We start from the raw sequence: 56370 nt of genomic DNA on the forward strand, positions 1-56370 counted from the left end.
CCGTTCCAATTGGAACGGGGTAAGCAGGGTTGGGTCCAGCTGAGCCACCTGCACGCAAGGTCAATTGGCCCCTATCAGGCGGGTGGGGTGCGGGAGCCAAGTATCGATCTGCCGGTTCCAATTGGAACCGAGTAAGCAGGCGTGTTCTCCGCATGTGCACAACTTCTCAGTCCCCACCTCTGGTCTACTCAGGGCTTTGGCATTTCTATGGGTGACTAGGCGCTACTCTATTCATATGGATCATTTCCAGATGACAACACTATGGCCTGAGAATGAGGGCGGCGTATTCTTATGGTCGCGCCAAAAAATATCTCTTTCCTGGCAGTCATGTAGGCAGGGCCAGAGTGGATTGTACTGCGCAAAGTTGCACGACTTTGATTTGATTTGTTTTTCACATCATTGATGTGGGTTGGCTCTTAGGAGGGTGACGTCAATTTGACCAGCCCACAAAAGATGGAAATATCCCACAACAGGGGCGTAGGGCTGCGAAGTCGTGCTCTCATCTGCCATAAATGCAGGTTTAGTTGACGGGATTCCTATAACCTATCAATCTTGGTTGGTTAACTTCACAGCATCTCAATAGTTGCAATTCTCAGACCCAAATCAGAGATCATTGGCCTGCAGGCCAGCGCTTGAGTGATGGACACATCTCCTGCAACTGGACGCAGGAAGAGGCTGCGAAGCAGGCGGTGATCTCTGTCCAGATAAGGCACATGCTCGGCAGGCCGAAAGGAAGTATTGCTTGAAGATTATTGATGTTCACTACGATGGGTGGGGCCAGAGCTGGCAGCTAGGCAGAGTCGCAATCGATGGTCAGATGTCTTCATTCGAGTATTCCGTAGAGGCTATTGAGCGTGGCGTGGAGCTAGCCCCGTTCCGCACACAGCTGTCCCGTGTGGCACGTACCGATGGACCTGACCACATGGGTCGTTTGCCTGGGCTGATATCAGACAGCATGCCGGATGGGTGGGGAAGACTCTTGATTGAAAGGCTGTATCGTCAGCAAGGTCAGTCAAAGCCTGATGCTCTGGATATCTTGGCATTCGTTGGCGACCAAGCAATCGGGGCACTTACGTTCAAACCGTCAGCGCCAAAGTCCGGTGATACGCCGATCACCTCGCTCACCGAGCTTGCAGAGCAATCGATCCTCATCCATGAGGGTGAGGCAGATGAGGTTTTGCCTGTGGTGGCCAATGCTGGAGGCTATCCACATGGTGCGCGGCCCAAGGCTTTGATTACGAAGATGGCCAACCAGTCCATCACAACTGACCTAAAGGCCGAAGGCGAGCCATGGCTAGTGAAGTTCGCCAATCCCAGCGACGGCCCAGATGCTCCTCGCCTTGAAACGCTGTATGCGCAATGGGCCGGTATGGCTGGGATTAACATGATGCCGTGCCAGTGCATCGAGCTGGAGAACGATACTGCAGCGTTTGCCACTCTCAGGTTCGACCGGGAGGATGGTAAGCGGGTTCCTGTATTCACTGCTGCGGGCCTGATTGAAGCCAATTTCAGACTACCGGGATCACTGAGTTACCTGGATCTCTTGAGGCTCACCATTTCCCTAACTCGAAATGAGAGCGAACTGGCCCAGATGTTTGCACGGTGCGTGTTCAACGTGGTGTTCTCCAACATGGACGATCACCCCAAGAATTTCTCCTTCACGATGAACAGGGACGGTTCCTGGAACTGCGCACCTGCTTATGACCTGACACTCAGTAACGGGCCCGGCGGAGAGCATAGCCTTGATGTTCTAGGAAAAGGGTCAGAAATTTCCCGCGCAGATCTGTTGATGCTGGCCAACAGTGCCGCGCTCAGCGGAAAGTGTGCTCGAGCAATCATTGATCAGGTGGCCAACGTAGCCAGTGAGGTACTAGGGAAAGCTGGGACTCTCGGAGAAATGGGCATCCACAGGCATCGCTTGAGGGATTGGAAAAGGCTGGTCTCTGCGTCCCTTAATCGAATGCGCGGATAAAAATAATTTTCATGAGCCTTGCTGGTAATTAGTAAGAGCCTTGCAATCTATAACGATATTCTCGCTGGATAATGCTTGTGGCGAGTGCTGCGACTTGTGGCACAACCAGAAAATTCGGCATCGTGAGTCTGTCTGAACTATAGGTATTCAGTGGTTTCCAAAATCCGGGTCGTATCTGCATGGGGTCTGGCGTGGCTAAAGCCGCATTTCAATTCATATCCAGTGAAAATTGGTGCTTGATTGCGATTTTCATCCAATAACATCTTCTGCATCAGAATTGCTGATGATGTTTTGGGGGATGTGGTGATTGAGTTCGCGACACTCGATGAATTGTTAAGGATGGCACGCGAGGGACTGGGCGATCCGTTGGTTCTGGTCAGTGATAAGGCTGTCTGGAAGGGAAGTGGGGACTCATCTGGAGAGTACTCGTCCCGCAATTGGGTTTTGTTGTTTGCCTCTGCTTCCTTGGTTTCGGTGCTTTGGCCTAAGGGGATTCCAACGAGTGTGCGTCGGTCGGTGTATGCGAATGGATTCTTGATAAAACGCAGTAGCGCAGAAGTTGTTTTGCTATCTGTGTATCTGATGGCGGGATCATTGATCGTTTTGCAGAGAGTTAATTTAATAGTGGATGCTCCAGTCCGTCGCTGCAGGATGGCGGAGTGCTTTATCTGTGCATCAATATTACCTCATGCGGGGCATGCAATTGATTCAAAGGTGCGTAAGCCATATGTTGGCGTAGCCGAGGATGGAGGTGGAAGTTTTGTCTGTCGAATCTACCGAGATGATAGTAACGGTGCGAGAGAGGCGACTTAGTTCTCAATTATTCATCCATAATTTCCACGGCTTTTTACACAGGAGTTATTTTTCTTGCTTGGGTTGGGGTATGTATCGCCCACGGAGGTTTGTGAAATTATGGTTAAGTCTTGTCCAATGGATGTGCCAAATGATAAGTTGTCAAATGTTGTTTTGATTAAAGTTAATAAGATCAATAAGTTGCCTTCTTGGCATTGCGCGGGTGTGAGGGATTTAGTGTCCTTTGCTCTCATTTTCCACCGCAAAAGTTTTCCTGCTTCGTGTCCAGAAAAAGACTGGCGGTTCAGCGCACCAATCTGTAATGACCCACTGAATTCCTGCTCAGTTGTTACAACTCCCGAAGGAGACGCCGATGAGCGTAGTGATGGAAGAAGGAATCAAGCGCTGGACCGCCCGGCGCAAGTCGGCTCTGGTCCTTGAAATCATCCAGGGCAAATCGACCGTGGCAGCAGCCAGTCGGCAGTACGACCTGACACCTGCCGAGATCGAAAGCTGGGTGTAGGATGCCCAAGAAGAGATGACCAAGGCGTGCCACAGGGAAGTGGCATTCCAAGCAGCCTTGGCAAATGGTCGTCATGGACATCTGGAGGGCTTCAGTGGTGTCATTGGTAAATAACTCACAGGCAGGCAAATCATTGATTATTCTGCCTTTGTGGGCCAAATGTTGACTTGGGTCACAAACATGCCTCTAATCGAGGTAATGCGTCGGGCAAGGAGATCCGACGGAAGGGGCCTCGGGAAATGAGTTCGACTGTCATCGCTGATTTCCTGTCCACGGCTCCATTGGCAGAGGAAGGCGGCGCGATCTCCGCAGATCGCTTCGATTACCAAAAGAACTGGGCTTTGGCTCGGTTGCTGACCCTGCACCAAGGATCAGGGAACTACGTGCTCCTTTGTGAGTTGCACGAGGACATCGCTGTCCTGGATTGTCCAGACCAGCCATCACGCGCCGCTTTCTATCAGATCAAGACCAGCGCAACAAGTGCTTGGACGCTGAAGAAGCTGACGAATCGGAAGAAGGGCAAAAGCGGCGATGCTCTACCTTCCATTCTTGGGCGATTGTGTGCCAAGGCTGCTCAGCTGAAGCAGGAGCAAGTCACTTTCCAGTTCGTGACCAACGTGGGAAGCGGCTATGGCTTCCCTGTCACCGAGAAGGCTACTGAGGAGTCTGGTGAACGCCTGTTTCATGTGCTGAAACAGGCCGAATGGGGAGCTATAAGTCGCTGTTTGGCGGACGAACTAGGGGAGGACTTCGAAGAGCCGCTCCGGGAGCAATTAACGGTTTCGATTTCCAAAATACATCTGGACACGCACAACGAAACCACTGTGGGCTTGGTAACTAACTTTCTTGACCAGCATGTCAAAGGTGTTTACATACCCCCTAAGGCCTTCTATAGAAGCCTATTTGACGAATTGCGTAGACGGACAGTAGCTAAAAGGCCGTCTGGCAGCATATCAGACGTATGCAAGGCAAAGGGTATCGACAGGGATTCCTTCGACGCGATGCTGGGCAACGCTCGATCCGTTGCTCATGCCGCTGGTGCTTGGAGCAATGTCCAGTCAGAGCTGCACAAAGACAACGTGCCGTTCCCTGTCCGCGCCAAGCTAAGAGAAGCATACCCAGACTACTATTCTAGGATGCAGGATCCGCTGGACGCTGCTTTCCGAAGAGACTGCCAAATCCTCGTCGCAGCGGGTGAGAACGTCATGGCCAATAGTTCAACGCTACTTGACATGGCGAACGCTGCCGTTGCGCTCGCTCGAAGTGACTCCGGATACGGCGTTGCTTCGCTTTCCCCGGAGCAGGAACTCATTGTCGTAATGATGAATTTCTATGAAAAGCACTCCCAATAACTTCCGGATGCTGGTGCGCAGTCTAAGGACCAGGACACATGAAAAACTTAGTATTTCAAAAGCTTCATCTCGTGTCCCATCGGGAACGAAAAGCAAGGTCGGTCGTGTTTCACCCCGGCGTGACGGTAATCAAGGGTCTAAATGACGTAGGAAAGTCATCGCTAGCCAAGTCCATCTATGGGACGCTGGGCGCAGAAGCGGCAGAGATCCATCCGGATTGGAAAGGTGCGAGCGTCATATCGGCGCTGGAGTTCACTGTCGATGGCGATTCCTACGTCATGTTGAAGGAGGGGAAAACCTTCACATTGATCGAATCAGAGCGCGTCAGAGGTTGCTACACCAGTGTCACTGAAGGTCTCGCGCCGGCTCTCTATGAGGTGCTGGGTGCCAAGCTTAGGCTGAAAAATCGGGCCGAAAAGGTGGTCGTTCCGCCGCCGGCCTACCTGTTTATCCCTTTCTATGTGGACCAGGACGCTGGGTGGAGCAGTCCTTGGACTTCCTTTGCTCGTCTGGAACAGTTCGCTCGCTGGCGAGAAGACGTTGTTAACTTCCACGTGGGTGTGACGGGGGCTGAGTATTTCGATGCCTTAGATCTCCAGGCGACAGCAACTGCTGCCAGAGTTGAGCCGGCTAAGCAGTTGGATGGATTGCGCTCGCTTCAGAAACGAGCCAAGGACACGGTCGCTGAAGACATCGATGTAGAAATCGATCCCGAAGTCTTCTCCGAGGAGATTGAGCGCGTGGTGGGCATGCTCCAGCAGTTGGTGGAGGTCCGTGAGGAAGAGCGAGCAAGGCTCTCAGGCTTGACCCAGCGCCGCTTACAGCTGGAGGCTCAGCGGGAGATTCTCGACCGCGTTCGCAGGGAGCTGCATGCGGACTACATGTTCGCTGTGAAGCATGAGGGTGAAGACCTAGAGTGCCCGACCTGTGGCCAGCTTCACGAGAACTCGTTTGGTGAACGGTTTGCGTTGGCGCAAGATGAGAGTCGGACAGACGATGTCTTAGTTGAGGTGATGAATGCTCAGGCGATTGTCTCTGGTGAGATCGCCATCAGTCGTCAGCGCCTCAAAGACGCCACCGAGGACGAGCAAAGGTTCAATGAGCTTCTCACTCGCAGACGGGGGCAGGTCACGTTTGCGCGTTTACTTGAGCGAGCAGGGCAGAAGCGATTTTCCTCTCAACTGGACGATCAGGTTGCTGATCTTGTTCAGGAGATCGCCACTCTGGACTATCGGATTAAGCAAGCGGCGGAGCGGCTAAAAAATGCGCGCTCAACGGAGCGAAAGAAGGAGATCCTCGAGACCTATGCTCGGTTGTTGACTGACTTTGCGGGGAAGCTCAGCGTCATGTTCCAAGAAGACTTCCTTAAGTCGCTGATGCTCAAGATTCAAGAGACCGGAAGTGACCGGCCACGCGCCATCCTCGCTTACGTTTATGCAATCCTCCATCTCATATGGGATGCGGAGGATGCTGTGAGATGTCCGATTGTGCTGGATTCGCCAAAACAGCAGGATCAGGATGATATCAATCACCTTAATCTTCTTCACTTCATCAGGGACGAACGGCCGATTGGATCTCAGCTCATCCTGTTTCTGGTCGACGATGCAGAGGTCGATTTCGGGTGTGAACCATTGGTGTTGGATACGAAGTATTCGCTGCTCTCCACCGAAGAATATGAGCAGGCATCTGAGGTAATTCGTGGTTTCCAAGCCATTCGAGAGATGTCGGCACATTGATCGTCATCGTCGAAACTCGTTGTAGGGGCTTCTCCAGTCGGAAAGCTCTGGTCATCTGTCGTGGCTAACTCAGTTAGTATGGGGGCGTATGTATAACTTGTTAATGGTGTATCGGGAGGGGACTTGGGATGAGGACGAGTTCATCCTTGAGCTACCACGTTACCTTGAGCACACAGTTCCGCCGCTAGCAGAGCGTTTTGCTACCTTGACTGCGGATACTATTGCCGCCCTTAAGGGGCTTCCCACGCTATTTGCCTATGAAGATCGAGGTCGTGACGTTGGACCATCTTCGCAGGTCGGTCGGATCGAGGACATCCAAGTTCGTTACGGGGGGGTGCGGATCACATGGTCCATTGACGCGAGAATTGGCCCAATCCCAGCTACGCGGCTAAAGGAGATGTTTGGCCAGCTGGATATCTCGGAGCGTAACTGGGAACACACCCGCACCCACTGGGCGGTGAAGGACGTTGATCTGCTAGATGTCCTGGTTCGAAACGGCATTTTGCAGGATGACCCATCTCCGGCCCCCAAGGTCTTCGTTTCCTATTCTTGGGATTCCCCTGAGCATTTGGAGTGGGTCCGTAGGCTCGTGATTGATTTGCGGGCGAACGGTGTCGACGCAATCTCGGACCGAACACACCTCCGGTTCGGACAGGACCTCCCCCATTTCATGGAACAGGTAGCTGCCTGTGATCGGGTGATCGTGGTCTGCACCGAAAACTACATGAACCGTGCAAACCAGCGCTTGGGTGGGGTTGGGTATGAGCATCTGGTGACCGCTGCACAGCTTGCCGGCGATCCCTCGTCTATGAGATTCATTCCCGTCATCAAGGATCAGCGAGATGCCGGAAACACCCCTGTAAATCTTAGGGGAAGGATGTTCGTCGATCTCAGTGATGGGCCGGGATACAACACCAACTTCCAAGCGTTGGTCCGGGACCTTCATAACGCCGTCCCTCCCGTCCCGCCCCTCGGTCGACGACCGCAGTTCTAGGTGGTCGATTTTCTCAAGGATAGAACTTGCGAGGGTCCGTTGATGGTGATTCGCCAGGCAATGGAGGAGGGCAGCGACGTTCGCTTCCTCTACACGAAAGAAGATCAGGCGTCGGAGTGGCGCACCGTAACACCTCTGGAGTTGACCCACCTCCATCGGGCCAGCCATGCCTCGCGGTGCGTATTGGCCTACTGCCATCTGAGGCAAGTCGAGCGCCACTTCGTCTTGTCTCGCATCAAGCAGATATGCTGTGTGGCGGCTGTGCGCTCGTAATCTACCTTTCGGCCACTGTTTGGCCGTTATCCAGCCTATGGGCTATAACTCATGGTTCGCTTGAATGGAGGTGTCCCTTGGCCCTGACCACCCTGCAGTCGATCAACGCCGAAATCAAACAGCTGGAAGCCCAGCGCAAGCTGATTGAGAAGCGCGACGGCGAGGTGCCTAAGGCGCTGGCCGTGCTCCAGAAGTATGCGAAGGTCCTCAGCCCAGCGCAGCGGCGGCAGGTGGCCAAGCTCATCGGGGAAACGCTCGACAACAAGCCGGAGCGCGCGGACAAGGCTGCTCCCCCCTCTCGCAAGACCCGCAAGCTCGGCAAGGTGGCGCAAAAGTATCGACTGCCGACCGGTGAAACCTGGGCAGGACGTGGCCTGACCCCCAAGGCGTTTGCCACCTGGGCGAAGTCCGCAGACGGGAAAGCGTGGGCTCAGGCTAACCCGGGCAGCAAGTTCCCGGCAGCCGATGGGGCGGTGAAAAATGCTCCGTCCAAGGCCGTTAAGAAGGCGAGCAAGACTGCAAAGAAGGCGGCCCGAAAGGCCGTGAAGAAGCCCGCGAAGAAAGCTGCGAAGAAAGCGGTGACGAAGGCCTGACCGTGCGTGGACTGTTCCCCAAGCGGAAGAGTAAGCTGACGGCGCAGGGCAAGGCGGTGGCCGCCATGCACGCCCTGCTCGACACCGTCGACGGAAAGGTGGATGAGAAAGTCGCCGCGGCCAGGCTCCGGGAGCAGGTGGGGCTCAACTGGTCGTTTCTCACTTGCATGCAGTATCTCTCGGGCAAGGAAGCTCTGGCTGCGATTGAGTCGCTGCCCGCCGGCTGGGAGGAGCTGGGACGGAGCAAGCGCCATGCCTTTGCTGCATCGGTGCTGGCGGCCCACACCGTGGCCAACCTGCGTTCCGACGGCACAATGCTGTGTGCCAGCCACCTGGCAGAGGAGCTGAAGGGTAAGACCGTGGAGCAATGGCTGGCGGAGAAGTCCGAAGCGGAAGGGAAAGAAGTCTGACAGCACGTGCCGCTCGGGACTGATTGCCGCAGGACCATCGCGGTTGGATGATGGGCTCGCCGTCCTGGCCACTTCACCCGGCAACGGGGGACGGGGGCGAGAATCCCCACTCAAGTGCCGACGACCGGAGCCCCCGCAAGGGGGCTTTGTCATTTGTTCCTCGGGTAAAGGTGGTTCTAGGCGGGTGCCAAAGAGCGTAGGAAAGGCAGAATTAAAGCTCTGCTTCGTCTATAATTTGAAAATTCAGGGTTGTCTCTGATGGTCTGGGGCGTTTCTTACAGGGGAATGATTTGGCACTCGTGACATGCGCTGAATGTAGTCAACAGGTTAGTGACCGCGCGTCGTTTTGTCCTTCGTGTGGGAATCCCGATGTCCGGCACTCAGTTGAAGCTGCGGATCCCATAACAGAGGAAATACCTAAAGCCCCTTTGGTGAGCGAGCCGCCATCTATATCGCTGCTCCCACCCTCGCAGCCAACAAGGCAGCCTGATGCGCAGGCGCAAATGGGTGGGCTGGGTGGACTGAAGTTCAAGCAGACTAAGAATCAGCGAAACAAGCCACGAAGCCTGTGGCCGAAGATTGTCTTGGGGGCGATGATTTTTGGTCTGGGGTATGTTGGGTATACGAACTACCCTGTCATCCTGGCGAAAATCGCAGGGAAGCCATCGGCTGCTCAAATTGAAGAGTTGTTGGCTGAGCCGTTGTCGAGTTCATTGACCGTGAACGAGTTCAAGGTCCCGGCCAAGTTTGTGGAGATTGTCGAAGTAAATGTGCGGAATGTTGAAACTTTCGACAAGCGGGATGGGGTTGTCTTCTACCGGGCGACTGGAAGCGCCGTGGCACGTTTGACGGCCTCAGGGGCGGCGATCGGAAAAGACGTTGAGGGGCAGATCGGTGCAAATGCTCAGCGTCTCGACTACCGATCGGCCGTAACGGCTGTCTACAGCCGGTTCCAGGCGCACTCTGCGATGGCTGACGTTCCGGCAGGTACACAATATCCGCTCGGTTTCGAGGTGGTATTGCGAGTGGTCGATGGAAACGCTGTGCTGGTGGATGGGCGTGTTTCGTCGAACAATTGATGCTCGAGCTGGTGCCGTGGTGGAACACCCCAGCGTAGTAAAAATGGTGTCCGAAGCAGCGTTATCCGATGAGCGAACAATGAAGGCCCCCGCAAGGGGGCTTTGTTATCAATTCCGGTTGTAGCCGTGTTCGCGCGACAGCAGCAAGGATTTCCAATGGCTTTCCCGCCCGCAGAGGTCGTCCTCGGTGGCGGACAGGTCAGCGATTTCCAGAATAGCGAAGCGCAACGCTTGCCGGCGCTCTTCCGTGGCCTCAATGCCAAATTCCTTGCGCAACGCCACGTTGCCGCCGTGCCCATTGGCCGCATACGCGCACCAGCGGCCCCAGATCCCGTCGGCCCCCGAGGCCTTGCCGACGTAGAGACGACCGGCGATCGTGTCGGTGATGACGTAGATTCCCTTCACGGAGGACAGGGCCGCGCGCCAGGCCGCGGTTTGCTGGCGCACCACGGTGTCCAATTGCGCCTTGGTCAGGTTCACCGCCTTGAAGCCGGGGAAGTCTGAAATGGACAGCCTCTCGGCCAACAGCTCCGTCACCGTCAAATCCTCGGCCAGCGTTTCTCCCTTGGGGTAGGAGTGGCGCTCGGTGTATCGGCTTTCCAGGAAGAGGCGCCCCACCCATTCCTCGCACGACGGCACCCGTTCCAACGTGTAGTAGAAGTGAGACTTGGGGTCAGCTTCTTCCACACAGTCCAAGGAGCGGAACAGGCCCGCATAGAGCCAGCGGGTGGGCGATCCCGCGCTGACCAAGGACACAACAAACTCGCGCTGGAAGTTCCGCTTGCTCTGCCAGCGCTGCCATTCGTCGAACTGACCCTCCAGGAAAACGTCCAGTGGGCGTTCGTTGCCGTTGTAGCGTGCCAGGTGGATCTTGGCCTTCTTCGCGTCGAAGGGGTTCTACCCCGATTTCACGGACACTTACAAGAAGGCCGATACAGGCCATGAGGAGTGTTCATGTCAAAGCGTCGCAAGTTTAGTGCCGAGTTCAAGCGTGGTGCAGTGGAACAAGCCAGTCGGCCAGGTGTCAGCTGCGCCCAAGTAGCCCGTGAGCTGGGCATTCGTGACAGCCTGCTGACCCGCTGGAAGCGGGAGGCACAAACGACGGGGAAAGCCGCCTTTGTTGGCACCGGGAGCCCGCGTGACGAGGAAGTTGCCCGGCTCAAGCGCGAGTTGGCCCGGATCACCAAGGAACGGGATTTTTTGCGCGAAGCGGCGACGTTCTTTGCCAAGGCATCATCCTGAGGTATCAGGTGATCGAGCGTTGCCGCGATGAGTTTCCGATTCGCCTGATGTGCCGCTGCCTGCGGGTTTCGACCAGTGGCTACTACGACTGGAGCAAGCGCCTGCCCAGTGCCCGCCAGCACGACAACGAGCGCCTGCTGGACCGTATCCATGCGCTGCACCAGGACAGTCGGGGCACATTGGGGGCCGGCCGCATGCAGGAAGATCTGGTCGAGGAAGGGTTGACGGCCAGTCGGAACCGGGTTGCCCGATTGATGGCGGCAGCCGGCCTGCAAGGCTGGCCGCGCCCGAAACGGCGTGGCCAGCGCTCCCAACCGGCACTGACGCCGCCGGGCGTGCGCAACCTGTTGGAGCGTGATTTCAGCGCCCTGGAGCCGGAAACCAAGTGGGTGACCGACATCACCGAGATCAAGACCCAGCAGGCCAAGCTGTATCTGTGCGTCGTGCTGGACCTGTTTGACCAGCGGATTGTGGGTTGGTCCATGCATCACCGCCAGGACCGGCAGATGGTGATCAGGGCCGTGCAGATGGCGGTTTGGCAGCGCCAGGAGCAGCATCCATTGATCCTGCACTCCGACCGTGGCAGCCAATTTCGTAGCGGTGATTACCAGGACTACCTGGCCGCCAACGGCCTGCTCTGCTCGATGAGTGCGGTGGGGCATTGTGGTGACAATGCCGCCTGCGAGGGGTTCTTTGGTCTCCTCAAACGCCAACGGATCTATCGCACAACGTATCCAACACTCGATGCCGCCAGGTCCGATGTGTTCGAATACATCGAGCGCCGCCACAATCCCAGGATGCGACGGCGACGGGTCAAACAGGATCAGAAGTTTTCAGCCCTTTCCAAACAGTCCGTGATTTCGGGGTAGAACCCGGAGACCAGTTCGTGGTCATCGGCGCCGTTGCGCTGGCCGCCGTAATGCAAGAAGCGTAGGAGCAAGTGCGAGCAACCAAGGATCTGGACGTGGTGCTGATCGGGGAGGCGCTGACGCCCACGTACAGCCAGCGGTTCTGGGAGTAAATCGAGCAGCACCTGTCCCAGCCCGGAAAAGCGACCGAGTCGAGCCAAGGGTTGACGCGGTATCACAGTGACGCTGATGCCGTTGGAAGCGATTACACCCTTAGGACAGTAGCCCGGCAGTCATTTTGACCTCACGCCAAGGCCGGATCCTTGAAATGTGTGACGTGTATCACTATTCATGGCAAGCTCAGTCAAGGAAATCTCGTCGCGCCACTTGAGACGACTAGGACTGATGGTTGACGGGCATTGATCAGCATCCAGGGAGACGGAACGTGACTCAAGTACCAACCCAGCCAGTGGCACAAGAGCCAGAGCGTCATAGTGAAACCTCGGCATCGGCACCAGAGGCGGTTGCCCCTTTCCGCATTCTGGCCCTCTCAGGTGGCGGATACCGCGGGCTTTACACGGCCAAGGTGCTTGCACACCTAGAGGCCCACATTGAGGCACCGATCGCCTCGCGATTCGACCTGATCGCAGGTACTTCCATCGGCGGAATACTGGCACTAGCTCTTTCGCTCGAAATCCCGGCGCTAGCGATGGTCGAGCTTTTTACCCAACATGGCCAGGACATCTTCAAGGCGAGGCGCTCGCTGTGGGGGCTAGTTCGTTCCAGGTACACCCAGGCCGATCTGTCGCGGTTGTTGAGGACAGACGATATCTTCGCCAGCAGAACGCTTGGAGAATGCAAGCGCCGCGTGATTGTCCCGGCAATTGACTACAGCAACGGGGTGCCGGTGTTGTTCAAGACACCACATCACGTAGATCTGACCAGGGACCATGCATACGCTATCGCGGATGTAGCATTGGCCACCAGCGCCGCACCAGCATACTTCCCCAGGCATTCCTTCGATAACCGGCAGTTTATCGACGGCGGTTTGTTCGCAAACGCCCCTGGCCTGCTGGCATTCCACGAAGCGCAGCACTATCTGGGGGCTAGACGAGATGACATCCATGTCGTATCCATTGGCACGATGTCCTCTCGGTTTACCGTAGATCCACGAAAAAATCGTAGCGGCGGTACCTACGATTGGGGCGGGATAAATCCTGCCAACACACCGCAGCGCCTGTTCGGCATTGCGATCTCCTCCCAAGAGGCACTCGTCAACTCGATGCTTCGGCATCGAGTGAAGGCAGGCCAGTACTACCACATAGACGAACCGTTGACGGATGAAAAGTCGAGAGCGGTGGCTCTGGACAAGACTGATGCTGCGGCACAGGAAGCACTCCTGGGCGCGGCATCGCAGTCGTCGAAAGAGGCGCTAGGTCAACCGTTGTTCAGAGAGCTTCTCAAGCATCCCGCATCACCACCAACCTTCTACTACGGCCCTAACATCAATGCTGGAGGTAGCACCCATGCTTAGCCTGCACAAGCTATTTAAGAACGACGGAAATCCTACCAGTCTGGATGAAGTGATTACGCCTTCTGCAGCCCAGAAGAGAGCCCTCATGGATGCCAAGAATGACATCCGGGATCATCTTCGAAAGACCATCCGGGAGGCAACTGTTAGCGTTCTCGGTATGCCTCATATGGTAACTCCGCGCTTCCGGACGCAGGGCTCCTGGGCCTACAAGACCTGTATTAAAGGTGCCCACCTTCCTCCACAGGAAATGGACTGGGACTTTGGCGTCTACCTGCCAGTGACGGCGTGGGAGGATACATCACCGCCTCGCGCAATGGCTCGTCTTTACTTCGAGTTCGTGGAGCGCTCACTAGCCGACTTGTGCGAGCAGAAAGGGTGGGTGCTGGACAATAGCAACAAGCGATGCGCTCGAGTCAAGATCTCGGACTGGGGGCACGTCGATCTGCCGCTCTATGCAGCACCTGAAGACAAGTTCAGGGACGTGGCGGAGAAAAGTGTGTTGGACTCTTCCATGAAGCGAACCAATCACCTCCGCGAAAATGCGAGTTTGGAGGAGTTCTCCGAAAAGGGGGAAATGCCCAATGACTTCTGGGTCCTTATGGACGAAATCCATGTGGCGAAGCGAGATGGAACTTGGCAAAAGTCAGACCCAGAGCAGGTAGCCAACTGGTTTGATGACCGTGTCACCGAGCACACTGACCAGTTGCGCCGGGTCTGTCGCTATCTCAAGGCATGGAGAGACTACAACTGGGAGAGCGGTGGGCCCACGTCGGTTCTCATCATGATCATTGTCTCCAAGTCGTTCCTGGCCATTCGCGGACGGGACGACCTTGCATTGGAGAACGCCGCTGCGGACCTTGCTAAGAGGCTCGCGGATGATGTGAGAGAGGTGGGGATCGACCTCGGCGTGGAAGACTTCAACCGTCTAAGCCCGGCTGATCGGATCGTGGCGTCTCAAAAGGCAAAAGAGCTTCAGCAAGCCATCTATAACAGTCGCCATTACGGTCCAGGGCTCGTTGGTAAGGCGATCGCGAACATGCAGGCCCACTTTGGTGACCGGATATCCAACGACGCGTCTCTTGTCGTTGTGGACAACGCGGCCGAAGTCCGCAGTACCGCCGCCGCACGCGTAGCTGCGCCAGCTGTTGGAGCAACTAAAGCGGGCTGGCGGTCTAAATGAGCGAGCCTGGCCAAGCTGAGTTGAAATCCCTGTTTGGTCATCTGACCGCACGGGGATTTCAGCAGCTCCCATCAAGGGATGGCTCCTGCAGCTTCATTGGCACGCTGCCCTGCAAGTTCGGCGATGCGTCGATTACGCTAAAGATAGTTGACTGGGATTTCGTCAGCTACCCCATCATAAGGGTCGACGCACTACCGAACGGTGCCCCAGCCCTCATTCCACACATCAGCGCATGGGGTGGCTTCTGCTACTTGGCTCCAGGAACCGTCATTCTTGATAGGTTCAAACCTGATATTGCAGTTGAGCAGTGCCTGGTGTTCGCGACGAGAGAGTTGGATCGCCTTCTCTCGGACCACACCTACAGGCAAGGTGAGTTTCAATCCGAGTTCGGACCAAACTGGCATATCGGACAGAATCCGCTTCCAAGACACGTGTTGCTTGGTACCTTGAGAAATGGTGATCATCGCGGCACTTCCTACCTGCTGGCGGAAGGGGGGCGCGCAGCGAACCTGATCTCCACAGATGAGACGGAAGCCGCCCGAATCGCTGAGTCCTGCGGATGGGAGGCTCCAGTGACTGGCCCGTCATCCTGCTGGATCATTCGCTCAACCAAGATGCCGACTCTGATGTCTAGTGGTCTGCCAGGCACCATCGGTGACATGTTTTTCTGGCTGAAGGCATGGGATGAAACGGTCTATAAGAGGGTCGGGCAAGTATTCGCCCGACGGGACTACCTAGCTCAGCAGGAAATAACCTTCGTCATCGAATCCGCGGCCGGCTGGCTAGGCTTCAGTATGGAGATAGACAAGACCCTCGCAATGGCATTCCGTAGGAATCCAGGGCAGCTTCGGCAGCGCCTACACACTGCCAGGCGCGATACGCCCATTCGAAGGGTAGCGGTCTCTGAGATTTCGCCGGAGTTCGTCCATAGCCGCAACCTCACCTTCCCGAGCCTCAAGGATCGGCGCATCGTTCTGATTGGCTGCGGATCCATCGGCAGCTATCTCTCGCAAGCCCTCGTGCGACTGGGGGCCGGAGCTGGAGACGGTAAGCTGACACTGATCGACCCAGACCAGTTGTCACCGGGGAACCTTGGGAGGCACATTCTGGGTTTTGAGTCCCTCTTCAAAGAGAAGGCTGACGCTCTCGCCGAATTGCTCCGTAAGCAGTTCCCGCACGTAAACATTGTGGCAAAGGCAAGCCCTGCGAGGCTGCCTGGAGACCTCAGGCTGGGGGAGTTGGTCATCGATGCGACGGGAGAAGAAGCGTTGAGTGAGGCCATCAACTTCCACAGGCTGTCACTACCAGCGGCTGCACGGCCCATAGTCCAATACGTCTGGGTCACAGGACAGGGACAATGTACACAGGTCTTGTGGACGGACAGTGATCGCCAAGCTTGCTACCGCTGTATGAGACAGAACGATGATGTCAGGACGCCGCGCTTCGACCTAGGGTTGCCGCAGAACCACGAGATTGTGAACGGCTGCCAAGCGTTCACTCCCTACGCCGTCTCAGCCCCTATGTCTGCCAGCGCCCTGGCAATTGACCAGATAGCAGCTTGGCTTGGCGGAGGTGTCTCGCCTCGCTTCAGGACTCGAATGATCGAGGGCAGCACGGCCAGGCAGTTAAAAAACCAGGATGTAAATCCATTGAAAGGATGTCCGGCATGTCGGAAGCAATGATCGCAGCTGGTGTCCTTCAGGGAGCTGGACACGTACTCCTTGAAGACGCTGCAATGCACCTGGTACGAGCCTATAGGCAGGATCAACCAAAAACACCTGAGGCGGGTGGAGTGCTTCTCGGCTTCCGCCGCGGCAACCACCTGCAGGTAACGCACGCTACGCCTCCCGGACAGGATGACAAACGATCAAGGACGTCATTCTGTCGGGCAGCTGCCGGTCATCAGACCGCTGCTCGGAAGCACTGGCGGATGCACGATGAGGAGGGCGACTATGTCGGGGAATGGCATACGCACCCGGAAGATATGCCTGCTCCATCCACGATTGACCTTCAGGAATGGTCGATCGTGATGAAGCGGAACCCGGGAAAGCCCATGATCTTCCTGATCGTCGGACGCAAGGAGGAATGGTTCGGAGTCGGATTGAACGGTCTGCTGAATGCATTTATCCCCATGGCGTTGCCGTGAAAATATGGGGTGACCTGCTTGGTATCTCTCCCTTCTGCCTCTGTCCCGTAACACTCGCTACGAAGCAGGAAAAACAACGAGATCACTGCGCTTACTCATGACCAAGCGCATTGTTGATTCGAAAGAGTTTAGCCCATCGCATTCATCACTAATGAAGCTAAGCTTCAGCTGCCCCTGAGTAGGAGAGTTGGTCCAGTAGTTGCCAGCCAGGACTTTTCCAGAGTCCTGCAGAATCAAGTCTCCGTAGCCTGTGGTGATTTTGTTCTCCCCATAAGCCAAACGCCGCATCTCGTAGACATAGGCAAGCCTAGTATCCGAGCTTTTTTCATCGGTACCCAGCACCTCGATTGTTGAATTCGAAGGCTGCCTCTCGGTGAAGGATTGAACAGACAAAAAGAAGTAGGTCTGTCGTATGACAAACACAATCGGAATGGGCGCCGGGACTTCTCCCTTGTCATCCCTCCACGTCGTCTGTAGATGGCCATACCAGATGCCATGAACGCTGGGTCGACCCAGTAGCTTAGAAAGACGCCCTGACCTCCACGTTTTCTTTGAAAAAAAACCAAGAAATAGCATTGAAAAGGTGACGCCCTTGGGTAGGGCCTTCACTGAAAGCATCAAATATGACTGCGACGGTTGGCTTCCTATTAATAACTGCGAAGCGGCCACGAGAAGAGCAAGCGCTACTGATACGCAGCAGGCGGCCATGATCAGGCGCCTCAACTCGTAAAAATTCAGTGTAATAGGCGTCATTGATCAATCCCGCGCGTCCGGCACATGCCGCTCTCGTAGTAGTACACCTCTCCGGCGCTCGAGAGAATGCCGACGCCGACTATGCCGCGGACACGCGACGAAAGCAGAGCTGTCATGTGGCGCGCACCTGACGCTTTCAGTTCGGGCAATTCGCTTAGATTGGGAATAGGAGGAGATACGAACTGAGCTAAGTGGGTAAGCTTTTTGTGTTTGAGCTCAATGAAATGAAATCCGTCATGGAAGCTTGACGAAAGGCTGGAGATCTGGGCAAGAATGGGCGCAATCCTTCCAATGCCCGAAACTGGAAGCTGCGGTCGCGCGGGAAGCCCGGCTCCTAGGCTTACAAAGGGAAGATCGCAAAGGTCATAGTAGAAGACCACGCCGGCTCCGGAAAAGTCACTGGGTAGCATCAATGACACGCTCTGAAAGAGCGATGTTGCGGTCTTTATGCAATCAGTTTCCATTCCAAGTCCCCTAAATAAGGCCCGCGATCCAGGAGGGGCCAAGCTCATCAGAATAAGCCCAGGCTAGGTGGGATGGTAGATGTAGTTATGGATTGGCCCGGGTTCCGTGGACACCCCGGAATGGGGGGGGGGGCTACCCCCGATTTCACGGACACTACCAAAAAGGCGATAGAGGCAATGAGGAGTGTTCATATCAAAGCGTCGCAAATTCAGTGCCGAGTTCAAGCGTGGTGCGGTGGAGCAATAGCGGCAGTTCTACAACGAGCATCGGCCGCACAGCTCACTGGGCTACAGGTCGCCGGCCAGCATTAGGCGTAACTGGTCAAAAACCGATACCATCGTCCAAGGACTCACGGCCTGTCGGCTACAAATTTCGTACGCAGGTCACCTCCGGGTGATCCGTGGGTGGTGAACGCTGCAGCTTCTCCTCGTGGCCTAGGTACCGCCTGAGTGAGCTCTCTGGGTAGCGGATGGTCTTGTCTTTTGTGACCACCCATTCTGGACCGCGATTGGCGCAGCGCATGTTCCTGAGGCTTGCGGGAGTCACGCCAATGAGCTCGGCAGCTGCTGAGGTGCTGTAGTGTCGTTCTAAGAAGGCCGTCTTCATTTGGCGACCTCACTATGGTTTGAGCTCGGGTAGTGCACGCAGCGTCCACGGACGAACCGTGACGGTTCAGATGTGCCTGCTGCTGAGGGCTGGATATAGCAGGTCGAGAGTCCCAGAACGCAGGCTGCCTCCTGCTGGCTGAAGTGGTCGCTGGGTGCTACCAGGAACTCGATCAGATCGTCCACTCGGGTGTTGGTGTCCATCGTTCGCCTATACCTCGTGACCGTTCGCAGGTCTTGTTGATGTAAAGGAACGATAGAGCGGGTTAGATGCCCACTTGAGACCGTTTAGGTGCCATTTTCAGGGGACAAACGGTTGGTAGCTGCACTTTTCGATCAGTGAGCTACCCCCGTTCTGAGTTGTAGGCATTCCTGAGGATATGGCTGCGAGCTGAAGCGGCGCGGACTATTGGCGAAGGAGCGAGTCGCGCTAGCTTACGGTCAGCAGCCACTCTCGCTCTCCAATCAAATGGGTTGGAGGGATTCCTGTGATCTGACCATCCTTTCAAGCTTCGCGTCGGATTGGCACCACGTTGATTGCATCCTGCGGCAGACCATCGCAGAGCTTGCGGATCAGCTCAAGGGCTTGCTTCTTCTCGGTGAAGAAGTCATAGGCCTCATAGTGGACAGCCTGCACTCCGCCACGGCCATGGGACAGGAGGTGGCCACGTACCTCTTTAGATATGCCCGCTGCCTGGAGCCTTGTCTCGACAGTCTTTCTGATGATGCCCGGCGTGAAGGGGCGATCCAGCTCCCCGGCCTCTACCATTTCACTGGAGACTTCAGACATGGCCTCCCTGAACGCCGAGTAGGAAGCATTGCTCGCTCCCCCATTGATCGTGAACAGGTACGGGCCTGCTCCGGTATTCATCTTCGAAATCAGGGCCAAAGCACTGTCAATCAGTGGGATGAGGTGGTCGGTTGGAGCCTTCCTGCGGCCCTTTGTGTCCAGAAGCATCAGGGAATTGAAGTCAGGATCCAAGTCGGCAGTAGTCGCCCGTGCGAGCTGCGCTACGCGCTGCCCTCCAGTAATTAGGTGGAGCTGCATGAGTTCGCCATGTCGACACCCAGGGGCCGTGATGCGACGCCAGTAGGCGGCTAGCTGCTCTGCGGACAGAGCTCGTTTGCGGAGCTTTGCCGCAACTATCGCTTTCTCTACGGCCTCCTTGGGGCGACTGATTTCAAAGTATTCAAGGGGGTTGGAGGTCAGCTTGAAGGCCGTAAATGCGTGCATCGATGCATCAGTCCGTGCCTTGCGCGCTGCATTGAAGGCAGCTCTCAGGTAGGCGCGGAGCTTTTCGGCGGTACGGAGCTTCCCGGCCTTGCTGAGTGCATGGAAAACTGGCATTACCGTGTCGACAGTGATCTCCACTGCAGGGGTCTGGCTCAGCTTTCGGTCGTTGATGATGTACTTCTTGACTGCATTCTCAACTTCCCGCCAGCTGTTCTTTCCTAAGGTCTGGAGGTGGGCAACGTAGGCGGTCATCAGGGCGCCGAAATTGGCCTCCCTCTGCGCTCGTTTGGCCTCGGCCTCCTCACGGATACGCTCGCGCTCAGCTTTAGCTGCCTCTTTAGTAGCTGTCTTGGCAGCAGCGATGTCCTCGCCTGATTCAATCCTGGCACGCAGGACCAGGGCCTGTCGCCTCGCCTCTGCAGCGGTAAGCCCGCGTCCTGTGGACTTCTTGGCCGCTTCTTCCGTTCTGTAGCGTCCGATCGAGAACCTCTTGGTCTGCCCGTGGGAGCTGTAGATCATCACGAAGGTGATCAAACCTTCAGGACTGATCCTGACGGCAAAGGAGGGAATCGCGTTGTCGAAGACGGTCCGGGTCGTCCCCTTGGCCGGGAGACCTTCAGCCATCAACTCGGCCAAACCTTGGCGGTCCAGCCTGCGTCTTTTGTCCTTGCTTCGATTTGGCATAGCCGTTGGCATAGTCTGTGCTGTGACGTTCAATGACGGTATGTGTCAACGCTACAGCAAAGATCTCTGGTGCAAATTACGAATAAGGCCCCTTTTTTCATGGGTTTACGGACCAAAAGTTCAGTGTTTGCAAGGGTCTGTAGATGTGCCTGATTGCACCTGCTGACCGTGGCTCACTAGGACTCATAATCCTTTGGTTCCAGGTTCGAATCCTGGTGGGCCCACCATCGCAGCAACAAAAAAGCGCCTTCGGGGCGCTTTTTTTGTGTCTGCCGATACAGCGCCTGTCTGCAGGGGACTTGCAAAAAACGGCCCCGGTGCTGGCCGGAATGTCGTACTGGTGGTCCAGCGGCCGCATCGGCACCTTGCTTGACCTGATTCACCTGGTGACCTCGACAGGTGCCTTGCAGGTGGATCACGTGGGAGCCCCGCCGGCGTACTTTCATGCCACCACACCGGCCGGGGTGCCGGTTGTGGTGACTGGCGCGGTCAATGCCTTCAGCTTCGACGGTGCAGCGCGCGAGCAGGCCGGTGCGATGTGGCGGCAGCCGCCGCTCGGGCTGGCGGCAAGTGACCAGCAGGCGGCACCGATCCGCGTGGATGGGCCCGGCATGGCCCTGCCGGCCAAGCCGGCGACGGCGTGCGATGGGTCCTCTGCCGATACGTTGTGCATGCACTAAGCAGCGCCTGCCATCCACGCCGTGCCAGCAGGCAGGCGTGGATTGCGGCTGCAGTTGGCCACTGAATGGGTACCGGCGGGGCAGGGTATCAGCGCTTGCGGCTATCCTGTGCGCTTTGCCCGAGGAGCTGCACATGCTGGAGACCATTGAACGCGAAACCGGTACCAACCCGCAGTGGGCGGTGATCTGGCTGCATGGCCTGGGCGCGGACGGCAATGACTTCGCACCGATCGTGCCGGAGCTGGTGCGCAAGCACTGGCCTGCGATCCGTTTTGTGTTCCCGCATGCGCCGGTGCGTGCGGTCACCATCAACGGCGGTGCGCGCATGCGTGCCTGGTATGACATTGTCGGCATGGACCTGGCCTCGCGCGCCGATACCGCAGGCGTGGACGAATCGATCCAGCAGGTCAATGCACTGATCGAGCGCGAGGCGGCACGAGGCATCCCGGCCGAACGCATCCTGGTGGCCGGCTTCTCCCAGGGCGGGGCGGTGACGCTGTCGCTGGGCCTGCGTCGCAGCCAGCCGCTGGCCGGCCTGGTGGCCATGTCCACCTACCTGCCCGATCCAGGCAATGCTGCAGGCAGGCTGGCCGCCGGTGCCAATGCCCAGCCGGTGTTCTTTGCCCATGGCAGTGGCGATCAGGTGGTGCCGCTGGCCCTGGGTGAGCAGAGCATGCAGGCCCTGCGCGATCTGGGTTTTGCCGTGCAGAGCCATCGTTACCCGATGGCCCATCAGGTCTGCGGTGAGGAAATCCGTGATCTGGGGGACTGGATCGAGCAGCGTCTGGCCACAGCGTGATGGCCATGCGGTGACGCTGGGGCGGGCGCTGGTTACCATGGGTCACCCCGGTGGAGTGGAGCTGGCAACGGCATGAAGGTGGTCATCGTCGATGATGAAGCCCTGGCGCGCGAGCGCCTGCGCGGCCTGTTGGCCGACCATGCCGATGCCCAGCTGGTGGCCGAGGTCGATTCGGGCCTGGCCGCCATCGATGCCTGCCAGCGCCACAACCCGGATGTGGTGCTGCTGGATATCGCCATGCCCGGCATGGACGGGCTGGAAGCGGCCAGATTGCTGGCACAGTTGCCGCATCCGCCGGCGGTGGTGTTCTGCACCGCCTATGACGCCCATGCGCTGTCGGCCTTCGAGGCCGCGGCGCTGGACTACCTGATGAAGCCGATCCGCGCCGAGCGTCTGGCCAGTGCGCTGGCCCGGGTGCGCACCTTCATGGCCGGCCAGCAGCAGCCCGGCGGCCGCGAGCACGCCCCGCGCCAGCAGCTGTGCGCGCGCCTGCGTGGCAGCCTGCGCCTGATCCCGGTGGCCGACATCCGCTACCTGCAGGCCGAGGAAAAGTACGTGGTGGTGCACCACGCGCGTGGCCAGGATCTGGTCGAGGACTCGCTCAAGGCCCTGGAAGACGAGTTCGGCGACAGCTTCGTGCGCATCCACCGCAATTGTCTGGTGGCCCGTGCGCAACTGCTGGAGCTGCGCCGGCACCAGGGCACGGTGCAGGCGATCCTGCGCGATGAGCCGATCCCGCTGGAAGTCAGCCGGCGCTGCGTGAGCAGCCTGCGCAGCCTGCTCGAGGGCTGATCGGCCCGGCTGCACACGCCGCTGCCGGGCTTGGGCGATAATGCCGGCATGAACACCTTGCGCATCGCTACCCGTAAAAGCCCGCTCGCCCTGTGGCAGAGCGAACATGTTGCCGACCTGCTGCGTCAGGCCCATCCCGGCCTGGAGGTGGTGCTGGTGCCGATGAGCACCCGCGGTGACGAGGTGCTGGACCGCTCGCTGGCGGCCATTGGTGGCAAGGGCCTGTTCCTGAAGGAGCTGGAGCTGGCCATGCTGCGTGGCGAGGCAGATTGCGCGGTGCACTCGCTCAAGGACGTGCCGATGGAACTGGACGGCCCGTTCGTGCTGCCGGCCATCCTGCAGCGTGCCGACCCGGCCGATGCCTTTGTCAGCAACCGCTACCGCCAACTGGAAGACCTGCCGGCCGGCGCGGTGGTGGGGACCTCCTCGTTGCGTCGCCAGGCCCAGGTGCGCAGCCTGCGCCCGGACCTGGTCTGCCGCGACCTGCGCGGCAACGTCAACACCCGCCTGGCCAAGCTCGATGCCGGCGAATACGACGCCATCCTGCTGGCCTGTGCCGGCCTGCAGCGGCTGGGCTTTGAATCGCGCATCGCCTCGCGTCTGACCGCGCCGCAATGGCTGCCGGCCCCGGCCCAGGCGGCGGTGGCGGTGGAGTGCAAGGCAGACGATGCCGCCACCATCGCCCTGTTTGCCGTTCTCGACCATGGCCCCACGCGTACCTGCGTGGAAGCGGAGCGGGCGATGAACCTGGCCCTGCATGGCAGCTGCCATGTGCCGGTGGCCGGTTTTGCCCAGTTCGAGGGCGAGGACGGGCTGTGGCTGCAGGGCCTGGTCGGCGATGTGGCCCATGGCCGCAGCATCCGGGCCCAGGCTCACGGCAAGGTCGGCCAGGGCAAGGAGCTGGGCGAGCAGGTGGCCCAGTTGCTGCTCGGCGCCGGTGCCGGCGAGCTGCTCGGCAGCCCCGAATAAGCCATCTGCGCTGTGTCGATACAACAACGGGACCGATCGGTCCCGTTGTCGTTTGTGGCTGGCCGTACCGGCTTACTTGTAGGTGTAGACCAGGTTGACCGTGGTCAGGGTGTCGGTCTTGCGCTTGTCCACGGCCACGTCACTGTTGTGGCGGGCCTGCCAGCCGGCCTTCAGGGCCAGGCGGTCGCTCATGCTCACCGACAGCCCCAGGTCGTTCTGGGCGAAGGTGTTGTAGGAGCCCGATTCGACCAGCAGGTTGTTGACCAGGGCGGTGTTGTCGGTGAGCTGGTAACGCAGGTCCAGCTGGCCGCGGCCGATCAGGCCGGTGCGGGTTTCATCGGTATCGGCTTCGTGGGTACGGCGCACACCGGGGCCGAGCTGGGCATCCAGGACGACCTTTTCCGCATCGATCAGGCGGGTACCGTAACCCAGTGCGAAGCTGCCCTGGCGGTCGTAGGTGGCAAAGTCGTCACGCTCGTAACGGGCGTTGGCGGTGAGCTGGCGGTGCTCGCCCAGCTGCAGGCCGCTGGCCGCCGCCGCGCTGTAACGGTAGGCGGTGGTCTGGCGCACGAAATCCACGCTGCCATCGTCCTGGGTGCGCTTGTACTCGGCGCTGCTGCGCAGGCCGAACAGGTCCATCGAGTGGATCCAGTCACCTTCGGCATAGCGCAGGCGCAGTTTGCCGTTGAAGGTTTCCGAGGTGCTGTTGCCGCTGGCCGAGGCAAAGCCGAGCTCGCCGCCGCTGCCCGACCAGGGCGAGGCGATGGCTGCAATCTGGTTGGCATCCTGGGCGCTGGCCAGTGGCGACAAGGCCAGGCACAGCAGGGAAATCACATACCGGTACTTCACTGGACTTCTCCGGATATCGCATAGGGGATGAGGCCTTGGCATGATAGCCGAGCCTCCATGGCTGACTGCTTACCCACGCCATGCGCTGGTGCAGGGGTCAGCCCATGGCCACCGTGTTTCGGAGACCTTTGGTGTCATGGATCGTTACGAACGTATTAATGCGTTGCACCGCCTGCTCAAGTCGTCGCGCTACCCGGTAACGGTGACGCGGCTGCAGGACGAGCTGGGCTGTTCGCGGGCCACGGTCTATCGTGACCTGGCCTTCCTGCGTGATGCCCTGATGGCCCCGGTCGAGGGTGACGGCGAGGCCGGCTTCTGTTACCGCAAGGATGAGAGCGAGCGTTTCGAATTGCCGGGGATGTGGCTCAGTTCCGAGGAGCTGCTGGCCCTGCTGGCCTCCCAGCACCTGCTGCAGCGCACCGGCGGTGGCGTGTTGTCGCAGATGCTGGCCCCGTTGCAGCAGCGCATCGAGGGCCTGCTTGCTGCCCAGGCGGGGATGACCCGCTGGCCGGTGGAACGGGTGCGGGTGGTGCCGCACCGTGGCCGCAAGCTGGACCAGGCCAGTTTCCGCGCGGTGGCCTCGGCGGTGCTCGAACGCCGCCAGCTGTCCTTTGAATACCGCGCACGTTCCACCGACCAGGCCACCAAGCGTGTGGTCTCGCCACAGCGCATCACCCATTACCGTGACAACTGGTACCTGGATGCCTGGGACCACGAGCGCGAGGCCCTGCGCAGCTTTGCCGTGGACCGCATCGGCCAGGCACGCATCGGCAACGAGGTGGCCCGGGACCTGGACGAGGCCGAGCTGGATGGCCAGCTGGCTGCCAGTTACGGCATCTTCTCCGGCGAACCCAAGGGCTGGGCGATCATCCGTTTCAGTGCCAAGGCAGCGCGCTGGGTTGCCGACGAGCATTGGCACTCACGCCAGCAGGGGCACTTCCTGGACGATGGGCGCTATGAGTTGAAGGTGCCCTACAGCGTCTCGCGCGAGCTGCTGATGGATGTGCTGCATTACGGCGCTGATGCCGAGATCGTCGAGCCGCCGGTGCTGCGCGAACAGGCCAAGGCCTTGCTGGCCCTGACCTTGAGCAATTACGGCGATTGAAGCCCGGGCTCAGCGCCGGCCGGCGGCTTCAAAGCCCAACCGGCCGCGCTGCTCCGGTTCCTGCAGTACGCGGCGCATGCGGTCGGTGTTGACCCCGTGTTCGGCCAGGCGGCTGCTCAGTTGGAAATAGCGGACCTGGCTCATTTCCGGTTCGCGGGCCAGGATCCAGGCCATGTCACGGCCCGGGTAGCCAATCAGCGCCCAGCTGTAGTCCGGCGCCACTTCCAGCACTTCGGTGCGGGTGGGGACCACCTTGTAGAACCAGGTGCGCCAGCGCCGGTTGCCACTTTCATCATCCACGCTGGCGCGCAGGTTCAGAGCCTGCGGCGGCGCCTCGAAGCTTTCGCGGAAGTGATAGGTGATCCGGACCTTGCCATCCTCGTCCAAGCTGTAGTCATGCCGGCTGGCCACATGGCCGCGCTCCACCGGGTTGGCGATGCGCCCGATCACGTACCACTGGCCCATGTAGCGGTCCAGGTCCAGCGGATGTTCGGCACTGGGTTGCAGCGCTTCGGGCAATGCGGTGGATGCGGTTTCTTCCTGGGCCTGGCACCACAACGGGGTGCTGATCAGCAGGGCAAGGGCAAACGGACGCAGGGCTGGCAGTGACTGGCGCATGGGACGTGAGTTAACCCGGAAGCAGTGAATGGGTCGCAGCGGGTGAGATGGGGGCTGGTCAAGCTGGCAGCCACACATCGCACAGGAGGGTTGATGATGCCAAGGTTCACGCTGCAATGGTGTTTCCGTTCAGAAATCTGTGTCATTGCACCCTCCTGGCGGCGATGGCTGCGTGAGGTGTGCGTGCTCGGCGCCGTGCTGGTGGTATTGCTGCCGGCCGCGCGTGGCTACCACCCTTGGCTGGGCTGGCTGCCGTTGTGGTTGCTGGCCATGCCCCTGCTGGCCTGCTGGGTGGCCCATGGCGCGCCCTTGCCGCGTTGGGTGGCACAGCCGGCCAGCGTTCGCACCGGCAGTGGCCTGCGCCGCAGCGAGGCCGGGCAGGCACGGCGCAGGCGGGGTTTTGGCCAGGCCGTGACTACCGGCCGCAGCCGGCGCAGCGTTGCCTGTGCTAGCGTTCGCGGCCAGTAAACCGGTGGAGTACCCATGTCCAAGATCGTTTCGGCCTGCCTGGCGGCAGGCATGTTTGCCAGTGGTGCGGCGATGGCCGCTGACAATGCCGACCCGCACCAGTGGCTGGAGGAAGTGACCGGCGAGCAGGCGCTGGACTGGGTCAAGGCGCGCAATGCCGAGGCTGAAGCCCGCCTGGCCAACAACCCGGCCTTTGCCCGTACCGAATCGGCGATCCGCGAAGTGCTCGATTCCGATGCCCGTATCCCGGGCGTCTACAAGATGGGGCAGTACTACTACAACTTCTGGAAGGACCAGGCCAACCCGCGTGGCCTCTGGCGCCGTACCACCCTGGCCGAGTACCGCAAGGCGCAGCCGGCGTGGGAAACCATCCTGGACCTGGATGCGCTGAACAAGGCCGAGGGCGAGAACTGGGTCTGGCACGGTGCCGACTGCCTGCGCCCGGGCTACGAGCGCTGCCTGATCGCACTGTCGCGCGGCGGTGCCGATGCCGACGTCACCCGTGAGTTCAACCTGGCCACCAAGAGCTGGGTGGAGGGCGGCTTCTTCCGCCCCGAAGCCAAGGGCGGCCTGGCCTGGATCGACCAGGACAACGTGTTTGTCTACACCGATTTCGGCGATGGCTCGATGACCACCTCCGGCTACCCGCGGGTGGTCAAGCAGTGGCAGCGTGGCACCGCCATGGACAGCGCCCGCGTGGTCTACGAGGGCCAGGCCGATGACATGTACATCAGCGCCGGCCACGACGACACCCCGGGCTTTGAGCGCAGCTTCGTCTCGCGCACCCTGGCCTTCTACAACAACGAGGTCTACCTGGTCGCTGCCGATGGCAGCCTGCGCAAGATCGATGCGCCCAACTCGGCCGAGAAGTCGGCCTTCCGCAACTGGCTGACCTTCGAGCTGCGCGAGGCCTGGACCATCGCCGGCACCGAGTACCCGGCCGGTTCGCTGCTGGTGGCCGGGTTTGATGACTGGATGGCCGGCAAGCGCGAGGTGGAGGTGCTGTTCACCCCGTCGCAGACCACCTCGCTGGCCGGTTACACCTGGACCAACAACCACCTGGTGCTCAACATCCTGGACGACGTCAAGAACCGCCTGGAAGTGCTGACCCCGGCCGATGGCTGGTCGCGTGCACCGCTGGTGGGCGCGCCGTCGTTCGGCACCATCAGCGTCGGTGCGGTGGACCGCGAGCAGTCCGATGCGCTGTGGATGACCTCGGCCGATTACCTGACCCCCAGCACCCTGTCGCTGGTGCAGATCGGCCAGCAGCCGGAACAGCTGAAGTCGATGCCGGCCTTCTTTGATGCCAGCAACCAGGTGATCGAGCAGCACTTTGCCACCAGTGCCGATGGCACCCGCGTGCCGTACTTCATCGTGCACGCCAAGGACATGGCCCTGGATGGCAAGAACCCGACCCTGCTGTATGGCTACGGCGGTTTTGAAATCTCGCTGACCCCGGGTTATTCGCCGAGCATGGGCCGCGCCTGGCTGGAGCAGGGCGGGGTGTATGTGGTGGCCAACATCCGTGGTGGTGGCGAGTACGGCCCGCGCTGGCACCAAGCGGCGCTGAAGGCCAACCGTCACCGCGCCTACGAAGACTTTGCCGCGGTTGCGCGTGACCTGATTGCCCGCAACATCACCGCCCCGGCCCATCTGGGCGTGCAGGGCGGCAGCAACGGTGGCCTGCTCACCGGCAACATGCTCACCCAGTACCCGGAACTGTTCGGTGCGGTGGTGGTGCAGGTGCCGCTGCTGGACATGCAGCGTTACCACAAGCTGCTGGCCGGCGCCTCGTGGATGGCCGAATACGGCAACCCGGACACTGCCGATTGGGAGTTCATCAAGACCTTCTCCCCGTACCACCTGTTCGATGCGGCCAAGAGCTACCCGCCGGTGCTGTTCACCACTTCCACCCGCGATGACCGTGTGCACCCCGGCCACGCGCGCAAGATGGCCGCGCTGATGCTGGCTGCCGGCAAGGATGTGACCTACTACGAGAACATCGAAGGTGGCCACGGCGGTGCGGCCAACAACGCCCAGGCCGCGCACATGCAGACCCTGGCCTACCGCTTCCTGTGGGAGCGTCTGGGCGGTGACAAGGCCCAGGCCGAGTAACTGCACGCAAGGCAGGAGATCCACCAACAACGCCACCGCAAGGTGGCGTTGTTGTTTGTTGCGGCAGGGTCAATGTGCTGCGCTTGCGGCCGGCGCTGCTGTCTGCCTCAGCGTTGTTGCCAGCGCTGCAGGCCACGGCCGATGCGCTCGGCGGCCTGCAGCAGGCGCTGCACCGGCTGGGTGTAGGCAATGCGCAGGTGGGTGGCCGCGCCGTGCTGGCCGAAGTCCACGCCCGGGGTAAGGGCCACGTGTTCGGTTTCCAGCAGGAACTGACACAGGGCCTGGGCATCGTCGGTGAAGGCCGATACGTCGCAATACAGGTAGAACGCGCCATCGGGAACGCGCTCGATCACCAGGCCGATGGCGCGCAGGGCCGGCAGCAGGGCATCACGGCGGCGGCCGAATTCATGCCGGCGGCGTTCGAACTCGGCCATGGCCTCGCTACCGAAGCAGGCCAGGGCCGCGTGCTGGGCCATGCTCGGCGCGCTGATGTACAGGTTCTGGGCCAGCTTCTCCAGCGTCGGGATCGCCGCGGTCGGAGCCACCAGCCAGCCCAGGCGCCAGCCGGTCATGCCGAAATACTTGGAAAAGCTGTTCAACACCCAGGCATCCGGGGCCATCTCCAGCACGCTGGGCGCATCCAGGCCATAGGTCAGGCCGTGGTAGATCTCATCCACCACCAGGGTGCCGCCGCGCCCGTGCACAGCATCGGCCAGGGCCGAGAGCGCCGCACGGTCGAGCACGCTGCCGGTCGGGTTGGCCGGCGAGGCCACCAGCGCCCCGACGCTGTCGGCATTCCAGCAGCGCTGGACATGGGCCGGGGTCAGTTGCCAGTTGTCGTCTGCGCTGACCGGCACCAGCTGGGCGCTGGCCTCGACCAGGCGCAGGAAATGCCGGTTGCACGGATAGCCCGGGTCGGCCAGCAACCAGTGCCGGCCGGGGTCGACCAGGGCGCTGGCAGCCAGCAGCAGGGCACCGGAGCCGCCGGGGGTGACCACCACCCGGCCCGGGTCCAGCGCCACCCCGTAGCGCTGGCCGTAGAAACCGGCAATGGCCTGGCGCAGGGCCGGCAGGCCCAGAGCGGCGGTATAGCGGGTGTGGCCGGCAGCCAGCGCGGCCTGGCCGGCGGCCACGATCGGTGCGGCAGTGCTGAAATCCGGCTCGCCGATCTCCAGGTGGATCACATCATGGCCGGCCGCTTCCAGGGCCTGGGCCCGGGCCAGCAGGGCCATCACGTGGAAGGGGGCGATCTGGCGGCTGCGCGCGCTGGCGGGGAAGGAGGGCATGAGCCGATGCTAGCCCAACAGCAGCGCGTCCCGACAACTGGCACACTGGCCGCCTTGTATCGCGAACCGGCGCCCCGATCTTATGAAACGTCTTGTTCCCTTGTTGATGGCCAGCCTGATGACCCTGCCTGCCGCCGCAGCCCTGCCTGCCGCCCCCGATGCGCAAAAGCGCAGCCACACCGTGACCGCCCCGCATGGCGCCGCACGTGCGGACGAGTATTACTGGCTGCGCGATGACAGCCGCACCGACAAGGACATGCTGGCCTACCTCAATGCCGAGAATGCCTACGCCGATGCGCTGCTGGCACCACTGAAGCCGTTGCAGGAAGCGCTGTATGCCGAGATCGTCGGCCGCATCAAGCAGGACGACGCCTCGGTGCCGTACCTGGATGACGGTTACTGGTACTACACCCGTTTCGAGACCGGCAAGGACTACCCGATCCATGCCCGCCGCCAGGGCAGCATGGAGGCCCCGGAGCAGGTCCTGCTCGACCTCAACCCGATGGCCGAGGGCAAGGGCTACTTTTCGGTCGGCGACATGGCCGTCAGCCCGGACAACCAGCTGCTGGCCTGGGCCGATGACGGCGTGGGCCGGCGCCAGTACACCATCCGTTTCAAGGACCTGGCCAGCGGCAAGGTGCTCGATGATGTGATCGAGGGCGCCTCGCCCAACGTGGTCTGGGCCGATGACAACAAGACCCTGTTCTACGTGGAAAACGACCCGGACACCCTGCTCACCGTGCGGGTCAAGAAGCACGTGCTCGGCACCCCGGCCAGCAGCGATGTGCTGGTCTATGAAGAAGAAGATGACAGCTTCTACATGGGCATCGGCCGCACCACCGATGACCGCTTCATCACCATCGGGGTGGAATCCACCGTGTCTTCGGAAATCCGCTATGCACCGGCGGCCAACCCGGAGCACTTCACCGTGCTGGCCCCGCGCGCGCGTGATGTGGAATACGACGCCGACCACCACGAAGGCCGCTGGGTGATCCGCACCAATGCCGGCGGCGCCACCAACTTCAAGCTGGTCACCGCGCCGTCCGATGCCACCTCCAGTGCCCAGTGGACCGACCTGGTGGCCCACGACCCGGCCGTGCTTGTGGAAGGCTTCGACCTGTTTGACGGCTTCATGGTCGTGGCCGAGCGTGCCGAAGCGCTGGAGCGCCTGCGTGTGCGCTTCAACGACGGCCGTGACCAGCTGATTGCCGCCGACGAACCGGTCTACTCGATGGGCCTGTCGGTCAATGCCGAGCCGGCCACCGAGTGGGTGCGCTACGGCTACACCTCGATGACCACCCCGGCCACCACGTACGAGATCAACGTGCGCACCGGCGAGCGCCGCCAGCTCAAGCAGCAGCCGGTGATCGGCTATGACGCCAGCAAGTACCAGACCGAGCGGGTCTGGGTCACCGCCCGCGACGGTGCCCGCATCCCGGTCTCGTTGGTGTTCAAGAAAGGCTTCAAGAAGGACGGCACGGCCGCCCTGTACCAGTACGCCTACGGCAGCTACGGCATGTCGATGGACCCGGGCTTCAGCGGCCCGGTGGTCAGCCTGCTGGATCGCGGCGTGGTGTATGCCATTGCCCACATCCGTGGCGGCGAGGAAATGGGCCGCGCCTGGTATGAGAACGGCAAGCTGCTCAACAAGCAGAACACCTTCAACGACTTCATCGACGTGACCCGCGCGCTGGTGGCCGATGGCTGGGCGGCGGCGGACCGCGTCGGCGCGGCCGGTGGCAGCGCCGGTGGCCTGCTGATGGGGGCGGTGGCCAACCAGGCTCCGGGCGACTACCGGGCGATGATGGCCCAGGTGCCGTTCGTGGACGTGGTCACCACCATGCTCGATGCCTCCATCCCGCTGACCACCAACGAGTACGACGAGTGGGGCAACCCGGAGGACAAGGCGTACTACGACTACATCCTCAAGTACTCCCCGTATGACAACGTCAGTGCCCAGGACTACCCGGCGCTGTTCGTCGGTACCGGCCTGTGGGACTCGCAGGTGCAGTACTGGGAGCCGGCCAAGTGGGTGGCCCGCCTGCGTGATGTGAACACCGGCAAGCTGCCGGTGGTGTTCCGCACCAACATGGAAGCCGGCCACGGCGGCAAGTCCGGGCGCTTCCAGCGTTACCGCGAAATGGCCGAGTACTACGCCTTCATGCTCGACCAGCTCGGCGTGCCGGCGCAGCCGTTGGCCGACTGATCCTGCGCGCCAGCTTCGGCTGATCGACAACGGCCCGCCTGTGTGCGGGCCGTTGTCGTTGTGGACGCTTGCCAGCACGCAGGCCATCAGGCAACGTGGGCCTCCATGTCTGAACCTGAATTGCCGCCGCCGGCCCGCCCGATTCCCCGCCTGGTGCGCTGGGCCTGGTGTGGCCTGGCTTATGCCAGCCTGGCGCTGGGCATCATCGGCATCTTCGTGCCGGGCCTGCCGACCACCGTGTTCGTGCTGATCGCGGCCTGGGCGGCGACCCGTGGCTCGCAGCGCCTGCATGACTGGCTGGTCAACCACCCGCGCTTCGGGCCGTCGATCCGCAGCTGGCGCGAGCATGGCGCGGTCAGCCGGCGCGGCAAGAAGATGGCCACCGTGACCATGCTGGCATGTGCGGCGATCACCCTGTGGTGCGTACCGCTGCTGTGGGTCAAGGTGGTTTCGATCAGCTGCATGAGCGTGGTCTGCGCCTGGCTGTGGAGCCGGCCACTGCCACCTGAAGAGCGCGCCGGCTGAGCCCGCCGGCCCGGCAGGCTGTGGCTATACTGCGGGCATGAACATTTTGACGCGTCCTATTTTCCGGGTGATGTGCGCAGGCCTGTTGGCCGGCGCCATTGTTGGCTGTGGCAACAAGGGCCCGCTGGTGCTGCCAGCCAAGCCGCCGGTGACCGAAACGGTCCCGGTGGACGACGCAGACACCGGCAATGACCCGGTCGAGCAGGACGAACCGGCCGCCGCCGACGCTGACCAGCCGGGGCGTTGACGATGGTGGCAGGCAAGCAGCCGTTGCGCTTTTGCAAGATGCATGGCGCCGGCAACGATTTTGTGGTGATTGACCTGCGCGCCGGCCAGCCGGCGCCCGATGCCGCCCTGGTGGCACAGATGGCCCAGCGCCATACCGGAGTGGGCTGCGACCAGCTGCTCACCATCGAGCCGCCGCTGTCGCCGGCGGCGGTCGCCTCCTACCGGATCTTCAACAGTGATGGCAGCCCGGCCGGGCAGTGCGGCAACGGTGCCCGCTGTGTGGCGGCCTGGCTGGTGCGCGATGGTGCGGCCCCGCGTGGCAATTTCGTCATCGACAGCCCCAGCGGCGAGCATGCCGTGCGCTGGCTCGATGATGGCCAGTTCGAGATCGAGATGGGCGCGCCGCGCTTTGCGCCGGACCGCGTGCCCCTGCTCGGCTTTCCGCATGAACGTGACGAGTACCTGGTCTCGGTGGCCGGGGAGAGCCTGCGCCTGGGCGCGGTGTCGATGGGCAACCCGCATGCCGTGCTCGAAGTCGGCCTGGTCGATACCGCCCCGGTCGAGCGTCTGGGCCCGTTGCTGCAGCAGCACCCCAGTTTTCCAGAATCGGTCAATGTCGGTTTCGTCCAGGTGCTGGCACCGGACCACGCCCGCCTGCGCGTGTACGAGCGCGGGGCAGGGGAGACCCTGGCCTGTGGCAGCGGTGCCTGCGCGGCGGCCGTGGTATTGATGCGGCGTGGCCGGCTGGCCCGCCAGGTACGCATGGAGCTGCCCGGCGGCAGCCTGCAGATCAGTTGGGACGACGATGCCGCGCCGGTACGTATGGCCGGCCCGGCGGCCTTTGTCTTTGACGGGGAGTGGATCGCATGAGTGAAGCCCAACCGGCGTTGGCCGGGCACGAGGTAGCGGCGTGGTTGCGCCGTCATCCGCAGTTCTTGCAGCAGTATCCGGACCTGGCCATGAGCCTGGTGGTGCCGCGCCAGGATGGTCCGGCCGCCTCGCTGGTTGGGTATCAGCTGGAAATACTGCGTGAGAAGAACCGCGACCTGTCGCGCCGGCTGCACGAGCTGGCCAGCAATGCCCAGGTCAACGAGCAACTGACCCTGCGCACCCACCAGCTGACCCTGGCGTTGATGCGCCAGGCCAACGCCGCCGATACCCTGCGTGCGATGGCCGCGGCACTGGCCGAGGACTTTGCCGGTGACCAGGTCTCCATTGTCCTGTTCAAGCCGGTCGCTGGTCTGGATCAGGCCGCGTGGTTGCAGGTGATCGCGGCCGACGACCCGCGTCTGGCGGTGTTCGCCGATGCCCTGGCCAGTGGTGAACCGGTCTGTGGCCGTCTGCTGCCGGCACGCAATGAGGTGCTGTATGGCGAGCAGGCCGGGCAGGTGCAGTCCAGCGTGTTGCTGCCGCTGCCCGGTATCGGTCTGCTCGCGGTGGGCAGTACCGATGGCAACCGTTTCTACCCGGGCATGGGTACGGTGTTCGTGCACATGATGGCGCAATCGCTGCTCACCGCCCTGGCACGCTTTGTCTGATGGCCGGCGTGGATGGGCTGTGTGGGCCGGTAGCTGATTTTCTGGCTTACCTGCAGATCGAACGTCATGCCTCGCCGCACACTCTGCTGGCCTACCAGCGTGATCTGCAGGTGTTGCAGCAATGGTGTGGCGAGCATGCCGGTGGCGATGTGCTGCAGCTGCAGGGCGATGACCTGCGCGCCTTCGTCGCGGCCGGCCACCGTGCCGGGCTGGCGGCCAAGAGCCTGCAGCGGCGCCTGTCGGCCTGTCGCAGTTTTTATGCCTGGCACCTGCGTCATGGCCGTATCCAGGCCAGCCCTGTGGCCGGTATCCGCGCACCCAAGGCCCAGCGCAAGCTGCCTCAGGTCCTGGATGCCGACGAAGCGGTGCAGCTGGTCGAACTGCCCACCAATGTACCGCTGGGCCTGCGTGACCGCGCGCTGCTGGAAATCTTCTATTCCTCCGGCCTGCGTCTGAGCGAGGTCTGCGCACTGCGCTGGCGTGACCTGGATACCGCCACCGCCCTGGTCCAGGTGCATGGCAAGGGCCGGCGCGAACGTCTGGTGCCGGTCGGCTCGCATGCGCTGGCTGCATTGGCTGCGTGGCGTGCCGACAGCGGCGGCAGCGATGATGCCCCGGTGTTTCCCGGGCGCAACGGCGGGCCGATCACCCAGCGTGCGATCCAGTTGCGGATCAAGCAGCTGGCCCAGCGCCAGGGCCTGTTCAAGCACGTCCACCCGCACATGCTGCGGCACAGTTTTGCCAGCCACATCCTGGAATCCTCCGGCGACCTGCGCGGCGTGCAGGAGCTGCTCGGCCACGCCGACATTGCCACCACCCAGATCTACACCCACCTGGATTTCCAGCACCTGGCCCGCGTCTACGACGCCGCCCATCCCCGCGCCAAGCGGGTGGACAAGGGGCAATAAGCACCGGTTGTTGGTGCCCGTGTGACCGGGGCTGTCAGGTTTGAGCCGCTGCCTGCATCTATACAGGACACACCAGCACAGGAGCAGTGCAATGACGCAGGTATCAGCAGGCGTGACCGTGCATCCGGCAAGGCAGCCGCTACCCGGGCCGGGCAGGGCTTGGCACTGGTTGACGCAGGGACTTGGCCTGTGGCGTGGCGCCCTCTGGCAGGGGCTGCTGCTGGCGTTGCTGCCGTTGATCTTCGAAGGCCTGCTGCAACTGCTGCCGGCGGTAGGCATCGTGCTTTCCAAGCTGCTCACGCCGTTGGCCGGTGCGCTGGCCCTGTGGTGGTTGCATCGCCGATGCCAGCGTGCGGGCGGCTTGCCGGTGTACGGCCTGCCGGGCTGGCCGGTGGCCGTGGCCGTCATGCTGATGGGTCTTTTCGTGTTCGCCTGGCAGACCGCCGTGCTGGCCCTGCTTGCCGGGCCGGGCTGCGCGCTGTCGCTGCTGCAGGGCGACATGGCGGCGCTGGCAGGCCTGCGCTGGCCGTTGGCGCTGATGCTGGCCAGTGGCATGTTGCCGGCGGCCCTGCTCGGGCTGATGTCCATGCAGATGGTGCTGGGAGGGCAGTCGCTACAGGTTGCCTGGCGTTGGAATTGGTCGGTGGTGAAACGCTGTTGGCAGCCCTTGCTGGTGTGGCATGTGGTGCTGGCGCTGCTGTTGTTCAGTCTGTTGTGGTGGCCTTGGGGGCTGTTGCTGTTGGCACCGCTGGGGCTGCATGGCGGCTATGCGATGTGGTGCGACATCGTCAGCGGGCAGGCGGAGGACAGGCATGCTGCCGGCAGCGGTCTCTGAGTTGCTGGCAGGGTACTTGCCGCTGCTGCGGCGTCTGGCGGCCGGTTACGCACGGCAGACCGGCGACCAGGAGGACCTGGTGCAGGAGATGGTCATTGCCCTGTGGAAGGCGCTGCCGCGCTGGCGTGGCCAGACCGCGTTGAGCCAGAAGGCGTTTGTGGCCCGGGTCGGGCAATACACCGCACTGCAATGGCTGCGCGCGCGTGAGCCGTCGCATGCCGACGAGTCCGTGCTCGAAACGCTTCCTTGCATGCAGGCCCGGCCTGACGCACAGGCAGAGGCGGGGCAACGCCAGGCCGCCCTGCTGTCGGCGGTGCGCGAGCTGCCCGATGGACAGCGTGAGTGCGTGCTGCTGGTGCTGGAAGGGTTCGACCATGGGCAAATCGCCGACATCCTGGGTGTGGCCATCAATACGGTGGATCAACGCCTGAGCCGGGCCCGGGCCCGGCTGCGCAACCAACTGGAGGGCAGCTGATGAGTGAGCATGAGTGGGACGCCCTGGGGCAGCAGTGGCAACAGCAGGCACAGCCCGCGGCCGATGATGTGCGTACCCTGGAGGCGGCCCTGCACCATTACCGCCAGACATACCGGCGCGGGCTGTACGGCGATGGGTTCGGCCTGCTGGTGGTGGCCGGGCTGCTGGTCTGGACGCTTCTCGCCAAACCGGGCCATGCCGTGATCCAGGCCGGGCTGACGCTGGTGTTGCTGCTGTGGCAAGGCGGGCTGTGGTGGCTGCGCCGGCATTGGGGGCTGGACCATGCCTGCAACGGGCTGCGCCAGATGCTTCTGGCCGACTTGCGCCTGGCACGTTATCGCCTGCTCTACCACGCTCTGGGCCTGCCGCTGGGCGCACTGATGCTGGCCTGGGCCTGGCCGCAATTGCCGCCGTTGGCTGGAACCGCACAGGCAAGGACGATGCTGGTGGCCGTCGCGCTGGGCAGTGTGGGTTATGCGCTGTGGGCGGGCTGGCAGGCCTGGCGCCGGATCTCACGGATGCGCGTTCAGTTGCAGCGGCTGGATGACGGCGAGGGCTGAACGGATTGCCGTCATTTGCACGGGGGGAGGAGCGGTGGCTTGAATCATCGGCCGCTCGCCCCATCTTGGGAATTCAACACGGAGTACCGCGATGGATCCCAGCCAGAACCCCACTGTTTTTCATGCCACCACCATCTGCTGCGTGCGTCGCGGCGACAAGGTGGCCATTGCCGGTGACGGCCAGGTGACCCTGGGCCACACGGTGATGAAGGGCAATGCACGCAAGGTGCGCCGGCTGGGCCGTGATGGCCAGGTGCTGGCCGGTTTTGCCGGTGCCGCTGCCGATGCCTTCACCCTGTTCGAACTGTTCGAGGCCAAGCTGGAAAAGCACGGCCAGCTGACCCGTGCGGCGGTGGAGCTGGCCAAGGACTGGCGTACCGACCGCCGTTACGGAAAGCTCGAAGCCCTGCTGGCGGTGGCCGACCGCGAGACCTCGCTGATCATCAGCGGTACCGGTGATGTGATCGAGCCGGAGGACGGCATCATCGCCATCGGCTCGGGCGGCTCCTACGCCCTGAGCGCGGCGCGCGCGCTGCTGGCCCACACCGAGCTGGATGCCCGCACTGTGGCCAGCGAGGCGATCAACATCGCCGGCGGCATCTGCATCTACACCAACAAGAACGTGGTGGTCGAGGAGCTGTAAGCCGCATGGCTTGCCGCATTCATCGCCCACGTTACTGTTACCCAGGAATTGCCCATGAGCACCAAGATCGAAATCACTTCCGCCTCGATGACCCCGCGCGAGATCGTGCAGGAGCTGGACCGCCACATCGTCGGCCAGCACGACGCCAAGCGTGCGGTGGCCATTGCCCTGCGCAACCGCTGGCGCCGCATGCAGCTGGCACCGGAGCTGCGCAACGAGGTGATGCCCAAGAACATCCTGATGATCGGCCCCACCGGCGTGGGCAAGACCGAGATCGCGCGTCGCCTGGCCACCCTGGCCAATGCGCCGTTCGTCAAGGTCGAAGCCACCCGTTTCACCGAGGTCGGCTATGTCGGCAAGGATGTTGAGCAGATCATCCGCGACCTGGCCGACACCGCGGTCAAGCTGTACCGCGAGCAGGCCAAGGTGCGTGTGCGCGTGCAGGCTGAAGAAAAGGCCGAAGACCGCATCCTCGATGCACTGCTGCCGCGTCGCAGTGTTGGCATGGGCTTTGATGCCGAAGCCGCCCGCAACGAGCCGTCGGCAGCCGACAGCGAGACCCGGATCAAGTTCCGCCGCATGCTGCGCGCCGGTGAGCTGGACGCGCGCGAGATCGAGCTGGACCTGATGGCCAACATCAGCACCGACATCATGACCCCGCCGGGCATGGAGGAGATGGGCCAGCAGCTCAAGGCCATGTTCGCCAACCTGGGCAACAGCAAGGCCAGCAAGCGCACTTTGACCATTGCCGCGGCACGTCCGCTGCTGATCGAGGAGGAGGCCGCCAAGCTGGTCAACGAGGAAGACATCCGCGCCGCGGCGATCGAGGCCTGCGAGCAGCACGGCATTGTCTTCATCGACGAGATCGACAAGGTCGCCAAGCGCAGCGATGCCGGCAGCAATGGCGGTGATGTCAGCCGCGAGGGCGTGCAGCGCGACCTGCTGCCACTGGTGGAAGGCTCCAATGTCTCCACCAAGTACGGCACGGTGAAGACCGACCACATCCTGTTCATTGCCTCCGGTGCCTTCCACCTGGCCAAGCCGAGCGACCTGATCCCGGAACTGCAGGGCCGCTTCCCGATCCGGGTCGAGCTGGGCGCGTTGAGCAAGGAGGACTTCGTGCGCATCCTGACCGAGCCCAAGGCCGCCCTGACCAAGCAGTACATCGCCCTGATGGGCACCGAAGGGGTGCAGGTGGAATTCACCGCCGAGGCGGTGGACCGCCTGGCCGAAATCGCCGCCCAGGTCAACGAACGCCAGGAGAACATCGGTGCGCGTCGCCTGCACACGGTGCTGGAGCGCTTGCTGGACAAGCTCAGCTTCGAGGCCCCGGACCGCGACGGCCAGCAGGTGCGCATCGATGCGGCCTTCGTCGACAGCCATCTGGGCGAGCTGGTCAGGGATCCGGACCTGAGCCGTTACATCCTGTAAACAGCACGACAGTCTTCATGACGACGGGGCGGCCATTGGCCGCCCCGTTTTTTTGCATTGCCGTGGTTGTCAGCCCGCCTCAGGCGGCAGGTGCCGGGTCCAGTTGGCCCGGGGTGAAGCTGTCGGCACTGACCAGGGTGCTGAGCAGGGCATCCAGCGCGGCCATGCCATCGCGGTACATGTCGATCGACTCGGGCTGGAAGATGCGGTTGTAGAGCACGCCGGTCAGGATGATGTGGAGCATGCGCGCGGCGTGGTCGGCCGTCACCCCGCTGCGCAGCTGGCCCAGCACGTTGGCGCGGTTCAGGGCACTGATGATCAGTGCATTGCAGTCCTTGAAGCCATCGGCGTGGGTCTGGCGCAGGATCTGGCTCTCGTTGGACAGGTCGTTGCGCAGCATCAGCTCGAGCAGGCCACGCAGGCGGGGGCTGGCTTCCAGCTCGCGCCACGAATTGAGGAAGGCCGCGCGCAGGTCCTGGACCGGCGTGTTGCGGGTGGCCGAGGAGGCCCACTCCAGTTTCTGCATGAAGGGCACACGGCAGCGGGTGATCACCGCGGCCAGGACCTCGCTCTTGTTCTTGAAGTGCCAGTACACCGCGCCGCGCGAGAAACCGGCGCGCGCAGCGATCTTCTCCAGCGAGGTGGCCGCGATTCCGTTTTCCTGGAAACAGGCTTCGGCAGCATCAAGGATGCCGTCGCGTGTGGCCTGGGTTTCCTCTTTGGTCTTGCGTGCCATGGGAAAGTGTGTGCAGCTTCGGAAAATGAATGTTTGCAGAGTCTAACGCGTAACAAACAGACGTGCATGTATGTATACTGAGCCCCTTGTCCCTGTGGGGTCGGGGTAGTCATTACCGGCACCCGGGGCGCAACCCGCTTCACTCGGCACTAGGCCCGTTTTTGGCATGGTGCCGCATGCCCAATTTTCCATTGTGAGCACTCCTCCATGTTGCCTTCACGTTTTCGTACCGTCACCCTGGCCGCCGCGCTTGCCGTCTCCCTTGCCGCCTGTGGTGGCGCACCGCAGGGCCCGCAGCAGGGCCCCGGCCAGGTCACCGTGGTGACCCTGAAGACCGAAACGATCAATCTCGACCGCGAACTGCCCGGCCGCACCTCGGCCTACCAGGTGGCCGAAGTACGGCCGCAGGTCAGCGGCATCATCGCCCGTCGCCTGTTTGTCGAGGGCAGCGAGGTCAAGGCTGGCCAGCCGCTGTACCAGATCGAGGATGCGACCTACCGCGCCGCCGCCGCCAGCGCCCAGGCCCAGGTCGAACGCGCCAGCGCCAATGCCGAGCAGGCCCGCCTGGCCGCCCGCCGTATCGGCGAGCTGGCCCGCATCAACGCGGTCAGCGCGCAGGAAAACGAGAACGCGCAGGCTGCCTTGAAGACCGCCGAGGCCGACCTGGCCGCCGCGCGCGCCTCGCTGCAGCAGGCCAATGTAACCCTGGGCTATGCCCGCATCACCTCGCCGATCAGCGGCCGCATCGGCAAGTCCGCGGTCACCCAGGGCGCCCTGGTAACCGCCAACCAGGCCGATGCGCTGGCTGTGGTCAACCAGCTGGATCCGATCTATGTGGACCTGACCCAGTCGGCTGCCGAGCTGACCCAGCTGCGTCGTGACATGGCTGCCGGCAAGTTGCAGGCCAACAGCCAGATGCCGGTTAGCATCCTTCTGGATGACGGCAGCACCTATGCCCACCAGGGCGTGCTGGAGTCCTCCGAAGTCAGCGTTGACCCGTCCACCGGCAGCTTCGGCATGCGGGTCAAGGTTGACAATCCCGATGGCCTGCTGATGCCGGGCATGTACGTGCGTGCGGCCATTGGTACCGGTACCCGTGACCAGGCGCTGCTGGTGCCGATGCAGGGCGTGCAGCGTGATGCCAAGGGCAACACCTCCTCGATGGTGGTCGATGCCGAAGGCAAGGTCGCCTCGCGCCCGATCCAGGTCAGCCAGGCCATCGGTGACAAGTGGCTGGTCGAAGGCGGCCTGGTCGCTGGCGACAAGGTGATCGTCGAAGGCCTGCAGAAGATTGGCGTCGGCATGCCGGTCAATGCCACCGAGAAGGGTGCCGAACCGGCAGCCCCCGCCGACGCAGCCCAGGCTGCGGCCGCCGCTGCGCCGGCTGACGCGAAGTAAGCGGAGACTTCCATGGCACGTTTCTTTATCGATCGCCCCATCTTTGCGTGGGTGATCGCCTTGATCATCATGCTTGCCGGCGCCCTGGCCGTGTTCAAGCTGCCGGTCTCGATGTACCCGGCCGTGGCACCGCCATCGGTCGAAATCACCGCCACCTACCCGGGTGCGTCGGCCAAGGTGGTGGAGGACTCGGTGACCCAGATCATCGAGCAGAACATGAAGGGCATCGATGGTCTGATGTACTTCTCCTCCAACAGCGCCGGCAACGGCCGCGCCACCATCACCCTGACCTTCCAGAGTGGTACCGATCCGGACATCGCCCAGGTCCAGGTGCAGAACAAGCTGCAGCTGGCCACTCCGTTGTTGCCGCAAGCGGTGCAGCAGCAGGGCGTGAATGTGGCCAAGGCCTCCAAGAGCTTCCTGCAGGTGGCCGCGTTCGTGTCCGAAGACGGCTCGATGGATGCCAACGACATCGCCGACTACGTCAGCTCCAACGTGGCCGACCCGCTCAGCCGTGTGCCGGGCGTGGGCTCGATCCAGGTGTTCGGTGGCAAGTACGCCATGCGCATCTGGCTGGACCCCAACAAGCTGCAGGCCTACAAGCTGTCGGTGGATGAGGTGGCTGCGGCCATCCGTGGCCAGAATGCCCAGGTGGCCATCGGCCAGCTCGGCGGCGCGCCGTCGATCCAGGGCCAGCAGCTCAACGCCACCATCAATGCGCAGGAACGCCTGCAGACCCCGGAACAGTTCCGCAACATCGTCGTGCGCAGCAGTGATGCCGGCAGCGAACTGCGCCTGGGTGATGTGGCCCGTGTCGAGCTCGGTGCCGAGACCTACGATTTTGTGACCCGTTTCGACGGCAAGCCGTCCACCGGTATTGCCATCACCCTGGCCTCCGGCGCCAACGCGCTGGATACCGCCGAGGGTGTGAACCAGACCCTGAAGGAACTGGAAGCCGGTTTCCCGGCCGGCCTGAAGTCGGTGGTGGCCTATGACACCACCCCGTTCGTCAAGGTGTCGATCAAGGGCGTGATCAAGACCCTGCTCGAAGCCGTGGTGCTGGTCTTCCTGGTGATGTACCTGTTCCTGCAGAACTTCCGCGCCACCCTGATCCCGACCATCGCCGTGCCGGTGGTGCTGCTGGGTACCTTCGGCGTGCTGTCGGCACTGGGCTTCTCGATCAACATGCTGACCATGTTCGCCATGGTGCTGGCCATCGGCCTGCTGGTGGACGATGCCATCGTGGTGGTGGAAAACGTCGAGCGCATCATGGCCGAGGAAGGCCTGTCGCCGCTGGAAGCCACCCGCAAGTCGATGGACCAGATCACCGGCGCCCTGGTGGGTATCGGCCTGGTGCTGTCGGCCGTGTTCGTGCCGATGGCCTTCATGGATGGCGCCACCGGCGTGATCTACCGCCAGTTCTCGGCCACCATCGTTTCGGCGATGGCCCTGTCGGTGATCGTGGCCATCGTGCTGACCCCGGCACTGTGCGCGACCATGCTCAAGCCGCTGCCCAAGGGCGAGCACCACGTCAAGCACACCGGTTTGCTGGGGCGCTTCTTTGACTGGTTCAACGGCTTCTTTGACCGCACCTCCGGCAAGTACCAGGGCGGCGTGCGCGGCATCCTGGCCCGTCCGGGTCGTTTCATGGCGGTCTTTGTCGCCTTGGCCGTGGTGATGGGCGTGCTGTTTGCACGCCTGCCCAGTTCGTTCCTGCCCAACGAGGACCAGGGCATCCTGATGGCGATGGTCTCCACCCCGGTGGGCGCCACCCAGGAACGTACCCTGGAGTCGATCGCCAAGCTGGAAAACCACTTCCTGGAAAATGAATCGGAACTGGTGGAGTCGGTGTTCTCGGTGCAGGGCTTCAGCTTTGCCGGCATGGGCCAGAACTCCGGTATGGCCTTCATCAAGCTCAAGGACTGGGAAGAGCGCAAGCAGGCCGACCAGCAGGTCACTGCGGTGGCCGGGCGCGCGATGGGCGCGCTGATGCAGGTCAAGGACGCCTTCATCTTCGCCTTTGCTCCGCCGGCGATGACCGAGCTGGGTGTGGGCAACGGCTACACCTTCTTCCTGAAGGACATGACCGGCCAGGGCCACGAGGCCCTCACTGCCGCACGCAACCAGTTGCTGGGCATGACCGGGCAGAGTGACAAGCTGGTCAATGTGCGCCCGAACGGCCAGGACGACACCCCGCAGCTGCGTCTGGACATCGACCCGGCAAAGGCCGGCGCGCATGACCTGAGCATGGCCACCATCAACTCCACCCTGGCCACTGCCTGGGGCTCGAGCTACATCGATGACTTCATCGACCGTGGCCGGGTCAAGCGCGTCTACCTGCAGGCTGACCAGGACTTCCGCATGACCCCGGAAGACTTCCACCTGTGGTCGGTGAAGAACAGCAAGGGCGAGATGGTGCCGTTCAGCGCCTTCGCCACCTATCACTGGGATTACGGTTCCCCACGTCTGGAGCGCTACAACGGCGTCAGCGCGGTGGAAATCCAGGGCGAGGCTGCCCCGGGTGTGGCCTCCGGTGATGCAATGGACGAGGTCGAAAAGCTGTCCAAGCAGCTGCCGCCAGGCTTCAGCATCGAATGGACGGCCCTGTCCTACCAGGAACGTGCTGCCGGCAACCAGACCCCGATGCTGTATGCGTTGTCGCTGATCGTGGTGTTCCTGTGCCTTGCCGCCCTGTATGAGAGCTGGTCGGTGCCGACGGCCGTGTTGCTGGTGGCGCCGCTGGGTATCCTGGGTGCAGTGCTGGCCAACACCATGCGCGGCATGGAGCGCGACATCTACTTCCAGGTGGCGATGCTGACCACCGTCGGCCTGACCTCCAAGAACGCGATCCTGATCGTGGAATTTGCCAAGGAGCATCTGGAAGCCGGCGCCAATGTTATCGATGCGACCATGCACGCCGTGCGTGACCGTCTGCGCCCGATCATCATGACCTCGCTGGCCTTCGGCCTGGGCGTGCTGCCGCTGGCCATCGCTTCCGGTGCCGGTTCCGGCGCCCAGCGTGCCATCGGTACCGGTGTGCTCGGTGGCATGGTGGTGGGTACCTTCCTGGGTGTGTTCTTCATCCCGCTGTTCTTCGTGGTGATCCAGCGCCTGTTCAACCGCAACAAGAACAAGGAGTCCAACCATGGCTAAGTTGAAGACCTCGGCCATGGCCCTGGCAATTGCCGTGGCTTTCACCGGCTGTGCAATGCTCGAGCCGCGTCTGCCGGCCGCCCAGGCTGACATCCCGGTCAGCTGGCCGTTGCCCGAAGCCGGCAGCGCGCCGGTGGCCGATGCCCCGAGCGTGGCCGACATCGGCTGGCGTGACTTCTTTGTCGACGAGCGCCTGGAGCAGGTCATCGCCCAGGCCCTGGAAAACAACCGCGACCTGCGCGTGGCCGTGCTCAATGTCGAGCGTGCCCAGGCCCAGTACCGCATCGCCCGTGCCGACCGTGTGCCGGCCCTGGGCGTGACCGGGCAGATGGAACGGGTGGGCGGTGATGTGCCCACCACCGAGCAGTACAGCGTCACCCTCGGGGTGTCGGCGTTCGAGCTGGACCTGTTCGGCCGTGTGCGCAACCTCAGCCACGCCGCGTTGCAGCGTTACCTGTCCACCGAGCAGTCGCAGCGTTCGGCCCAGCTGGCCCTGGTGGCCCAGGTGGCCGGCAGCTGGCTGTCGTTGGGGGCTGACGAGCAGGCCCTGAGCATTGCCCGCGACACCCTGACCAGCTACGAAGAGTCGCTGGGCCTGGCCGAGAAGATGTTCGAGTTCGGTGCCACCTCGGCCCTGCAGCTCAACCAGACCCGTACCCTGGTCGAATCGGCCCGTGCCGATGTGGCCCGCTACACCGGCCAGGTCGCCCAGGGCCGCAATGCCCTGAACCTGCTGGTCGGCCAGCCGGTGGATGCCTCGTTGCTGCCCACCGAACTGGACCTGGCCAGCAGTGGCATCGATGCCTTGCCGGCGGGGGTGCCGTCGGATGTGCTGCTGCGCCGTCCCGATGTGATGGCGGCCGAGTACCAGCTGCGCAGTGCCAATGCCAACATCGGTGCCGCACGGGCGGCGTTCTTCCCGTCGATCCGCCTGACCGGCGGGGTGGGCAGTGCCAGTGGCGAGTTGTCCGGGCTGTTCGAGTCGGGCACCAAGATCTGGAGCTTCACCCCGCAGATCAGCCTGCCGATCTTCCAGGGCGGCGCCCTGCGCGCCAACCTGGGCATGGCCAATGCCGACCGTGACATCGCCCTGGCCCAGTACGAGAAGGCGATCCAGAGCGGTTTTGCCGAAGTGGCTGACGGCCTGGCCCTGAGCCAGACCCTGGCCCAGCAGCGCACGGCGATGGAAGCCCTGCTGGCCGCCGCGCAGCAGGCCCATGACCTGTCCCAGGCCCGCTATGACGCCGGCATGGACAGCTTCCTGGTCCTGCTCGATGCCCGTCGCAACCTGTATTCGGCCCGTCAGGGGCTGGTGGCCGTGCAGCTGGCCGAGCAGGCCAACCGCATCGGCCTGTACAAGGCGTTGGGTGGTGGCTGGGTGGAAACGGCTGGCACCACGCCGTAACCATGCCGGGTTGATGTACAGCAAAAGGCCGCCTGCGAGGGCGGCCTTTTGTGTTGCAGGGCGGCGGCGCTGCTCAGTCCTCGCCGATGTCCTCGTTCCACAGCGCCGGGTGGGCGGTGGTGAAGCGTTCCATCATCTCGATGCAGCGTTCGTCGGCCAGGTCGATGACCTTGACCCCGGCCTCGCGCAGCCAGTCGATGCCGCCGGCAAAGGTGACCGATTCGCCCACCACCACGGTGCCGATGTTGAACTGGCGCACCAGGCCGGAGCAGTACCAGCACGGGGCCAGGGTGGTGACCATGATGGTGTCGCGGTAGGAGCGCTGGCGGCCGGCCTTGCGGAAGGCGTCGGTCTCGCCGTGGATGGACGGGTCGCCTTCCTGCACGCGGCGGTTGTGGCCGCAGCCGAGCAGGCGGCCATCGTTGTGGTACAGCGCCGCACCGATCGGGATGCCACCTTCTGCCAGGCCGGCGCGGGCCTGGTCAATGGCCGTTTCCAGCAATGCACGGTAGTCGGGGGTGGTGATCATGGGGCAGTCCCTGAAGTGGATGCCGGCCAGTGTGCCTGATTGCACGCGCATCGTTGCAGCACCGTTTGCGCAGGCTGTGCTATCACTGCCATTTCGCGGCCCACGGGCCGGCCTGCAGTGCGATAATGAACCCATGAGCCAATCCCCCTACGAAAGCGGTACCACCCACTTCGGTTTCCGCGATGTTGCGGCCAAGGACAAGCAGAAGCTGGTCGCAGAAGTGTTCACCTCGGTCGCCGGCAAGTACGACCTGATGAACGACCTGATGAGCCTGGGCATCCACCGTGCCTGGAAGCGTTATTTCGTGGCCACCGCGCAGGTCAAGCCGGGTGACCGCGTGCTCGACCTGGCTGGCGGCACCGGCGACATCGCCGCGCTGCTCAAGGACCGGGTGGGCAAGGACGGCTACATCGTGCTGGGCGACATCAACGCCGGCATGCTCACCGTTGGCCGTGACCGTCTGCTCAACCGTGGCCTGGTGTTCGGCCTGGATTACGTCCAGCTCAATGCCGAGGCGCTGCCGTTCCCCGATGCCAGTTTTGACCTGGTCACCATTGCCTTCGGCCTGCGCAACGTCACCGACAAGGACAAGGCCCTGGCCGAGATGTACCGCGTGCTCAAGCCCGGTGGCCAGGCCCGCGTGCTGGAGTTCTCCGAAGTCACCGCCGAGTGGTTCAAGCCGATCTACGACTTCCACTCCTTCAAGGTGCTGCCCAAGCTGGGCAAGCTGTTTGCCCATGGTGATGGCGACAGCTACCAGTACCTGGCCGAGAGCATCCGCAAGCACCCGCCGCAGGAAGAGCTCAAGGGCATGATGGGGCAGGCCGGTTTCGAGCGCTGCCACTACAAGAACCTGTCCGGCGGGATCTGCGCGATCCATTCCGGCTACAAGCTCTGACCCGGCGGGCCAACGCCGGGACAGGACGGGCCGCGCCTTGCGTGGCCCGTTTTTTATTTGCACAGGCGCAGGGCGTTACACTGGGCGCTTTCTCTAGTTGGGTTGATCCATGCGTCCTTCGTCCTTGATCCTGCCGCTGGCCATCGCCCTGGTGCTGGGCACCGCCGGTTGCAGCGAATCGACCACCGCTCCGGCCGCTCCGGCCACGGCAACCAGCGAGGCTTCCATGAGCACGTCGCGCAGCCACGATGAAAGCTCCTACGCGCAGCCGGAGAAGGTGGTCATCACCGATCTGGCGCTGGATCTGGACCTGGATTTCGATGCCCGCCAGATCAGCGGCACCGCCACCTACACCCTGGACTGGAAGCGTGATGACGCCAACGAGCTGGTGCTGGACACCCGCGAGCTGGACATCCGCAAGGTCGAGGCGATCGGTGCTGACGGCAGTGCCGCCGAGCTGGCCTACACCCTGGCCCCGGCCGACAAGGTGTTCGGCTCCAAGCTGACCATTACCGCGATGAGCCAGCCGGCCAAGGTGCGCATCACCTATGCCACCGCGCCGACCGCTTCGGGCCTGCAGTGGCTGGAGCCGGGCATGACCGAGGGCGGCAAGCTGCCTTTCATGTTCAGCCAGTCCCAGGCCATCCATGGCCGTTCCTGGATTCCGTTGCAGGACACCCCGGGTGTGCGTTTCACCTACAGCGCCACGGTGCGTTCGCGCCCGGACGTGATGGTGCTGATGAGTGCGGACAACGCGCCTGATGCGGTACGTGATGGCGAGTACAGCTTCACCATGCCGCAGCCGATCCCGTCCTACCTGCTGGCCATTGCCGCCGGTGACCTGGTGTTCCAGCCGGTGTCGCCGCGTTCGGGCATCTGGGCCGAACCGAGCATGGTCGGCAAGGCGGCCAAGGAATTCGAAGACACCGAAAAGATGATTGTGGCCACCGAGAAGCTCTACGGCGAATACCGCTGGGGCCGCTACGACATGCTGGTGCTGCCGCCGTCCTTCCCCTTCGGTGGCATGGAGAACCCGCGCCTGACCTTTGCCACCCCGACCGTGATCACCGGCGACAAGTCGCTGGTGTCGCTGATTGCCCATGAACTGGCCCACAGCTGGTCGGGCAACCTGGTGACCAACTCCAGCTGGAAGGACATCTGGCTCAACGAGGGTTTCACCAGCTACGTGCAGAGCCGCATTGTCGAGGCGGTGTACGGCAAGGAAATGGCCGACATGGAGCGCATGATCGACCAGGCCGGGCTGAAGGAGGAGCTGGCCGATACCCCGGAAGCCCAGCAGTTGCTGGCCCTGGCCCCGCTGGGCGAGCTGGACCCGGACGAGGCGCTGTCCAGCGTGGCCTATGACAAGGGCGCCTGGTTCCTGCAGTTCCTGGAGCAGCGCTTCGGCCGCGAGGTGTTCGATGCCTTCCTGCGTGGCTGGTTTGACAGCCATGCCTTCGGCAGCACCGATACCGATACCTTCGTGGCCTACCTCAACGCCGAATTGGTGAGCAAGAACCCGCATGCGGTCAGTGCGGCCGAGCTGGATGCCTGGATCAACCAGCCGGGTATCCCGTCCACCGCGCCGAAGGCCATCTCGCGCAATTTCGCCATCGTCGACAGCGCCCGCATTGCGGTGCAGGGCAGCGGCGAGCTGCCCAACCGTGAAGTGACCCGCCATTGGGTGACCCAGGAATGGGTGCACTTCATCTCCGGCCTGGGCGATACCCAGGAGGTGGAACTGCTGGCCAAGCTGGACAAGGCCTATGGCCTGACCGGCACCAGCAATGGCGAGATCGCCATGCGCTGGTATCCGCTGGCCATCCGCAGCGGCTATGACGCCGCGGTGCCGCAGGCGCAGGCCTTCATCGAGAAGGTCGGCCGTCGCAAGCTGATCATGCCGATCTATGCCGAGCTGGTGAAAACCCAGGCCGGGCTGGAGGCGGCGCGCACCAGTTTCGAGCGCGCCCGTGCCGGTTACCACCCGATCACCACCGCGTCGGTGGAGGCCATGCTGGCCCAGGCCAAGCCGGCCAACTGAGCTTCAAGCCATTGATGTGAAAGCAAACGGCGGGCCGCAAGGCCCGCCGTTTGCTTGTGTGTGCGTCATCGGGGGAGTTGGTCATGCCGGTGTCACTGCACGCATGCATCTTTTGTGTGAAACTGGCGTGAACAAATACGTTTCATAACCTGCCGGCGCAAGGCGGGCATTGCCGGCCGTAGCGAGCGGACGGTTTCCAATCGGGGTGGGCACAGGCATGGGCGAGGCGGCAGCAAACGGCGCATACGAACGGTTCAAGCCGGCGGCATGGCAGGCGTGCGGGCCCGAACATGGCCAGCACAACGGGCTGGCTGCCGTTGGTGCCGACGAGGATGCCCTGCAATGGGCGCTGCTGCGTCCGCAATTGCTGTTCCTGGTCCGCTGGCCGGATCCGCGCCAGGTACCCGAGGCGGTGGGCTGGGGCAATACGGTGCGCGTATGTGCCTTGCTGGGCCGGCGCCAGAGCGCCGCTTTCCTGGTTGCGCAGTTGCTGGGCATGGACAGTGCGCGTTGTCAGCAGGTGCTGCTGCTGCTGTGGCGGCAGGGCTGTCTGCAGTGCACGGGCAGCGGGCCGGGGGCGGTGCCCTCGACTGCCGGCAGCCTGTCCGATCCGGCGCCCACCACGCCGGCAGGTTCATTCATCGTGCGCCTGTGGCGGCGTCTGGCGGGGCTGGGACAGGACTGAGCGCAGGAGGGGTCTATGGAATGGAATATTGCCTTCATGGGGCCGGTCGGAGCGGGCAAGACCACGGCAATCAGCTCGGTCAGTGACATCGACTGCCTGGATACCGAGGTGGCCCATTACGAGGGCAGCCCGGACAGCAGCAAGCTGACCACCACCGTGGCCCTGGACATGGGCGTGCTGGAGCTGGGCGGCGACGACCGCCTGCGCCTGCAGGGGGCGCCCGGCCAGCAGCGCTTTGATTACATGTGGGACATCCTGCTGGCGCAGGCCCAGGCGGTGGTGATCCTGGTCGGCGCCGGCGTGCAGGCGCAGCAGGAGCTTGATTTCTACCTGGCCCAGGTCCGGCGTCTGACCGAAGGGCAGGGGCGGGCGGTACCGGTGGTGATCGGCCTGACCCATGCCGATGCCGTGCAGGACAGTGCTGGCCTGCGCTTTGCCGGGCAGGGCTGCCCGTGCAGCCAGTGCCAGCCGCCCATCGTGCCGGTGGATGCGCGTGAGCGCGGCAGTGTGGTGCGCCTGCTGCAGGTGGTGACCGCGCTGCTGGAAGTGAGCGTGCGTCATCCCGAGCCGGCATTGCACCAGTGGCAGTGCCAGATGGCCGGGCGTGCGGGATTGCAGTGAGCGGCAGCAATGCCAGAGGAGTGGACGTGGAGCAAAGCGTTGAAAAGGCGGCGCGTGCGATCCTGCGCCAGTTGCAGGGCACCGAGCCCGGCATCCAGGCGCTGGCCTGGGTGGACCGGGCCGGGCAGGTGGTGACCGCGCTGTTCCAGACCGGCAACCAGGACCGGGTCGGGGCGATGAGCGCCTCGTTGCTGGCGCTGTCGGCTGCCGCCAGTCGCGAGGTGGCACTGGGGCCGTTGCACCAGGTCATTCTCAATGGTGCCGAAGGCACCATGCTGCTGACCGGCACCGGCAAGGATCATGTCTTGTTGATCGCTGCCGACACCAAGGTCAACCTGGGACGTCTGCTGCTGCATGCGCAGTCGGTCGGCAACCGCCTGGCCGAGCTGGCCACAAGGTCCGAGGTACCGGTGCTGGCCTGAGCATGTGCGGGCTACACTGCAGTCACCTTTTTGGTTTGCGAGTTGCCCGTCCGATGAAAATGATTGCCCTGCCTGCCTTGCTGGCCGTCCTGGCCCTGAGTGCCTGCGCTGATCCGGAAGCCGAACGTGCCAAGGCCGAGGCGGCGGCAGCGGCTGAAAATGCACGCAAGGAGCAGGAAGCGGCGCTGATCGCCGGCAACTTCGAGCAGGCCGTGGCGGCGGCGGACTGGGATCGCGCCCGCCTGCAGGGCGTCTCCTTGCTGGATCAGTATCCCGATAGCGCTGCAGCGGCAGCCGTGGCGGCGCAGATGGACGTGGTGCGTGAGAAGGCCGAGGCCGCGCGCGAACTGCGCCGGCTGCAGGCGTTGTGGCACTACAACCAGGTCGCCGCCGGCAGTGGCCTGCAGAAGTCGGCGGCGATCTATGCCAAGACCCCGGTGGATGTGGACGGCAGCGGGGCCAAGGCGGTGCAGCTGGTGTTCCGTGACCACCCGCAGTGGAAGCAGCATGCCTACCTGGTGTTGCAGGCGGGGGACTTCCGCTGTGCCGGTGGTTGCCAGGTCAAGGTGCGCATTGATGATGGCCCGGTGCGCTCGATGGCGGCCTGGCGCCCGGACACCGACGAGGCGATCGCCATGTTCATCACCGACCACAAGCAGCTGTGGAAGAACGCCGCCCAGGCCAGCCAGTTGAGTATTGAATTCCCGGTCAAGGCCGGTGGTACCCGCACGGCGGTATTCGAGACCAAGGGAGTGGATGCCACCACCCTGCCGGCACGCTGGAACTGATCGATCAGGCCGCGGGTGCGACCATGACCTGGTTGCGCCCGTTGCCCTTGGCCCGGTACAGCGCCTTGTCGGCATGGTGCAGCACGGTGTCGATGTGGCGTTCGTCATGCCGGCCCAGGACGGCCACCCCGATGGACAGGGTCACCGCCAACGGCGGCAGGCCGGGAAACAGCACGAAGGGCTCCTCGTCGATGCGCTGGCGCAGTGTTTCGGCCAGTTGACGGCTCTGCTCCAGGTCGGCGTCGGGTAGCAGCACGGCAAACTCCTCGCCGCCGAGGCGGCCGATCATCGCGCTTTCGGGCAGGCTGGTGCGCAGGCGTTGGGCCACCTCGGACAGCACCCGGTCACCGGAGGCATGGCCGTAGCGGTCATTGATCTGCTTGAACAGGTCAATGTCGATCATCAGGGTGCCGATCTGGCGGTGGCGGTCACGCAGCTGCTGCTGGATCTGTTCGAAGAAGCCGGCGCGGCTGAGGATGCCGGTCAGTGCATCGTGGGCCGCCGCGTGGTGCAGGGCCTTGAGCATGCGTTCGCGGGTGGCGCTCATCGCCGAGACCATCAGCGGGGCCACGGCGAGCATGGCCATGCCCAGGCGCAAGGACACCACTTCGGCCAGGCCCAGTTCGCTGACCCCCAGCCGGAGCTGGCCGGTGGCAATGCACAGCAGGGTGCCGATGCACACCACCAGGGTGCACAGGGCGGTGAGCCGCTGTGGGTAGAGCAGGGCGCACCAGAGCAGGGCCGGTACGCAGAACACCAGGGCCCCGGGGCCGCCGATCAGCAGTGCCAGCACGGCGCTGGCCAACAGCGTGGCCAGTGGCGCCCAGCGCAGGCGGCCAAGGCTGGCAGCGGGTGCCAGTGGCTGGTTGTTGGCAGTGAGCAGCAGGCTGGGCAGCAAGGCCATGTAGCAGACCAGCTCGGCCGAGAGCCAGTAGCTGATCGCCTGCAGGTGGTCCATTTCGAGCAGGAAGCGGGTGGCCGGCATGGCCACCAGTGCCGATACCAGGGCGGCCAGGGCACTGGCCAGCAGCAACAGCAGGATCGAGGACGGGCCCAGCAGCAGGCGGTTGAAATGCGGGCTGTTGCGCAACAGCAGATAGCCGGCAGCCACCCCGAGCAGGTTGGCGGCGGTCATGTGCAGGCTCAGTTCCAGGCTGCTGCCGGTGACCAGGTCGGCGCTGATGAAGGCCGCGGCGGCGCAGCTCCAGCCCGCGATGCCGGCCAGACGGCGACGACGCAGCAACCAGCCCATCAGCAGGGCGTTGCTGATCCAGACCACGGCAAGCATGTTTTCCGGCCGGCTGAAGATGCCGAGCAGGCAGCAGGCCAACAGGCTCAGGCCAAACCCCAGCAACAGGCTGGCGCTGGGTTGGCGGCTGCGCGAGAACAACTGCATGCAAATCCCCTTCAACGGCTGCCCAATGATGACAGCAAGCTGGTGCTCACGAAAGGAATCGAACCTTCGACCTCTTCCTTACCAAGGAAGTGCTCTACCGACTGAGCTACGTGAGCGACGCGGGGTGCAGCATGGTGCTCACGAAAGGAATCGAACCTTCGACCTCTTCCTTACCAAGGAAGTGCTCTACCGACTGAGCTACGTGAGCGGATTGTGGTGGCACCGCGATGGTGCTCACGAAAGGAATCGAACCTTCGACCTCTTCCTTACCAAGGAAGTGCTCTACCGACTGAGCTACGTGAGCACTGGGGGCCCGGGCGCATGCTGGTGCTCACGAAAGGAATCGAACCTTCGACCTCTTCCTTACCAAGGAAGTGCTCTACCGACTGAGCTACGTGAGCGCTGCGCCGTTCACGGCCGTGTGGGGCCGTAAACAGGAGCGGAATTTTAGCAGGAAATTACAGCGAGTAACCGAATTGCTGCTTGAATTCTTCGTTGAACTGGGCGAAATCGAAGTGCTGGTTCTGGGTGCCCGGATATTCGACCTTCAGGGCGCCCATCAGGTTGCCCATGCGGCCGATGGTCAGCCAGTCATAGCCATTTTCGATGCCGAACAGCAGGCCGGCGCGGAAGGCATCGCCACAGCCGGTCGGGTCGGTCACGCGGCGCTCGTGTGCCGGCGGGATGTCATAGCTCTTTTCCGGGGTGTGGATGACCGCACCCTTCGGGCCCTTGGTGGTGATGTAGGCCTTGACCCGCGACACGATCTGCTTTTCATCCCAGCCGGTGCGCTGCTGCAGCAGGTTGGACTCGTAGTCGTTGACCACGACGTAGTCGGCCTGTTCGATGAAGTCGCGCAGTTCCGGGCCGTTGAACAGCGGCATGGCCTGGCCCGGATCGAAGATGAAGGGGATGCCGCATTCGCGGAATTCGGCCGCGTTCTGGATCATGCCCTCGCGACCGTCCGGGGAGACGATGCCGATGGTCACGCCGGGCACATCGCGCACGTGGTTTTCATACGACTTGGCCATCGCGCCCGGGTGGAAGGCGGTGATCTGGTTGTTGTCGTGGTCGGTGGTGATGAACGCCTGCGGGGTGAACATGTCATCGATCACCTTCAGCTGCGACATGTCGATGCCGCACTTGGCGAAGTGCTCGCGGTACGGGCCGAAGTCCTGGCCGACGGTTGCCATCGGCACCGGCTTGCCGCCCAGCAGCTGCAGGTTGTAAGCGATGTTGCCGGCGCAGCCGCCGAATTCGCGGCGCATGGCCGGAACCAGGAACGACACGTTCAGGATGTGCACCTTGTCCGGCAGGATGTGGTTCTTGAACTGGTCCGGAAACACCATGATGGTGTCAAAGGCGAGGGAACCACAGATCAGAGCGGACATCGGATAAAGCCTTTCGGGTATATGGGGATAGGGCCTGACGCGCACGCGCGCAGGCGGACGCCCACAGGCGCCTCGAGCGGCATAGATTAACGCTTGTCGCCGCGCAGAACCAGAACCGGGGTCTGAACGGGTGATGTCGCAAGGTTGACGCAACGCGACCAAAGTCGCCCTTGACGGGCCTGCCGCCTTGCCCGCCCCCCGGTGGGTTGCTAGGCTTGTCAACCTTGTATTTCCGCCCGATTTTCGCCCCGTCCGCGGGCGGGGCGCGGCTGCCCTCCAGGACCATCTCCCCGAATGTTCAAGAAACTGCGCGGCATGTTTTCCAATGACCTGTCCATCGACCTGGGCACGGCCAATACCCTCATCTACGTGCGTGGCCAGGGCATCGTGCTCAACGAGCCGTCCGTGGTCGCCGTACGCCAGGACCGTGCCATCGGTGGCACCCGTTCGGTGGCTGCCGTCGGCGCCGAGGCCAAGCAGATGCTCGGCCGTACCCCGGGCAACATCACCACCATCCGCCCGATGAAGGATGGCGTGATCGCCGACTTCACCTACACCGAGGCGATGCTCAAGCACTTCATCAAGAAGGTGCACAAGTCACGCGTGCTGCGTCCGAGCCCGCGCGTGCTGGTCTGCGTGCCGGCCGGTTCGACCCAGGTCGAGCGCCGTGCGATCAAGGAATCGGCAGAAGAGGCCGGTGCACGTGATGTGTACCTTATCGAAGAGCCGATGGCCGCTGCCATCGGTGCCGGCCTGCCGGTGTCCGAGGCACGTGGTTCGATGGTCATCGACATCGGTGGTGGTACCACCGAGGTGGCGGTGATATCGCTCAACGGCATTGTCTATTCGGCCTCTGTGCGTATTGGCGGTGACCGTTTCGACGAGTCGATCACCAACTACGTGCGCCGCAACCACGGCATGCTGATCGGTGAAGCCACCGCCGAGCGGATCAAGGTCGAGCTGGGCTGTGCCTACCCGCAGGCCGAGGTCAAGGAGCTGGAAATCTCCGGCCGCAACCTTGCCGAAGGCGTGCCGAAGATGATCAAGATCAACTCCAACGAAGTGCTCGAAGCTCTGCACGAGCCGCTGTCGGGCATCGTCTCGGCGGTCAAGCTGGCGCTGGAGCAGACCCCGCCGGAGCTGTGCGCGGATGTGGCCGAGCGCGGCATCGTGCTCACCGGTGGCGGCGCCCTGCTGCGCGACCTGGACCGCCTGATCAGCGAGGAAACCGGCCTGCACGTGCAGGTGGCCGATGACCCGTTGACCTGTGTGGCCCGTGGCGGTGGCCGTGCGCTGGAGCTGGTGGACATCGACGGCAACGAGTTCTTCGCGCCTGAATAAGCCTTCGGGCAACCGATGAACCTCGCGCTCCTGCCCCCAGCCCCTGGCCGCCCCGTGCGGCGCCATGCGGCGGGTACAGGAGCGTGTTGGCCTCGTTTTTTCCTGCAGACAAGCCTTGCCT

Annotated in this window: 52 protein-coding genes, 5 tRNA genes and 1 pseudogene; 43 read left to right on the forward strand and 15 right to left on the reverse strand. The window is 62.5% G+C overall.

Going from position 1 to position 56370, the window contains the following annotated elements:
- Window positions 1-742: 742 nt before the first annotated feature.
- The 9 genes and pseudogenes from ABB30_RS04025 (at window position 743) to ABB30_RS04065 (ending at window position 9724) form a co-directional block, all read left to right on the forward strand.
- Window positions 743-1972, forward strand: a complete 1230-nt coding sequence (locus ABB30_RS04025; RefSeq protein WP_057637035.1) for a type II toxin-antitoxin system HipA family toxin — start codon at window positions 743-745, stop codon at window positions 1970-1972.
- A 1165-nt stretch (window positions 1973-3137) separates the two neighbouring features.
- A pseudogene (locus ABB30_RS04030) lies at window positions 3138-3284 on the forward strand (DUF1153 domain-containing protein); the annotation flags it as partial.
- A gap of 242 nt (window positions 3285-3526) precedes the next feature.
- Window positions 3527-4639, forward strand: coding sequence for a dsDNA nuclease domain-containing protein (locus ABB30_RS04035; protein WP_083489678.1), 1113 nt, complete (start codon window positions 3527-3529; stop codon window positions 4637-4639).
- A 38-nt stretch (window positions 4640-4677) separates the two neighbouring features.
- Complete coding sequence (locus tag ABB30_RS04040; protein ID WP_152980555.1) at window positions 4678-6375, forward strand: coiled-coil domain-containing protein; 1698 nt, start codon at window positions 4678-4680, stop codon at window positions 6373-6375.
- A 397-nt stretch (window positions 6376-6772) separates the two neighbouring features.
- Complete coding sequence (locus ABB30_RS04045) at window positions 6773-7369, forward strand: toll/interleukin-1 receptor domain-containing protein (RefSeq protein WP_161808827.1); 597 nt, start codon at window positions 6773-6775, stop codon at window positions 7367-7369.
- 42 nt (window positions 7370-7411) lie between these two features.
- Window positions 7412-7642 (forward strand): WYL domain-containing protein, encoded by a 231-nt coding sequence (locus tag ABB30_RS16935; protein ID WP_057637039.1) that lies wholly within the window; start codon window positions 7412-7414, stop codon window positions 7640-7642.
- 77 nt (window positions 7643-7719) lie between these two features.
- Window positions 7720-8235 carry an H-NS family nucleoid-associated regulatory protein gene (locus ABB30_RS04055; protein ID WP_057637040.1) on the forward strand — a complete coding sequence of 172 codons (516 nt, stop codon included), beginning with the start codon at window positions 7720-7722 and terminating at the stop codon, window positions 8233-8235.
- 2 nt (window positions 8236-8237) lie between these two features.
- Window positions 8238-8645 (forward strand): hypothetical protein, encoded by a 408-nt coding sequence (locus ABB30_RS04060; protein WP_057637041.1) that lies wholly within the window; start codon window positions 8238-8240, stop codon window positions 8643-8645.
- 503 nt (window positions 8646-9148) lie between these two features.
- Entirely contained in the window at window positions 9149-9724 is a 576-nt protein-coding gene (locus ABB30_RS04065; protein ID WP_057637042.1) for a hypothetical protein, read from the forward strand.
- Window positions 9725-9832: 108 nt separating this feature from the next.
- Here the strand turns inward: ABB30_RS04065 and ABB30_RS04070 are convergent, their stop codons facing one another.
- Window positions 9833-10480, reverse strand: coding sequence for a GIY-YIG nuclease family protein (locus ABB30_RS04070; protein ID WP_211263446.1), 648 nt, complete (start codon window positions 10478-10480; stop codon window positions 9833-9835).
- Between the two features lie 198 nt (window positions 10481-10678).
- On the opposite strand from ABB30_RS04070, the gene ABB30_RS04080 reads away from it, so the two are divergent.
- The 5 genes from ABB30_RS04080 (at window position 10679) to ABB30_RS15640 (ending at window position 16674) form a co-directional block, all read left to right on the forward strand.
- Window positions 10679-11835, forward strand: a protein-coding gene (locus tag ABB30_RS04080; RefSeq protein WP_152980558.1) for an IS3 family transposase whose coding sequence is annotated in 2 segments (ribosomal slippage) — window positions 10679-10919 and window positions 10919-11835 — 1158 coding nt in all. Because the reading frame shifts where the segments join, the coding sequence is not laid out codon by codon here.
- Window positions 11836-12259: 424 nt separating this feature from the next.
- Window positions 12260-13348 carry a CBASS cGAMP-activated phospholipase gene (locus ABB30_RS04085; protein WP_245626416.1) on the forward strand — a complete coding sequence of 363 codons (1089 nt, stop codon included), beginning with the start codon at window positions 12260-12262 and terminating at the stop codon, window positions 13346-13348.
- The gene (locus ABB30_RS04090) at window positions 13341-14528 is read left to right on the forward strand and encodes a CBASS cGAMP synthase (protein ID WP_057637044.1); all 1188 of its coding nucleotides are present in this window, start codon (window positions 13341-13343) and stop codon (window positions 14526-14528) included. Before ABB30_RS04085 ends, ABB30_RS04090 begins: the two co-directional genes overlap by 8 nt.
- Window positions 14525-16210, forward strand: a complete 1686-nt coding sequence (locus ABB30_RS04095; RefSeq protein ID WP_057637045.1) for a HesA/MoeB/ThiF family protein — start codon at window positions 14525-14527, stop codon at window positions 16208-16210. Before ABB30_RS04090 ends, ABB30_RS04095 begins: the two co-directional genes overlap by 4 nt.
- The gene (locus tag ABB30_RS15640; RefSeq protein WP_161808828.1) at window positions 16195-16674 is read left to right on the forward strand and encodes a Mov34/MPN/PAD-1 family protein; all 480 of its coding nucleotides are present in this window, start codon (window positions 16195-16197) and stop codon (window positions 16672-16674) included. Before ABB30_RS04095 ends, ABB30_RS15640 begins: the two co-directional genes overlap by 16 nt.
- A 57-nt stretch (window positions 16675-16731) precedes the next feature.
- On the opposite strand, the gene ABB30_RS16120 is transcribed toward ABB30_RS15640, so the two are convergent.
- From ABB30_RS16120 to ABB30_RS04110, 3 genes are all read right to left on the reverse strand, one after another.
- Window positions 16732-17427 (reverse strand): Cap15 family cyclic dinucleotide receptor domain-containing protein, encoded by a 696-nt coding sequence (locus ABB30_RS16120; RefSeq protein WP_152980559.1) that lies wholly within the window; start codon window positions 17425-17427, stop codon window positions 16732-16734.
- Window positions 17424-17891 (reverse strand): hypothetical protein, encoded by a 468-nt coding sequence (locus ABB30_RS16125; RefSeq protein WP_245626417.1) that lies wholly within the window; start codon window positions 17889-17891, stop codon window positions 17424-17426. Before ABB30_RS16125 ends, ABB30_RS16120 begins: the two co-directional genes overlap by 4 nt.
- A gap of 1111 nt (window positions 17892-19002) precedes the next feature.
- On the reverse strand, window positions 19003-20355 hold the full coding sequence (locus ABB30_RS04110; RefSeq protein WP_161808829.1) for a tyrosine-type recombinase/integrase: 1353 nt from the start codon (window positions 20353-20355) through the stop codon (window positions 19003-19005).
- A gap of 193 nt (window positions 20356-20548) precedes the next feature.
- Between ABB30_RS04110 and ABB30_RS16130 the strand changes: the two genes are divergently transcribed.
- The 5 genes from ABB30_RS16130 (at window position 20549) to hemC (ending at window position 23655) form a co-directional block, all read left to right on the forward strand.
- Window positions 20549-20642 (forward strand) — tRNA-OTHER (locus ABB30_RS16130).
- Window positions 20631-21095, forward strand: a complete 465-nt coding sequence (locus ABB30_RS04115) for a hypothetical protein (RefSeq protein WP_152980561.1) — start codon at window positions 20631-20633, stop codon at window positions 21093-21095. The genes ABB30_RS16130 and ABB30_RS04115 overlap by 12 nt, the downstream gene beginning before the upstream one ends.
- 133 nt (window positions 21096-21228) lie before the next feature.
- A complete protein-coding gene (locus tag ABB30_RS04120) occupies window positions 21229-21894 on the forward strand; it encodes an alpha/beta hydrolase (protein WP_057637050.1) in 666 nt (221 codons plus the stop codon).
- A gap of 72 nt (window positions 21895-21966) precedes the next feature.
- Window positions 21967-22686, forward strand: coding sequence for a LytR/AlgR family response regulator transcription factor (locus tag ABB30_RS04125; protein WP_057637051.1), 720 nt, complete (start codon window positions 21967-21969; stop codon window positions 22684-22686).
- Window positions 22687-22734: 48 nt separating this feature from the next.
- On the forward strand, window positions 22735-23655 hold the full coding sequence (gene hemC / locus ABB30_RS04130; protein ID WP_057637052.1) for a hydroxymethylbilane synthase: 921 nt from the start codon (window positions 22735-22737) through the stop codon (window positions 23653-23655).
- Between the two features lie 72 nt (window positions 23656-23727).
- Here the strand turns inward: hemC and ABB30_RS04135 are convergent, their stop codons facing one another.
- Complete coding sequence (locus tag ABB30_RS04135; protein ID WP_425477373.1) at window positions 23728-24504, reverse strand: DUF481 domain-containing protein; 777 nt, start codon at window positions 24502-24504, stop codon at window positions 23728-23730.
- A 136-nt stretch (window positions 24505-24640) separates the two neighbouring features.
- Here ABB30_RS04135 and ABB30_RS04140 point away from each other — a divergent pair, with 136 nt between their 5' ends.
- On the forward strand, window positions 24641-25609 hold the full coding sequence (locus ABB30_RS04140) for a helix-turn-helix transcriptional regulator (protein ID WP_057637054.1): 969 nt from the start codon (window positions 24641-24643) through the stop codon (window positions 25607-25609).
- A gap of 9 nt (window positions 25610-25618) precedes the next feature.
- Here the strand turns inward: ABB30_RS04140 and ABB30_RS04145 are convergent, their stop codons facing one another.
- Window positions 25619-26215 carry a lipocalin family protein gene (locus ABB30_RS04145; protein WP_057637179.1) on the reverse strand — a complete coding sequence of 199 codons (597 nt, stop codon included), beginning with the start codon at window positions 26213-26215 and terminating at the stop codon, window positions 25619-25621.
- A gap of 195 nt (window positions 26216-26410) precedes the next feature.
- Between ABB30_RS04145 and ABB30_RS04150 the strand changes: the two genes are divergently transcribed.
- Entirely contained in the window at window positions 26411-26695 is a 285-nt protein-coding gene (locus tag ABB30_RS04150; protein WP_152980563.1) for a hypothetical protein, read from the forward strand.
- A gap of 15 nt (window positions 26696-26710) precedes the next feature.
- Window positions 26711-28810 (forward strand): prolyl oligopeptidase family serine peptidase, encoded by a 2100-nt coding sequence (locus tag ABB30_RS04155; RefSeq protein ID WP_057637056.1) that lies wholly within the window; start codon window positions 26711-26713, stop codon window positions 28808-28810.
- A gap of 107 nt (window positions 28811-28917) precedes the next feature.
- Here the strand turns inward: ABB30_RS04155 and ABB30_RS04160 are convergent, their stop codons facing one another.
- The gene (locus ABB30_RS04160) at window positions 28918-30096 is read right to left on the reverse strand and encodes a pyridoxal phosphate-dependent aminotransferase (protein WP_057637057.1); all 1179 of its coding nucleotides are present in this window, start codon (window positions 30094-30096) and stop codon (window positions 28918-28920) included.
- An 82-nt stretch (window positions 30097-30178) separates the two neighbouring features.
- On the opposite strand from ABB30_RS04160, the gene ABB30_RS04165 reads away from it, so the two are divergent.
- The 11 genes from ABB30_RS04165 (at window position 30179) to hslU (ending at window position 39445) form a co-directional block, all read left to right on the forward strand.
- Entirely contained in the window at window positions 30179-32302 is a 2124-nt protein-coding gene (locus tag ABB30_RS04165; protein ID WP_057637058.1) for a S9 family peptidase, read from the forward strand.
- Window positions 32303-32407: 105 nt separating this feature from the next.
- Window positions 32408-32827 carry a YbaN family protein gene (locus ABB30_RS04170; protein WP_057637059.1) on the forward strand — a complete coding sequence of 140 codons (420 nt, stop codon included), beginning with the start codon at window positions 32408-32410 and terminating at the stop codon, window positions 32825-32827.
- 46 nt (window positions 32828-32873) lie between these two features.
- Window positions 32874-33074 (forward strand): LPS translocon maturation chaperone LptM, encoded by a 201-nt coding sequence (gene lptM, locus ABB30_RS16135; RefSeq protein ID WP_152980564.1) that lies wholly within the window; start codon window positions 32874-32876, stop codon window positions 33072-33074.
- Window positions 33075-33076: 2 nt separating this feature from the next.
- Window positions 33077-33925, forward strand: a complete 849-nt coding sequence (gene dapF, locus ABB30_RS04175) for a diaminopimelate epimerase (protein ID WP_057637060.1) — start codon at window positions 33077-33079, stop codon at window positions 33923-33925.
- Window positions 33922-34593, forward strand: coding sequence for a DUF484 family protein (locus tag ABB30_RS04180; protein WP_057637061.1), 672 nt, complete (start codon window positions 33922-33924; stop codon window positions 34591-34593). The genes dapF and ABB30_RS04180 overlap by 4 nt, the downstream gene beginning before the upstream one ends.
- Window positions 34593-35501 carry a tyrosine recombinase XerC gene (gene xerC / locus ABB30_RS04185; RefSeq protein ID WP_057637062.1) on the forward strand — a complete coding sequence of 303 codons (909 nt, stop codon included), beginning with the start codon at window positions 34593-34595 and terminating at the stop codon, window positions 35499-35501. The genes ABB30_RS04180 and xerC overlap by 1 nt, the downstream gene beginning before the upstream one ends.
- A 169-nt stretch (window positions 35502-35670) precedes the next feature.
- Window positions 35671-36336, forward strand: coding sequence for a hypothetical protein (locus ABB30_RS16465; RefSeq protein ID WP_057637063.1), 666 nt, complete (start codon window positions 35671-35673; stop codon window positions 36334-36336).
- A 16-nt stretch (window positions 36337-36352) separates the two neighbouring features.
- The gene (locus ABB30_RS04195) at window positions 36353-36811 is read left to right on the forward strand and encodes an RNA polymerase sigma factor (protein WP_161808830.1); all 459 of its coding nucleotides are present in this window, start codon (window positions 36353-36355) and stop codon (window positions 36809-36811) included.
- Window positions 36811-37371 (forward strand): hypothetical protein, encoded by a 561-nt coding sequence (locus ABB30_RS04200; protein WP_057637065.1) that lies wholly within the window; start codon window positions 36811-36813, stop codon window positions 37369-37371. The genes ABB30_RS04195 and ABB30_RS04200 overlap by 1 nt, the downstream gene beginning before the upstream one ends.
- 91 nt (window positions 37372-37462) lie before the next feature.
- The gene (hslV, locus tag ABB30_RS04205) at window positions 37463-38014 is read left to right on the forward strand and encodes an ATP-dependent protease subunit HslV (protein WP_057637066.1); all 552 of its coding nucleotides are present in this window, start codon (window positions 37463-37465) and stop codon (window positions 38012-38014) included.
- 54 nt (window positions 38015-38068) lie between these two features.
- Window positions 38069-39445, forward strand: a complete 1377-nt coding sequence (gene hslU / locus ABB30_RS04210) for an ATP-dependent protease ATPase subunit HslU (protein ID WP_057637067.1) — start codon at window positions 38069-38071, stop codon at window positions 39443-39445.
- A 79-nt stretch (window positions 39446-39524) separates the two neighbouring features.
- Here the strand turns inward: hslU and ABB30_RS04215 are convergent, their stop codons facing one another.
- Entirely contained in the window at window positions 39525-40181 is a 657-nt protein-coding gene (locus ABB30_RS04215; protein ID WP_057637068.1) for a TetR family transcriptional regulator, read from the reverse strand.
- 207 nt (window positions 40182-40388) lie between these two features.
- Here ABB30_RS04215 and ABB30_RS04220 point away from each other — a divergent pair, with 207 nt between their 5' ends.
- Genes ABB30_RS04220 through ABB30_RS04230 form a run of 3 tightly spaced genes read left to right on the forward strand, consistent with a single transcriptional unit; the run spans window position 40389 to window position 46137 of the window.
- On the forward strand, window positions 40389-41579 hold the full coding sequence (locus ABB30_RS04220) for an efflux RND transporter periplasmic adaptor subunit (RefSeq protein ID WP_057637069.1): 1191 nt from the start codon (window positions 40389-40391) through the stop codon (window positions 41577-41579).
- 12 nt (window positions 41580-41591) lie between these two features.
- Complete coding sequence (locus tag ABB30_RS04225) at window positions 41592-44732, forward strand: efflux RND transporter permease subunit (protein WP_057637070.1); 3141 nt, start codon at window positions 41592-41594, stop codon at window positions 44730-44732.
- Window positions 44725-46137, forward strand: a complete 1413-nt coding sequence (locus ABB30_RS04230) for an efflux transporter outer membrane subunit (protein ID WP_152980565.1) — start codon at window positions 44725-44727, stop codon at window positions 46135-46137. Before ABB30_RS04225 ends, ABB30_RS04230 begins: the two co-directional genes overlap by 8 nt.
- Before the next feature lie 73 nt (window positions 46138-46210).
- Here ABB30_RS04230 and ABB30_RS04235 read toward each other — a convergent pair whose 3' ends face one another.
- Window positions 46211-46666: a nucleoside deaminase gene (locus ABB30_RS04235; RefSeq protein ID WP_057637072.1), complete on the reverse strand. Its 456-nt coding sequence runs from the start codon at window positions 46664-46666 to the stop codon at window positions 46211-46213.
- A 133-nt stretch (window positions 46667-46799) separates the two neighbouring features.
- Here ABB30_RS04235 and ubiE point away from each other — a divergent pair, with 133 nt between their 5' ends.
- From ubiE to ABB30_RS04265, 6 genes are all read left to right on the forward strand, one after another.
- The gene (ubiE, locus tag ABB30_RS04240) at window positions 46800-47564 is read left to right on the forward strand and encodes a bifunctional demethylmenaquinone methyltransferase/2-methoxy-6-polyprenyl-1,4-benzoquinol methylase UbiE (RefSeq protein WP_057637073.1); all 765 of its coding nucleotides are present in this window, start codon (window positions 46800-46802) and stop codon (window positions 47562-47564) included.
- Between the two features lie 109 nt (window positions 47565-47673).
- On the forward strand, window positions 47674-49605 hold the full coding sequence (locus ABB30_RS04245) for a M1 family metallopeptidase (protein ID WP_057637074.1): 1932 nt from the start codon (window positions 47674-47676) through the stop codon (window positions 49603-49605).
- 217 nt (window positions 49606-49822) lie between these two features.
- Window positions 49823-50290, forward strand: a complete 468-nt coding sequence (locus ABB30_RS04250) for a hypothetical protein (RefSeq protein WP_057637075.1) — start codon at window positions 49823-49825, stop codon at window positions 50288-50290.
- A gap of 15 nt (window positions 50291-50305) precedes the next feature.
- A complete protein-coding gene (locus ABB30_RS04255; RefSeq protein ID WP_152980566.1) occupies window positions 50306-50911 on the forward strand; it encodes a GTP-binding protein in 606 nt (201 codons plus the stop codon).
- 26 nt (window positions 50912-50937) lie between these two features.
- A complete protein-coding gene (locus ABB30_RS04260) occupies window positions 50938-51333 on the forward strand; it encodes a roadblock/LC7 domain-containing protein (RefSeq protein WP_161808831.1) in 396 nt (131 codons plus the stop codon).
- Between the two features lie 53 nt (window positions 51334-51386).
- A complete protein-coding gene (locus ABB30_RS04265; protein WP_057637078.1) occupies window positions 51387-52121 on the forward strand; it encodes a hypothetical protein in 735 nt (244 codons plus the stop codon).
- 4 nt (window positions 52122-52125) lie between these two features.
- Here the strand turns inward: ABB30_RS04265 and ABB30_RS04270 are convergent, their stop codons facing one another.
- From ABB30_RS04270 to ABB30_RS04295, 6 genes are all read right to left on the reverse strand, one after another.
- The gene (locus ABB30_RS04270; RefSeq protein WP_057637079.1) at window positions 52126-53517 is read right to left on the reverse strand and encodes a sensor domain-containing diguanylate cyclase; all 1392 of its coding nucleotides are present in this window, start codon (window positions 53515-53517) and stop codon (window positions 52126-52128) included.
- 40 nt (window positions 53518-53557) lie between these two features.
- Window positions 53558-53633: transfer RNA gene (locus ABB30_RS04275), tRNA-Thr, on the reverse strand.
- A 16-nt stretch (window positions 53634-53649) separates the two neighbouring features.
- Window positions 53650-53725, reverse strand: a tRNA-Thr gene (locus ABB30_RS04280).
- A 20-nt stretch (window positions 53726-53745) separates the two neighbouring features.
- Window positions 53746-53821, reverse strand: a tRNA-Thr gene (locus ABB30_RS04285).
- Between the two features lie 21 nt (window positions 53822-53842).
- A tRNA-Thr gene (locus tag ABB30_RS04290) sits at window positions 53843-53918 on the reverse strand.
- A gap of 57 nt (window positions 53919-53975) precedes the next feature.
- The gene (locus tag ABB30_RS04295; protein WP_057637080.1) at window positions 53976-54908 is read right to left on the reverse strand and encodes a carbohydrate kinase family protein; all 933 of its coding nucleotides are present in this window, start codon (window positions 54906-54908) and stop codon (window positions 53976-53978) included.
- Between the two features lie 294 nt (window positions 54909-55202).
- Here ABB30_RS04295 and ABB30_RS04300 point away from each other — a divergent pair, with 294 nt between their 5' ends.
- Complete coding sequence (locus tag ABB30_RS04300) at window positions 55203-56249, forward strand: rod shape-determining protein (protein WP_057637081.1); 1047 nt, start codon at window positions 55203-55205, stop codon at window positions 56247-56249.
- The last annotated feature ends 121 nt before the right edge of the window (window positions 56250-56370 follow it).

It is taken from the genome of Stenotrophomonas ginsengisoli, assembly GCF_001431485.1.
Classification (GTDB): domain Bacteria; phylum Pseudomonadota; class Gammaproteobacteria; order Xanthomonadales; family Xanthomonadaceae; genus Stenotrophomonas; species Stenotrophomonas ginsengisoli.

What these genes read in the sequence shown, in the direction of transcription:
- ABB30_RS04035 (WP_083489678.1), top strand. Translation starts at nt 3,527, where the DNA reads ATGAGTTCGACTGTCATCGCTGATTTCCTGTCCACGGCTCCATTGGCA.
- ABB30_RS04040 (WP_152980555.1), top strand. Translation starts at nt 4,678, where the DNA reads ATGAAAAACTTAGTATTTCAAAAGCTTCATCTCGTGTCCCATCGGGAA.
- ABB30_RS04045 (WP_161808827.1), top strand. Translation starts at nt 6,773, where the DNA reads ATGTTTGGCCAGCTGGATATCTCGGAGCGTAACTGGGAACACACCCGC.
- ABB30_RS16935 (WP_057637039.1), top strand. Translation starts at nt 7,412, where the DNA reads ATGGTGATTCGCCAGGCAATGGAGGAGGGCAGCGACGTTCGCTTCCTC.
- ABB30_RS04065 (WP_057637042.1), top strand. Translation starts at nt 9,149, where the DNA reads ATGGGTGGGCTGGGTGGACTGAAGTTCAAGCAGACTAAGAATCAGCGA.
- ABB30_RS04090 (WP_057637044.1), top strand. Translation starts at nt 13,341, where the DNA reads ATGCTTAGCCTGCACAAGCTATTTAAGAACGACGGAAATCCTACCAGT.
- ABB30_RS04095 (WP_057637045.1), top strand. Translation starts at nt 14,525, where the DNA reads ATGAGCGAGCCTGGCCAAGCTGAGTTGAAATCCCTGTTTGGTCATCTG.
- ABB30_RS15640 (WP_161808828.1), top strand. Translation starts at nt 16,195, where the DNA reads ATGTCGGAAGCAATGATCGCAGCTGGTGTCCTTCAGGGAGCTGGACAC.
- ABB30_RS16120 (WP_152980559.1), bottom strand. Translation starts at nt 17,427, where the DNA reads ATGACGCCTATTACACTGAATTTTTACGAGTTGAGGCGCCTGATCATG.
- ABB30_RS16125 (WP_245626417.1), bottom strand. Translation starts at nt 17,891, where the DNA reads ATGGAAACTGATTGCATAAAGACCGCAACATCGCTCTTTCAGAGCGTG.
- ABB30_RS04110 (WP_161808829.1), bottom strand. Translation starts at nt 20,355, where the DNA reads ATGGCTGAAGGTCTCCCGGCCAAGGGGACGACCCGGACCGTCTTCGAC.
- ABB30_RS04120 (WP_057637050.1), top strand. Translation starts at nt 21,229, where the DNA reads ATGCTGGAGACCATTGAACGCGAAACCGGTACCAACCCGCAGTGGGCG.
- ABB30_RS04125 (WP_057637051.1), top strand. Translation starts at nt 21,967, where the DNA reads ATGAAGGTGGTCATCGTCGATGATGAAGCCCTGGCGCGCGAGCGCCTG.
- hemC (WP_057637052.1), top strand. Translation starts at nt 22,735, where the DNA reads ATGAACACCTTGCGCATCGCTACCCGTAAAAGCCCGCTCGCCCTGTGG.
- ABB30_RS04140 (WP_057637054.1), top strand. Translation starts at nt 24,641, where the DNA reads ATGGATCGTTACGAACGTATTAATGCGTTGCACCGCCTGCTCAAGTCG.
- ABB30_RS04155 (WP_057637056.1), top strand. Translation starts at nt 26,711, where the DNA reads ATGTCCAAGATCGTTTCGGCCTGCCTGGCGGCAGGCATGTTTGCCAGT.
- ABB30_RS04160 (WP_057637057.1), bottom strand. Translation starts at nt 30,096, where the DNA reads ATGCCCTCCTTCCCCGCCAGCGCGCGCAGCCGCCAGATCGCCCCCTTC.
- ABB30_RS04165 (WP_057637058.1), top strand. Translation starts at nt 30,179, where the DNA reads ATGAAACGTCTTGTTCCCTTGTTGATGGCCAGCCTGATGACCCTGCCT.
- ABB30_RS04170 (WP_057637059.1), top strand. Translation starts at nt 32,408, where the DNA reads ATGTCTGAACCTGAATTGCCGCCGCCGGCCCGCCCGATTCCCCGCCTG.
- dapF (WP_057637060.1), top strand. Translation starts at nt 33,077, where the DNA reads ATGGTGGCAGGCAAGCAGCCGTTGCGCTTTTGCAAGATGCATGGCGCC.
- ABB30_RS04180 (WP_057637061.1), top strand. Translation starts at nt 33,922, where the DNA reads ATGAGTGAAGCCCAACCGGCGTTGGCCGGGCACGAGGTAGCGGCGTGG.
- xerC (WP_057637062.1), top strand. Translation starts at nt 34,593, where the DNA reads ATGGCCGGCGTGGATGGGCTGTGTGGGCCGGTAGCTGATTTTCTGGCT.
- ABB30_RS04200 (WP_057637065.1), top strand. Translation starts at nt 36,811, where the DNA reads ATGAGTGAGCATGAGTGGGACGCCCTGGGGCAGCAGTGGCAACAGCAG.
- hslV (WP_057637066.1), top strand. Translation starts at nt 37,463, where the DNA reads ATGGATCCCAGCCAGAACCCCACTGTTTTTCATGCCACCACCATCTGC.
- hslU (WP_057637067.1), top strand. Translation starts at nt 38,069, where the DNA reads ATGAGCACCAAGATCGAAATCACTTCCGCCTCGATGACCCCGCGCGAG.
- ABB30_RS04215 (WP_057637068.1), bottom strand. Translation starts at nt 40,181, where the DNA reads ATGGCACGCAAGACCAAAGAGGAAACCCAGGCCACACGCGACGGCATC.
- ABB30_RS04220 (WP_057637069.1), top strand. Translation starts at nt 40,389, where the DNA reads ATGTTGCCTTCACGTTTTCGTACCGTCACCCTGGCCGCCGCGCTTGCC.
- ABB30_RS04225 (WP_057637070.1), top strand. Translation starts at nt 41,592, where the DNA reads ATGGCACGTTTCTTTATCGATCGCCCCATCTTTGCGTGGGTGATCGCC.
- ABB30_RS04230 (WP_152980565.1), top strand. Translation starts at nt 44,725, where the DNA reads ATGGCTAAGTTGAAGACCTCGGCCATGGCCCTGGCAATTGCCGTGGCT.
- ABB30_RS04235 (WP_057637072.1), bottom strand. Translation starts at nt 46,666, where the DNA reads ATGATCACCACCCCCGACTACCGTGCATTGCTGGAAACGGCCATTGAC.
- ubiE (WP_057637073.1), top strand. Translation starts at nt 46,800, where the DNA reads ATGAGCCAATCCCCCTACGAAAGCGGTACCACCCACTTCGGTTTCCGC.
- ABB30_RS04245 (WP_057637074.1), top strand. Translation starts at nt 47,674, where the DNA reads ATGCGTCCTTCGTCCTTGATCCTGCCGCTGGCCATCGCCCTGGTGCTG.
- ABB30_RS04250 (WP_057637075.1), top strand. Translation starts at nt 49,823, where the DNA reads ATGGGCGAGGCGGCAGCAAACGGCGCATACGAACGGTTCAAGCCGGCG.
- ABB30_RS04255 (WP_152980566.1), top strand. Translation starts at nt 50,306, where the DNA reads ATGGAATGGAATATTGCCTTCATGGGGCCGGTCGGAGCGGGCAAGACC.
- ABB30_RS04265 (WP_057637078.1), top strand. Translation starts at nt 51,387, where the DNA reads ATGAAAATGATTGCCCTGCCTGCCTTGCTGGCCGTCCTGGCCCTGAGT.
- ABB30_RS04270 (WP_057637079.1), bottom strand. Translation starts at nt 53,517, where the DNA reads ATGCAGTTGTTCTCGCGCAGCCGCCAACCCAGCGCCAGCCTGTTGCTG.
- ABB30_RS04295 (WP_057637080.1), bottom strand. Translation starts at nt 54,908, where the DNA reads ATGTCCGCTCTGATCTGTGGTTCCCTCGCCTTTGACACCATCATGGTG.
- ABB30_RS04300 (WP_057637081.1), top strand. Translation starts at nt 55,203, where the DNA reads ATGTTCAAGAAACTGCGCGGCATGTTTTCCAATGACCTGTCCATCGAC.